General features: G+C 71.6%; 50 protein-coding genes and 1 tRNA gene (1 of these 51 cut by a window edge). 30 read left to right on the top strand and 21 right to left on the bottom strand.

Annotated features, from left to right (window positions below; translation table 11 throughout):
- A protein-coding gene (locus ACZ60J_RS13680) for a 2Fe-2S iron-sulfur cluster-binding protein (protein WP_469681644.1) crosses the window boundary here: on the top strand, positions 1–374 show its final stretch. Its footprint begins 724 nt before the window's first position; only the last 374 of its 1098 coding nucleotides appear in the window; its start codon lies beyond the left edge, outside the window; its stop codon occupies positions 372–374.
- Positions 375–476: 102 nt separating this feature from the next.
- Here the strand turns inward: ACZ60J_RS13680 and ACZ60J_RS13675 are convergent, their stop codons facing one another.
- A complete protein-coding gene (locus ACZ60J_RS13675; protein WP_469681642.1) occupies positions 477–1358 on the bottom strand; it encodes an IclR family transcriptional regulator in 882 nt (293 codons plus the stop codon).
- A 243-nt stretch (positions 1359–1601) separates the two neighbouring features.
- Here ACZ60J_RS13675 and hsaA point away from each other — a divergent pair, with 243 nt between their 5' ends.
- The 5 genes from hsaA to ACZ60J_RS13650 are packed head-to-tail and all read left to right on the top strand — an operon-like array spanning position 1602 to position 6829.
- Positions 1602–2771 (top strand): 3-hydroxy-9,10-secoandrosta-1,3,5(10)-triene-9,17-dione monooxygenase oxygenase subunit, encoded by a 1170-nt coding sequence (hsaA, locus tag ACZ60J_RS13670; RefSeq protein WP_469681640.1) that lies wholly within the window; start codon positions 1602–1604, stop codon positions 2769–2771.
- Positions 2768–3646 (top strand): 4,5:9,10-diseco-3-hydroxy-5,9,17-trioxoandrosta-1(10),2-diene-4-oate hydrolase, encoded by an 879-nt coding sequence (gene hsaD, locus ACZ60J_RS13665; protein ID WP_469681638.1) that lies wholly within the window; start codon positions 2768–2770, stop codon positions 3644–3646. Before hsaA ends, hsaD begins: the two co-directional genes overlap by 4 nt.
- A gap of 20 nt (positions 3647–3666) precedes the next feature.
- A complete protein-coding gene (locus ACZ60J_RS13660) occupies positions 3667–4572 on the top strand; it encodes a VOC family protein (protein ID WP_469681636.1) in 906 nt (301 codons plus the stop codon).
- Entirely contained in the window at positions 4560–5141 is a 582-nt protein-coding gene (locus ACZ60J_RS13655; protein WP_469681634.1) for a flavin reductase family protein, read from the top strand. The genes ACZ60J_RS13660 and ACZ60J_RS13655 overlap by 13 nt, the downstream gene beginning before the upstream one ends.
- Complete coding sequence (locus ACZ60J_RS13650; protein WP_469681633.1) at positions 5138–6829, top strand: FAD-dependent oxidoreductase; 1692 nt, start codon at positions 5138–5140, stop codon at positions 6827–6829. Before ACZ60J_RS13655 ends, ACZ60J_RS13650 begins: the two co-directional genes overlap by 4 nt.
- Before the next feature lie 7 nt (positions 6830–6836).
- Here the strand turns inward: ACZ60J_RS13650 and ACZ60J_RS13645 are convergent, their stop codons facing one another.
- Complete coding sequence (locus ACZ60J_RS13645) at positions 6837–7496, bottom strand: HAD family acid phosphatase (protein WP_469681631.1); 660 nt, start codon at positions 7494–7496, stop codon at positions 6837–6839.
- 137 nt (positions 7497–7633) lie between these two features.
- On the bottom strand, positions 7634–8527 hold the full coding sequence (locus ACZ60J_RS13640) for a hypothetical protein (RefSeq protein WP_469681629.1): 894 nt from the start codon (positions 8525–8527) through the stop codon (positions 7634–7636).
- 107 nt (positions 8528–8634) lie between these two features.
- Between ACZ60J_RS13640 and ACZ60J_RS13635 the strand changes: the two genes are divergently transcribed.
- The 9 genes from ACZ60J_RS13635 (at position 8635) to ACZ60J_RS13595 (ending at position 19034) form a co-directional block, all read left to right on the top strand.
- Positions 8635–9453 carry a serine protease gene (locus ACZ60J_RS13635; RefSeq protein ID WP_469681627.1) on the top strand — a complete coding sequence of 273 codons (819 nt, stop codon included), beginning with the start codon at positions 8635–8637 and terminating at the stop codon, positions 9451–9453.
- Between the two features lie 271 nt (positions 9454–9724).
- Positions 9725–10384, top strand: coding sequence for a response regulator (locus ACZ60J_RS13630; RefSeq protein ID WP_469681625.1), 660 nt, complete (start codon positions 9725–9727; stop codon positions 10382–10384).
- Positions 10385–10955: 571 nt separating this feature from the next.
- Entirely contained in the window at positions 10956–12149 is a 1194-nt protein-coding gene (locus ACZ60J_RS13625; protein WP_469681623.1) for a sensor histidine kinase, read from the top strand.
- Positions 12150–12217: 68 nt separating this feature from the next.
- Positions 12218–12802 (top strand): DUF2975 domain-containing protein, encoded by a 585-nt coding sequence (locus tag ACZ60J_RS13620; protein WP_469681621.1) that lies wholly within the window; start codon positions 12218–12220, stop codon positions 12800–12802.
- Positions 12802–13038 carry a helix-turn-helix domain-containing protein gene (locus ACZ60J_RS13615; protein WP_469681619.1) on the top strand — a complete coding sequence of 79 codons (237 nt, stop codon included), beginning with the start codon at positions 12802–12804 and terminating at the stop codon, positions 13036–13038. Before ACZ60J_RS13620 ends, ACZ60J_RS13615 begins: the two co-directional genes overlap by 1 nt.
- A 76-nt stretch (positions 13039–13114) precedes the next feature.
- Positions 13115–13453: a chorismate mutase gene (locus ACZ60J_RS13610; protein WP_469681617.1), complete on the top strand. Its 339-nt coding sequence runs from the start codon at positions 13115–13117 to the stop codon at positions 13451–13453.
- A 34-nt stretch (positions 13454–13487) separates the two neighbouring features.
- Entirely contained in the window at positions 13488–16028 is a 2541-nt protein-coding gene (gene pepN / locus ACZ60J_RS13605) for an aminopeptidase N (protein ID WP_469681615.1), read from the top strand.
- Between the two features lie 199 nt (positions 16029–16227).
- A complete protein-coding gene (locus ACZ60J_RS13600) occupies positions 16228–17628 on the top strand; it encodes a pyridoxal phosphate-dependent decarboxylase family protein (RefSeq protein ID WP_469681613.1) in 1401 nt (466 codons plus the stop codon).
- The gene (locus ACZ60J_RS13595; protein WP_469681612.1) at positions 17625–19034 is read left to right on the top strand and encodes a lysine N(6)-hydroxylase/L-ornithine N(5)-oxygenase family protein; all 1410 of its coding nucleotides are present in this window, start codon (positions 17625–17627) and stop codon (positions 19032–19034) included. Before ACZ60J_RS13600 ends, ACZ60J_RS13595 begins: the two co-directional genes overlap by 4 nt.
- 57 nt (positions 19035–19091) lie before the next feature.
- On the opposite strand, the gene ACZ60J_RS13590 is transcribed toward ACZ60J_RS13595, so the two are convergent.
- Positions 19092–20903, bottom strand: coding sequence for a bifunctional metallophosphatase/5'-nucleotidase (locus ACZ60J_RS13590; protein ID WP_469681610.1), 1812 nt, complete (start codon positions 20901–20903; stop codon positions 19092–19094).
- 138 nt (positions 20904–21041) lie between these two features.
- On the opposite strand from ACZ60J_RS13590, the gene ACZ60J_RS13585 reads away from it, so the two are divergent.
- Positions 21042–21743 carry an SIMPL domain-containing protein gene (locus tag ACZ60J_RS13585; RefSeq protein ID WP_327252190.1) on the top strand — a complete coding sequence of 234 codons (702 nt, stop codon included), beginning with the start codon at positions 21042–21044 and terminating at the stop codon, positions 21741–21743.
- 159 nt (positions 21744–21902) lie between these two features.
- On the top strand, positions 21903–23330 hold the full coding sequence (gene pyk / locus ACZ60J_RS13580) for a pyruvate kinase (protein ID WP_469681608.1): 1428 nt from the start codon (positions 21903–21905) through the stop codon (positions 23328–23330).
- A gap of 25 nt (positions 23331–23355) precedes the next feature.
- Here pyk and ACZ60J_RS13575 read toward each other — a convergent pair whose 3' ends face one another.
- Complete coding sequence (locus ACZ60J_RS13575) at positions 23356–23928, bottom strand: RBBP9/YdeN family alpha/beta hydrolase (protein ID WP_469681606.1); 573 nt, start codon at positions 23926–23928, stop codon at positions 23356–23358.
- A gap of 87 nt (positions 23929–24015) precedes the next feature.
- Between ACZ60J_RS13575 and ACZ60J_RS13570 the strand changes: the two genes are divergently transcribed.
- Together ACZ60J_RS13570 and ACZ60J_RS13565 are read left to right on the top strand one after the other, a co-directional pair.
- Positions 24016–24645 (top strand): TetR/AcrR family transcriptional regulator, encoded by a 630-nt coding sequence (locus ACZ60J_RS13570; protein WP_469681605.1) that lies wholly within the window; start codon positions 24016–24018, stop codon positions 24643–24645.
- Positions 24646–24679: 34 nt separating this feature from the next.
- On the top strand, positions 24680–25138 hold the full coding sequence (locus ACZ60J_RS13565; RefSeq protein ID WP_469681603.1) for a MarR family transcriptional regulator: 459 nt from the start codon (positions 24680–24682) through the stop codon (positions 25136–25138).
- Here the strand turns inward: ACZ60J_RS13565 and ACZ60J_RS13560 are convergent.
- Both ACZ60J_RS13560 and ACZ60J_RS13555 read right to left on the bottom strand, forming a co-directional pair.
- A complete protein-coding gene (locus ACZ60J_RS13560; RefSeq protein ID WP_469681602.1) occupies positions 25135–25884 on the bottom strand; it encodes a helix-turn-helix domain-containing protein in 750 nt (249 codons plus the stop codon). The genes ACZ60J_RS13565 and ACZ60J_RS13560 overlap by 4 nt on opposite strands.
- Positions 25885–25994: 110 nt before the next feature.
- Positions 25995–26069: transfer RNA gene (locus ACZ60J_RS13555), tRNA-Leu, on the bottom strand.
- 75 nt (positions 26070–26144) lie between these two features.
- Between ACZ60J_RS13555 and ACZ60J_RS13550 the strand changes: the two genes are divergently transcribed.
- Entirely contained in the window at positions 26145–26828 is a 684-nt protein-coding gene (locus tag ACZ60J_RS13550) for an ANTAR domain-containing response regulator (protein WP_327307288.1), read from the top strand.
- Positions 26829–26910: 82 nt separating this feature from the next.
- Here ACZ60J_RS13550 and ACZ60J_RS13545 read toward each other — a convergent pair whose 3' ends face one another.
- The 9 genes from ACZ60J_RS13545 to ACZ60J_RS13505 form a co-directional block, all read right to left on the bottom strand.
- The gene (locus ACZ60J_RS13545; protein WP_469681601.1) at positions 26911–27627 is read right to left on the bottom strand and encodes an ABC transporter ATP-binding protein; all 717 of its coding nucleotides are present in this window, start codon (positions 27625–27627) and stop codon (positions 26911–26913) included.
- Positions 27624–28544 carry an ABC transporter ATP-binding protein gene (locus ACZ60J_RS13540; RefSeq protein ID WP_469681599.1) on the bottom strand — a complete coding sequence of 307 codons (921 nt, stop codon included), beginning with the start codon at positions 28542–28544 and terminating at the stop codon, positions 27624–27626. Before ACZ60J_RS13540 ends, ACZ60J_RS13545 begins: the two co-directional genes overlap by 4 nt.
- A gap of 3 nt (positions 28545–28547) precedes the next feature.
- Positions 28548–30377 (bottom strand): branched-chain amino acid ABC transporter permease, encoded by a 1830-nt coding sequence (locus ACZ60J_RS13535; protein WP_469681598.1) that lies wholly within the window; start codon positions 30375–30377, stop codon positions 28548–28550.
- On the bottom strand, positions 30377–31306 hold the full coding sequence (locus ACZ60J_RS13530) for a branched-chain amino acid ABC transporter permease (RefSeq protein ID WP_469681596.1): 930 nt from the start codon (positions 31304–31306) through the stop codon (positions 30377–30379). Before ACZ60J_RS13530 ends, ACZ60J_RS13535 begins: the two co-directional genes overlap by 1 nt.
- 150 nt (positions 31307–31456) lie before the next feature.
- A complete protein-coding gene (locus ACZ60J_RS13525; protein WP_469681594.1) occupies positions 31457–32689 on the bottom strand; it encodes a branched-chain amino acid ABC transporter substrate-binding protein in 1233 nt (410 codons plus the stop codon).
- 301 nt (positions 32690–32990) lie between these two features.
- Entirely contained in the window at positions 32991–33518 is a 528-nt protein-coding gene (locus tag ACZ60J_RS13520; protein WP_469681592.1) for a Tat pathway signal sequence domain protein, read from the bottom strand.
- 137 nt (positions 33519–33655) lie between these two features.
- On the bottom strand, positions 33656–34057 hold the full coding sequence (locus tag ACZ60J_RS13515; protein ID WP_469681590.1) for a hypothetical protein: 402 nt from the start codon (positions 34055–34057) through the stop codon (positions 33656–33658).
- A gap of 38 nt (positions 34058–34095) precedes the next feature.
- Positions 34096–34575, bottom strand: a complete 480-nt coding sequence (locus tag ACZ60J_RS13510; RefSeq protein WP_469681588.1) for a PaaI family thioesterase — start codon at positions 34573–34575, stop codon at positions 34096–34098.
- 54 nt (positions 34576–34629) lie between these two features.
- Entirely contained in the window at positions 34630–36915 is a 2286-nt protein-coding gene (locus ACZ60J_RS13505) for an FdhF/YdeP family oxidoreductase (RefSeq protein WP_469681587.1), read from the bottom strand.
- A 356-nt stretch (positions 36916–37271) separates the two neighbouring features.
- Between ACZ60J_RS13505 and polA the strand changes: the two genes are divergently transcribed.
- The gene (polA, locus tag ACZ60J_RS13500; RefSeq protein ID WP_469681585.1) at positions 37272–39995 is read left to right on the top strand and encodes a DNA polymerase I; all 2724 of its coding nucleotides are present in this window, start codon (positions 37272–37274) and stop codon (positions 39993–39995) included.
- 39 nt (positions 39996–40034) lie between these two features.
- Here the strand turns inward: polA and ACZ60J_RS13495 are convergent, their stop codons facing one another.
- Entirely contained in the window at positions 40035–40904 is an 870-nt protein-coding gene (locus ACZ60J_RS13495) for a DUF4184 family protein (protein ID WP_469681584.1), read from the bottom strand.
- 215 nt (positions 40905–41119) lie between these two features.
- On the opposite strand from ACZ60J_RS13495, the gene ACZ60J_RS13490 reads away from it, so the two are divergent.
- The 3 genes from ACZ60J_RS13490 (at position 41120) to pgfA (ending at position 43775) form a co-directional block, all read left to right on the top strand.
- Complete coding sequence (locus tag ACZ60J_RS13490; RefSeq protein ID WP_469681582.1) at positions 41120–42451, top strand: lytic transglycosylase domain-containing protein; 1332 nt, start codon at positions 41120–41122, stop codon at positions 42449–42451.
- Between the two features lie 191 nt (positions 42452–42642).
- Entirely contained in the window at positions 42643–42783 is a 141-nt protein-coding gene (locus tag ACZ60J_RS13485; protein WP_250744997.1) for an SPW_0924 family protein, read from the top strand.
- Positions 42784–42797: 14 nt separating this feature from the next.
- The gene (gene pgfA / locus ACZ60J_RS13480) at positions 42798–43775 is read left to right on the top strand and encodes a cell envelope lipid trafficking protein PgfA (protein WP_469681580.1); all 978 of its coding nucleotides are present in this window, start codon (positions 42798–42800) and stop codon (positions 43773–43775) included.
- On the opposite strand, the gene ACZ60J_RS13475 is transcribed toward pgfA, so the two are convergent.
- Together ACZ60J_RS13475 and ACZ60J_RS13470 are read right to left on the bottom strand one after the other, a co-directional pair.
- A complete protein-coding gene (locus ACZ60J_RS13475; RefSeq protein WP_469681578.1) occupies positions 43765–46422 on the bottom strand; it encodes an ATP-dependent RNA helicase in 2658 nt (885 codons plus the stop codon). The genes pgfA and ACZ60J_RS13475 overlap by 11 nt on opposite strands.
- 4 nt (positions 46423–46426) lie before the next feature.
- Entirely contained in the window at positions 46427–47275 is an 849-nt protein-coding gene (locus tag ACZ60J_RS13470; RefSeq protein WP_469681577.1) for a class I SAM-dependent methyltransferase, read from the bottom strand.
- Positions 47276–47633: 358 nt separating this feature from the next.
- On the opposite strand from ACZ60J_RS13470, the gene rpsA reads away from it, so the two are divergent.
- The 4 genes from rpsA to ACZ60J_RS13450 all read left to right on the top strand — a co-directional run bounded on the left by rpsA (position 47634) and on the right by ACZ60J_RS13450 (position 51425).
- The gene (gene rpsA / locus ACZ60J_RS13465) at positions 47634–49151 is read left to right on the top strand and encodes a 30S ribosomal protein S1 (protein ID WP_254383748.1); all 1518 of its coding nucleotides are present in this window, start codon (positions 47634–47636) and stop codon (positions 49149–49151) included.
- 175 nt (positions 49152–49326) lie between these two features.
- On the top strand, positions 49327–50265 hold the full coding sequence (locus tag ACZ60J_RS13460; RefSeq protein WP_250752979.1) for a PAC2 family protein: 939 nt from the start codon (positions 49327–49329) through the stop codon (positions 50263–50265).
- Positions 50266–50314: 49 nt separating this feature from the next.
- Entirely contained in the window at positions 50315–50923 is a 609-nt protein-coding gene (gene coaE / locus ACZ60J_RS13455; RefSeq protein ID WP_469681575.1) for a dephospho-CoA kinase, read from the top strand.
- Between the two features lie 106 nt (positions 50924–51029).
- Positions 51030–51425: a tetratricopeptide repeat protein gene (locus ACZ60J_RS13450; protein ID WP_469681573.1), complete on the top strand. Its 396-nt coding sequence runs from the start codon at positions 51030–51032 to the stop codon at positions 51423–51425.
- A 10-nt stretch (positions 51426–51435) separates the two neighbouring features.
- On the opposite strand, the gene ACZ60J_RS13445 is transcribed toward ACZ60J_RS13450, so the two are convergent.
- Together ACZ60J_RS13445 and ACZ60J_RS13440 are read right to left on the bottom strand one after the other, a co-directional pair.
- A complete protein-coding gene (locus ACZ60J_RS13445) occupies positions 51436–51699 on the bottom strand; it encodes a DUF6343 family protein (RefSeq protein ID WP_469681571.1) in 264 nt (87 codons plus the stop codon).
- 70 nt (positions 51700–51769) lie between these two features.
- Entirely contained in the window at positions 51770–52399 is a 630-nt protein-coding gene (locus ACZ60J_RS13440) for a hypothetical protein (RefSeq protein WP_469681569.1), read from the bottom strand.
- Between the two features lie 154 nt (positions 52400–52553).
- Between ACZ60J_RS13440 and ACZ60J_RS13435 the strand changes: the two genes are divergently transcribed.
- Positions 52554–53855 carry a helix-turn-helix domain-containing protein gene (locus ACZ60J_RS13435; RefSeq protein ID WP_469681567.1) on the top strand — a complete coding sequence of 434 codons (1302 nt, stop codon included), beginning with the start codon at positions 52554–52556 and terminating at the stop codon, positions 53853–53855.
- Between the two features lie 174 nt (positions 53856–54029).
- Positions 54030–56521 (top strand): DEAD/DEAH box helicase (locus ACZ60J_RS13430; RefSeq protein WP_469681565.1); only part of this gene is annotated, 2492 nt, incomplete at its 3' end.

Genomic DNA, 56521 nt, shown 5'->3' with positions numbered 1-56521 from the left:
TCCACCGCGAGCGCTACTTCTCCCTGAGCGGCGACGTCTTCGCCGGTCCGGCCACCGCGGCCCGCCCGGCTCCCGCCGCCGGCCCGGCCGCGGCGGGCGGCGCCACCGCGGAGGTGGAGTTCGAGGGGAGCGTGCACACGGTGGACTGGCCCGCCGGGACCCCGCTGCTCGACGCCCTGGTCACCGCGGGCCTGCCCGCCCCGTACTCCTGCCGGGAAGGGGCGTGCAGCGCCTGCTGCTGCCGGGTGCTGGAGGGCGAGGTCAAGATGGTCCGCAACGAGGTTCTGACCCCCGAGGACCTGGCCGACGGCTACGTCCTGGCCTGCCAGGCCCTGCCGCTCGGCGACCGCATCCGCATCAGCTACGACGGCTGAACGGGCAGGGCGGCCGAACGCCGCGAACGATGACGGGCCCGGCCCCCTGGCGAGGGGTCGGGCCCGTCATCGTTCACTCGTGCGTGGAGGTACCACTACCCACTACATCCACTCGCTGAACCGCAGCCACCCCATCATGTTGTCCATCGCCTGCGCCGAGACCGCCGGCTCCAGGTCCCGCGCCGGCGCCGCCGCCGCCCGCCCCGGCCGGCCCGGACCGTACAGCTCCCGCCACACCGACCGCGCGCAGGCCAGTACCGCCGGCGCCAGGCGGGCCGTCTCCCGGTCGCCCCGGCAGGAGGACACCGACACGGCCGCCACGGCCCGCCCGGCGCCCCGCAGCGGGGCGGCCACGCAGGAAATGCCCCGGAAGCTCTCCTCCCGGTCGTACGCCACCCCGCGCTCGCGGACCGCCGCCAGCTCCGAACGCAGCGCCAACGGCCGGATCAGGGTGCGCGCGGTGCGCGGGCGCAGCCTCTGCGCGAGCACGTGCTCCACCGCGGCGGGATCACTGAACGCGAGGATCGCCTTCCCGGCAGCCGTGCAGTACGCCGGCATCCTCCCGCCGACCCGCGAGGGCACCGTGGTGGCCTCCGAGCCGCCGATCCGCTCCAGGCACACCACCTCGGCCCCGTCGAGCACCGACAGGTGCACGACCCGGCCCGTCTGCTCGTGCAGCGCGTGCAGCAGCGGCAGCGCGGCCCGGCGCAGCCGGTTGTGGTGGGAGGCGAGCGCGCCCAGCTCCAGCATCCGCATGCCCATGCGGTAGTCCCGGCCCTCGCGGTCCAGCCAGCGCAACTGCACCAGCTGGTCGAGGATCCGGTGGGCGGAAGAACGTGGGATTCCGGAGCGGCGCACGACCTCGGTGAGCGACAGCCGCGGCTGCGGACCTTCGAAGGCACCCAGCACTTTCGCGGCCTTCTCCAGCAGCGAAAGCGGTGCGAGCTCGGTCTCCGCGACCTGCTCGATGAACTGGTCAAGCACGAGAAAACCCCCTGCGTGAGGCGTTGGGGCGACCCTGCCACGCGCCCCCGGGCGGAGGGAAGCACCCGGAGGGGCCTATTTCAATCAGTAATACTTCAAGTAGTCGTTTCGAGGAGTTCCGGCGCACCCGGACGAGCTTCCCGCTCAGCGGGAACAGCTCGTTCCGCGCCCGCGGAACCCGGCGTACGTTCCACGCCATCGATCCCGAACACCCGAAGATCCTTGATCCGAGAAGGGGACACCATGAGTGACGAAGAGGTCCTCGCAGCGGTCCGCGCCCTCGCCCCCGCACTCCGCGAGCGCAGCGCGGAGGCCGAAAACCTGCGCAAGGTCCCCGAGGAGAGCATCAAGGAACTCGCCGCCACCGGCTTCTTCCGGCTGCTCCAGCCCAAGGCCCACGGCGGGCACGCCGCCGACCCCGCCCTCTTCTACGCCGCCGTCAAGGAGATAGCCAAGGCCTGCGGCTCCACCGGCTGGGTCGCCTCCGTCGTCGGCGTCCACCCCTGGCACGTCGCCCTCTACGACCCCCGCGCCCAGGAAGAGGTCTGGGGCCAGGACCGCGACACGCGGATCTGCTCCTCCTACGCCCCCACCGGCAAGGTCACCCCCGTCGACGGCGGCTTCACCCTCAGCGGCCGCTGGCACTTCTCCTCCGGCTGCGACCACACCGACTGGGCCCTGCTCGGCGGACTGGTCACCGACGCCGAAGGCCGCCCCGTCGACATGCGGACCTTCCTGATCCCGCGCTCCCAGTACCGCATCGACGAGGTCTGGGACACCGTCGGCCTGCGCGGCTCCGGCTCCAACGACATCGTCGTCGAGGGGGTGTTCGTCCCCGAACACCGCGCCCTCAGCTTCGGCCCCGTCACCGCCCTCCAGGTCCCCGGCCACGCCCTCAACCCCGAACCGCTCTACCGGCTCCCCTACGCCTCCGTCTTCACCACCACCATCTCCACCCCCATCGTCGGCATCGCCGAAGGCGCCTACGAGGACTACGTCGCCGCGACCCGCGAACGCTTCCGCATCTCCTACGGCCAGCAGGTCGCCGAGGACCCCTTCGCCCAGGTCCGCATCGCCCGCGCCGCCAGCGACATCGACGCCTCCTGGCTCCAGCTCCAGCGCAACGTCTCGGAGCTCTACGCCCTCGCCGAACGCGGCGAGGAACTCCCCACACCGCTGCGCACCCGGGCCCGCCGCGACCAGGTCCTCGCCACCGAGCGCTGCGTCGCCGCCGTCGACCTCCTCATGGAGAACGCGGGCGGCAGCGCCATGCGCACCGGCCCCAACCCCGTCCAACGCGCCTGGCGCGACGTCCACACCGGCCGCGGCCACGCCGCCAACGACCCGGAGCGGGCCCTCGTCCTCTTCGGCCAGGGCGCACTCGGCCTCGACATCCAGGACACCATGCTGTGAGCGCGCAGGGATTCACGTACGAGAACACCTCCCGCACCGCCAAGGCCGGCGGGATGACCCTGCACTACCACGAGGCCGGCCCGTCCGACGGGCCCGACGGAACCGGTGCCCCCGTCGTGATCATGCTGCACGGCGGCGGGCCCGGCGCCTCCGGCTGGTCCAACTTCGGCGGCAACCTGCCCCACTTCGCGCAGCACTTCCGCACCCTGCTCGTCGACCAGCCCTGCTACGGCCGCTCCGACAAGCCGGAACCCGACCGCGACTACTTCGGCTTCAGCGCGAACGCCGTCATCGCCCTCATGGATGAACTCGGCATCGAGCAGGCGCACTTCATCGGCAACTCCCTCGGCGGAGGCACCGCCACCCGGCTCGTCCTGGACCACCCCGGCCGCGTCGGCAAGCTCCTGCTCATGGGCCCCGGCGGAATCTCCCTCAACCTCTTCTCCGCCGACCCCACCGAAGGCATCAAGCGGCTCTTCGAGTTCAGCCTCGCCCCCGAGCCCACCCGCGCACAGATGCGGACCTTCCTCACCACCCTCGCCCACGACCCGGCGATCGTCACCGACGCCCTCGTCGAAGAGCGCTACGCCCAGGCCACCGACCCCGAAGCCAGGCTCGGAAACGCCCGCATGGGCGCCTCCTTCGCCAAGTGGCCCGAGGCCGCCATGCTCTGGCGCGAAGCGCACCGCATCAGCCGCCCCGTCCTGCTGACCTGGGGCCGCGAGGACCGCGTCAACCCGGTCGACGGCGCCTTCCTCGCCCTGAAGACCATCCCCGACGCCCGGCTGCACGTCTTCCCGCACTGCGGGCACTGGGCGCAGACCGAGGCCGCCGACGAGTTCAACCGCCTCGCCACCGACTTCTTCCTGCACTGATCCCACCGAGGAGTTCCCCCATGGACATCCGCGCACTCGGCTACCTCCGCATCGAGACCGCCGACCTCGCCGCCTGGCGCACCTACGTCCTCGACATCCTCGGCATGGCCGAAGCCGCAGGCACCACGGACACCCGCCTGGGCGTCCGCATCGACGACCGCACGCACCGCTTCCAGTTCGTCGCCGGCGCCCAGGACCGCCTGCTCGCCGCCGGCTTCGAAGTCGCGAACGCCCGCGCCCTCGAAGACGCCGCCGCCGAACTGGAGAGCGCCGGCCACCCCGTCAAGCAGGGCGACGCCGAAACCCTCGCCGACCGCCGCGTCCAGGGCCTCATCCACTGCGAGGACCCCAGCGGCAACCCCCTGGAGATCTACTGGGGCCAGGCCCAGGACCACACCCCGCTCGCGGCCCGGTACGGCAACCGGTTCGTCACCGGCGGCCGCGAAGGGAGCCTGGGCCTCGGCCACGTCGTCCTGCCCGCTGCCGACACCGAGGCCACCCTCGACTTCTACGAGAACCTCCTCGGCTTCCAGCTGCGCGACTCGATGCGGCTGCCCCCGGTCGCCGTGCCCACCGGCAGGCCGGGCCGGGACTTCCACTGGATGCACTTCCTCAGCCCCAACCGCCGCCACCACAGCCTCGGCCTCTACCCCGGCGCACTGCCGCCCGGCATCGTGCACTTCATGGTCGAGCTGGAGAGCCTCGACGACGTCGGCTACTGCCTCGACCGGATGAACGCGGCGGGCATCCCCATCGCCTCCACCCTCGGCCGGCACTCCAACGACCACATGGTCTCCTTCTACGCCCAGGCCCCCGGCGGCTTCCAGGTCGAGTACGGCTGGGACGGCCTGCTCGTCGACCCCGCCACCTGGACCGCGAAGGAGATCACCGCGGACAGCTTCTGGGGCCACCAGTGGAACGGCTGACCGGCCCCGCCGCCGACGCGACGAACCCGGCGGCCGCGGTGGATCCGGCAGCCGGGGTGGATCCGGCAGCCGCGATCGCCCCGGCGGCCCCGGTGGACCCCGCCCTCTTCCGCGAGGTCCTCGGCGCCTTCGCCTCCGGCGTCACCGTCGTCGCGGCCGTCGCGGACGACGGCCGCCCGGCCGGGCTGGCCTGCCAGTCCTTCGCCTCCCTCTCCCTCGACCCGCCCCTGGTCCTGCTCTGCGTGGGCAAGGGCTCCTCCAGCTGGCCCAAGGTCCGGGCCGCCGGCCGCTTCGGCGTCAGCATCCTCGCCGAGGAGCAGCGCCCCGTGTGCGAGGCCCTCGGCCGCCGCGGCGAGGACAAGTTCGCCGACGTCGACTGGGAACTCTCCCCCCACGGAGCAGTCCGCGTCAGCGGCGCCCTCGCCACCGTCGACTGCGCCCTCGAAGAGGTCCACGAAGCCGGCGACCACTACCTCGTCACCGCCCGGGTCCTCGAACTGAGCGCCCGCGACGGCGGATCACCCCTCCTCTACTACCGCAGCGACTACGCCACGGGAGCCTTCGGATGACCGCCGAGCACACCACCGACCACGCCGCCGAGCACCTCACCGCATACGCCTACGACGTGGTGGTCGTCGGCTCCGGCGCCGCCGGATTCGCCGCCGCCGTCACCGCCCGACTGCGCGGCCTCAGCGTCCTCGTCGTGGAGAAGACCGACTCCTACGGGGGTTCCACCGCCCTGTCAGGCGGCGCGATCTGGGTCCCCGGCAACCTCCACCTCGACCGCGCCGGCCTCGCCGACACCCGCGAGAAGGCCCGCGCCTACCTCGACGCCACCGTCGGCGACCGCGTCCCGGCCGCGCGCAAGGACGCGTACCTCAGCCACGGGCCGCGCATGGTCCAGGAGTTCCACGACCGCACCGAGATCCGCTTCATGTACACCCCCGGCTACTCGGACTACTTCCCCGAGGCCCAGGGCGGCATGGCGCAGGGCCGCTCCATCGAACCGTGCATCGTCGACTTCAAACGGCTCGGCCCCCTCGGCGCCTCCATGCGCCGGGCCGGACTGCCCACGTACGGGCTGACCATGACCTCGTACGACTTCCGCTTCCTGAACATGGTCAGCCGCACCTGGGCGGGCAGGAAGACCTCCCTCAAGGTCGGCCTGCGCGCGGTCGGGGCACTGGCCACCGGCCGCAGACTGCTCTCCCTCGGCGAGGCGCTCATCGCCCGCATGCGGCTCTCCCTGGAGGCGCTCGGCGGCGAACTGTGGCTGTCGGCGCCGCTGACCGGCCTGGTCACGGACCCGGCCGGCCGGGTGACGGGCGTACGGGTCCGGCGCGCCGGGCGCGAAGTGACCGTAGCCGCGCGGGGCGGGGTGGTGCTGGCCTCGGGCGGCTTCTCGCACGACCAGGCGCTGCGCGAGAAGCACCTGCCCGCACCCACGTCCACTGCCTGGACGCACGCCGCGGAGGGCCAGACCGGCGACGCCCTGAAGCTCGGTGAGGAACTGGGGGCCGCCACCGACCTGCTGGACAAGGTCTGGGGCGCGCCGTCGGTGTGCCCGCCGGGGGAGAAGCCCTTCTTCCTCGTCGCCGACCGGGGCATCCCCGGCATGGTCATCGTCAACGAGGCGGGGGAGCGCTACGCCAACGAGGCCCTGCCGTACCACGCGTTCGTGGACCGGATGTACGCCGCCGACCGGCCCGAGGCGTCGACCGTGCCCTCCTGGCTGATCCTGGACGCCCGCTCCAAGGCCCGGTACATCTTCGCCGGCCTCTTCCCCGGGCAGCCCTTCCCCAAGAAGTGGCTGGAGAGCGGCTTCCTGAAGAAGGCCGGCACCGTGGAGGAGCTCGCCCGGCAGATCTCCGCCCCCGGCCTGCCCGCCGCGATCGCCCGCTTCAACTCCTTCGCGGAGGCGGGCACCGACAAGGACTACGGGCGCGGCGAGAGCGTCTACGACCGCTACTACGGCGACCCGACGCTGCCCAACCCGAACCTGGCGCCGATCGACAAGGGCCCCTTCTACGCCGTGCCCGTGCACCCGGGGGACATCGGCACCAAGGGCGGCCTCGTCACCGACACCGACGGCCGGGTGCTGCGCGAGGACTCCACCCCGATCCCGGGCCTCTACGCCTCCGGCAACTGCTCGGCGGCGGTGATGGGGGAGACCTACCCCGGGCCGGGCGCGACGATCGGCCCCGCCATGGCCTTCGGCTGGGCCGCCGTCAACGCGATCGCCGCCGGGCTGGACTAGGCCGTTCTTAGGAGAGCTTGCCGCCGTAGTCCGGCAGCTTGACGGTGCGCTCGGCGTGGCCGCCGACGAGGTCGCTCTGGTTGTTGCCGATGTTGGCGATGATCGTGTAGCCGCGCGCCTCGATCTCCGCCCGCTTGGCCGTCTTGTAGGCGCTGACCTCGCCGAACAGTGCGGGCAGATCGCGCACGTAGAGGCCCGAGACGGGGTAGCCGACCGCCTTGAGGTTGCGCTCGGTGAGGGAGTACACGATCCCCGGGCGGGCGGTGACGAAGAAGATCGCGACCCCGCGGTCGTTCGCGTACCGGGTCAGCTCGCGGACCTGGGCGATCGCGGGGGTCGGGAACGTCCAGAACCAGTGGAAGTCCGTCTCCAGCGAGGAGTTGTCGATGTCGAGGACGATCGCCGGCTTCTCACCGGCCGGCGAGGCGGCGATGCGCTGCTCGATCCCGGGACGGGCCGCGTCGATGACGGCGGAGACGTCGCGCTGCCAGGTGGCGTAGTCGATGCCCAGGATCGCCGCGTTGCCGCCGGGCGCGGAGGCGGTGACGGCGGCCACGGGCGCGACGCCCGTCCGGGCGGGGGCCGCCTGGGCGGTGGCGGCCGGAACCAGGGCCAGTACGGCTGCGGCTACGGCCACTGCGGCGGCAGTGGTACGGGTGCTGCGCATGGGGGACGCTCCTCGATCACATGTTGGCATGTACGTGACCAGGCTGGAGATCGTCCGCCCTCCTGTCTACTGGCTGGTAAGTAACTTTTCGTGGACGGGTGGTGACCTCCGTCCCGCGTCCGTCGCGGTGCACCGGCCTAGGTGTCGCACTCCAGCACCGTGTGGCACAGCCCGCAGCGGGCCCGGACCGGCCCGCGGCGGGTCGGCAGTCGCAGGCGCTGCCCGCACACCGGGCACGGGAAGCTCACCCGCAGCCCGCCCGCGTGCACTTCGAAGCCGTACGCCGCTCCGGGCGCGGCGGCCCCGGCCCGGCGGGCCGCCGCGTACCGCAGCCGCTCCGCCCGGCCCGCGGCCGCCAGCGGGGCCCGGCGCAGGTCGCGGTCGGCCCGGGCGCGGCCGCGCACGTACGCCTCGTAGGCCTGCGGGCTGGTGAACCATGCGGAGAGGTCCTCGCCGCCGAGGAACCGGCCGCGCCTGGCGAGGACGTAGCCGAACTCCTCGGGGGTGAGGTAGCCGAGCTTCTGGTGGGTGAGCTCGTCCTCCCGGTAGGCGTCGAGCAGCAGCCAGCCGGCGCCGAGGTAGGCGGCGGCGGTGTCGGTGAGGATCTCGTCGGCGGCGGTGGTGGGGAAGTGCAGGTCCAGGCGGTGTAGTAGTACGTGCGTGACCTCGTGGGCCAGGGCGGCCGCCAGATCGCGGCGGTGGACGCGGAAGCGGTCGTTGACCTCGACGAAGTACTCGGGCCCGGCGGCCAGCTCCACGGTCGCCGCCTCCTCCATCGGACGGAAGCCCACGATCAGGCGAGCGTCGGGCAGGCGCAGGGCGCGGACCATCGCGGAAGCCACCCGGTGGGCGCCCGGGTACAGGTCCTCGGAGGCGGGGAAGGCCGCGTCGGCGGGGGCGAAGGGGGTGTCGTAGGCGCGGATCCCGTCGGCGGACAGCCGCCGGAACAGTGCGGTGACGGCCGCGCGGACCGTCTCCAGATGAGGAAATCCGTGCTCGATCGGGCTGCTCCGCCGCCCGTTGTGCGTCATGAGGCGCCTCCGGCCGGAAGTTGTCCGAAAACGCGTTCTTGATGGCCCCCGGACGCAGGGTGTGTCATGTCCCCGTCACCCAGGCGGCCCATCCCAGCCGCCCCGGGATGACGCGCACGGCCCAACCCCCCACGAAAGGCAGTGTGTCGACTGTGTCCAGCCTCGTCACCACCCTCAAGCGCGTCCTCGCCGTCGGAGCCGTCGCCCTCGCGGCCGTCAGCCTCCAGCCCGGCACCGCGACCGCCGGCACGGCGCCCGTGGTCGGCGGCACCCGCGCCGCCCAGGGAGAGTTCCCCTTCATGGTCCGGCTCTCCATGGGCTGCGGCGGCGCCCTCTACACCCAGCAGATCGTGCTCACCGCCGCCCACTGCGTCGGCAGCTCCGGCAACAACACCTCCATCACCGCCACCGCCGGGGTCGTCGACCTCAACAGCTCCAGCGCCATCAAGGTCAAGTCCACCAAGGTGCTCCGGGCCCCCGGCTACAACGGCACGGGCAAGGACTGGGCCCTGATCAAGCTGGCCAAACCCATCAACCTGCCCACCCTCAAGATCGCCGAGACCAAGGCCTACGACAACGGCACCTTCACCGTCGCCGGCTGGGGCGCCGCCCGGGAAGGCGGCGGTCAGCAGCGCTACCTGCTGAAGGCCAACGTCCCCTTCGTCTCCGACGCCTCCTGCCAGGCCTCCTACGGCAGCTCGCTCGTCCCCGCCGAGGAGATCTGCGCCGGGTTCGACCAGGGCGGCGTCGACACCTGCCAGGGCGACTCCGGCGGTCCCATGTTCCGCCGGGACAACGCGAACGCCTGGATCCAGGTCGGCATAGTCAGCTGGGGCGAAGGCTGCGCGCGCCCCGACTACCCCGGCGTCTACACGGAGGTCTCCACCTTCGCGGCGGCCATCAAGAGCGCGGCCGCCACGCTCTGACCGACCCGGGGCCCTCGTGCCGCCCTCGTCCTCCCGGCCCCTGCGACAGTGGCCGTAAGGACGAGGCGCAATGCCCCGCATGTCCGTAAGGTCGACGGAAGTCCCGTGAGGCCGGAACGACGCCGTTCCGGCCTTGCGGCATGCTCCCGGCGGTCTGCTGTGCGGTTGCGGGCCGAGGCGCCCGCAGGTCCCATGGAGAGATCCCACCCGGTGGGAATGCCGGGGAAACAGGGACGGCACAGGCAACGGGCGACAGTGGGGCAGGCGACGCATGGCGATCAGAGTGATCATCGCGGACGACCAGGAGATGGTCAGGACCGGCTTCCGGATGATCCTCGAAAGCCAGCCGGACATCGAAGTCGTCGCCGACGTCGAAGACGGCGAAGCGGCCCTCGCGGCCGTCGCCGCACACCGCCCCGACGTCCTCCTCCTCGACATCCGCATGCCCAAGCTCGACGGGCTCGAAGTCACCCGCCGGCTCTCCGGCCGCGAAACCCCCCGCATCGTCATCGTCACCACCTTCGACCTCGACGAATACGTCCACGCGGCGCTCCAGGGCGGAGCGTCCGGCTTCCTCCTCAAAGACGCGAGCCCGGCCATGCTGGTTGAAGCGGTACGGGCGGCAGCCGTCGGAGACTCCCTCGTCTCACCCGCCATCACCGTACGGTTGCTGCGCGAAATGGCCCACCGCACCCCGGCCGCCGCCGCGGCCGCGCGCCGCCCCGCGGAACCCCTCACGGACCGGGAGCGCGAGGTCGTACGCTGCCTCGCGCGCGGGCTGACCAACGCCGAGATCGCCGGGGAGCTCTTCGTCTCCCTCTCCACGGTCAAGACCCACCTGGCCAACGTCCAGGCCAAACTGGACGCCCGCAACCGCGTGGAAATCGCCGCCTGGGCCTGGGAAAGCGGCCTGGCAGGCACCCCGGCGTGACCCACCCGCGCCACCACCCCGCCACCACCGGGCGCATCCCCCCGCCGGGGGCCGGCTGCACCCGCCCGGCCTGCTTCTCGGATGCCGCCGGGCACATCTGCTTGCCCGGGGCCGACCGCACCGGCCCCGCCGCCGGGCGCATCCCCCCGCCGGGGGTCGGCTGCACCGGCCCGGCCTGCTTCTCGGATGCCGCCGGGCACATCCGCTTGCCCGGGGCCGACCGCACCGGCCCCGCCGCCGTGCGCATCCCCCCGCCGGAGGTCGGCTGCACCCGCCCCGCCTCTTTCTTCGGCGCCGCCGCGCACATTCAGCCCCGCCGGCGTTTGAGGCGCGGGGTCCGGGGCGGCGCCCCGGGAAGCCGGCGCACGCCGTCCCCGACGACACCAGCCCCCACGGGTCCGGGCAGCGCCCGGGCGAACCGCGGTCTCCGCATGCGCCGAAGCCCCCACGCCCCCGGCGCAGCCGCGCGGCCCCCCGGCGGAGCCACCCGCACGCAGCACGGGACCCCCGGCGGAGCCACCCGTACGCAGTCCCGTACCCCCGGCGGAGCCGACGAGGCACGGGGCTCGCGATGAGCCCCCTGGCTCCCTGGGCCCGCCGGCACCCCTACGCCGCGCGATGGACCCGGATCATCCTCTCCGCGACCCTCCTCTCCCTCGTCACCTTCGAGGGCGTCGTCCTCGCCCGCCAGCCCAGCACCCCGCACGCCGCCGTCTGGGTGTCCGGCATCCTCGTCTGCCTCAGCGCCGCGCCCTGGCCGCGCATCCCCCTGCTCACCCGCGCCTGGTTCGCCGCCGCCGTCACCTGGGCCGTCACCCTCTCCCTCCTCTTCAGCAACCTCCCCCTCGTCGTCTGGGGCGGCGGCGAAGCCCTCGCCCTGCTCGTCCTCCTCACCCAGGTCCTGCTCCGCGCCCCCGCCCGCACCGCCGCCGTCCTGGGCCCCCTCCTCGCCCTCGGCTCCATCGCCGCGCCCCTCCGAGACGCGGACCCGGGCCGCTTCACCCTGCTCTTCTCCGGGCTCGCCGTCGTCGTGACCGCGTACTCCCTGCTCCTGCGCCTGCAGTCCGTCCAGCGCGTCCGCGAGCTGCGCGCCGTACGCAGCGCCGAGCGTCTGGAACTGGCCCGCGAGCTCCACGACCTCGTCGCCCACCACGTGACGGGGATCGTCGTCGAGGCGCGCGCCGCCCGCTACACCAAGGTCTCCGCGGAACGCGCCTCCGAGATCTTCGGCCGCATCGAGACGGCCGGGGACGAGGCGCTCGGCTCCATGCGCCACCTGGTCAAGATCCTCCGCGAGGGCGCCGAGGAGGCCGACCCGGAGAAGGGCAAGAGCGCCGCCAAGGGCGGCCCCGCCGGCACGGCCCCCGTCGCCGGCCTCCGGGAGATCCGCGGGCTGACGCAGCGGTTCGCCGCGACCGGCCCGCCCGTCGTCCTCTACGTGGAGGAGGGCCTGGAGGCCCGGATCCCCGCCGACGTCGCCGCCACCGCCCACCGCATCGTCCTCGAAGCCCTCACCAACATCGGCAAGCACGCCGCCACCGCCACCGCCGTCCGGATCGGCCTGCGCACCGTCCCGGCCGGCCTGGAAGTCCGGATCGCCGACGACGGCGGCCGCCCGGCGAAACTCTCCGAGGACGCCCGCGGCGGCGGCTACGGCCTCGTCGGCATGGCCGAACGCGCCGAGGCCCTCGGCGGCTCCCTCACCGCCGGCCCCGCCCCCGAAGGCGGCTGGCTCGTCACGGCGCTGCTGCCCCTCCGACCCTGACCCACTTGTCGATTATCGATATGGTCCGCTAGTCTCCGGCGTATCGAAAATCGATAAGGGGGGTCGCGGTGAACACGCGCTTCACGAAAATCCTGTCCACACTGACCTTCGGCCTGGCCATCCTCTGGGGCCTCACCTTCATCGGCACCGCCGTCTCCCACCTGGCCGACGACGGCGCCGTCTGCGTGGAGACGGGCTTCTGGGCCAACGCCGCCATCGACGGCGGGCTCCCGGTCGGCCCGGGCGTGGACGCCTCCAGCAGCGCCGCACGGCTCTGCCAGAAGGACCCCTCGACGACGCAGCGCGCCGCCGACCTCGGGAGCCGACTGCCCTGGATGCTGTTCGCCTCCGTCGCCCTGCTGCTCTTCTCCCGCCTGCTGGACGCCGTGGTCTCCGAAGGGCCGTTCACCGACAAGACGGCCCGACGGCTCACCGTCCTCGGCTGGTCCGTCACCCTGGGCACACCACTCGCCGGCCTCGTCGTAGGCTGGTCGCAGTCCTGGCTGGTCGACAGCATGGTGCCGATGGGGGGCTCCGGACCGTCGGTCTCCGGGCCGCAGGTGCTGATCCTCGCCGGACTCGCAGCCGTCATCATGGGGAAGATCATGCGCGAGGGCGTGCGTATGCGAGAGGACCTCGAAGGGACCATCTGATGCCCGAAGAGGAACTCCACGCGATCCGGATCCACCTCGACCGGATCCTCGCCGAGCGCGGCATGACGCTCACCGAACTGGCCGCACAGGTCGGCATCACCGTCGTCAACCTGTCCGTGCTCAAGAACGGACGGGCCAAAGCCATCCGCTTCTCCACCCTGTCCCGGATCTGCGAAGTCCTCCGATGCCAGCCCGGAGACCTCATCACCCACGACCCCACCGAGCCGCCGCACTAGACGGCGTCCGCCGGCCCCGTCTCAGTGGCCGACCGGCCGAGGAACCGTAGCCGCGCGCCACGTATTCTCGGTGACCATGAACACCAGGGACATCGACGACAACGTCACCGCCGAGCTGGCCCGGCTCAGGGACAGCATCGACAACATCGACGCCGCCGTGGTGCACATGCTCGCCGAGCGGTTCAAGTGCACCCAGCAGGTCGGTCACCTCAAGGCCCGCCACCAGCTCCCCCCGGCCGACCCGGGCCGCGAGTCCAGCCAGATCGCCCGACTGCGCCAGCTCGCCGAGAACGCCAAGCTCGACCCCGCCTTCGCCGAGAAGCTCCTCAACTTCATCATCGCCGAGGTCATCCGCCACCACGAGACGATCGCCGCGAACGAGGGCGACAGCGAGAGCGAAGCCGAAGGCAAGTAAGAGGAACTGGGGCCCGGCGCCGCCATCCGGCAGCATGGGCCCCATGTCCGCACTGACGCGCAACGAAGCGCAGCTCCGAGCCCGACTCCTCGACGTCCAGCACTACGAGGTCGACCTCGACCTCACCACCGGCGACGAGACCTTCGAGTCCCGCACCGTCATCCGGTTCACCGCACGCATCGCCGGAGACACCTTCGTCGAGCTGAAACCGGACGAACTGCGCTCCGCCGCCCTCGACGGACACCCCCTGGACCCGGCCGCCCTCACCGACGGCCGCCTCCCCCTCACCGGCCTCACCGAAGGCCCCCACGAACTCCGCATCGCCACCCGCATGCGCTACTCCCGCACCGGCGAAGGCCTGCACCGCTTCACCGACCCCGCCGACGGCGAGACGTACGTCTACACCCAGATGTTCCTCGACGACGTCCAGCGCGTCTTCCCGGCCTTCGACCAGCCCGACCTCAAGGCCGTGTTCGAGTTCACCGTCACCGCCCCCACGCACTGGACCGTCCTCGCCAACGGCATCACCACCCGCATCGGCGAACGCCTCGGCGACAGCGGCGGCGGATCCGGCGACGGCTCCGCCTCCGAAGCCGGCATCTGGGCCTCAGCCCCCACCCCCGTCATCTCCACCTACCTCGCCGCCGTCGCCGCCGGCCCCTGGCACAGCATCCGCACCGAACACGCCGGACTCCCCTTCGGCATCCACTGCCGCCGCTCCCTCGCCCCCCACCTCGACGCCGACGCACAGGAGATCCTCGACCTCACCACCGCCTGCTACGACCGCTACCACGACAAGTTCACCGAGCCCTACCCCTTCGACTCCTACGACCAGGCCTTCGTACCCGAGTTCAACGCCGGCGCCATGGAGAACCCAGGCCTCGTCACCTTCCGCGACGACTACGTCTTCCGCTCCGCCGTCACCGACACCGAACGCCAGCGACGCGCCGTCACCATCGCGCACGAAATGGCCCACATGTGGTTCGGCGACCTCGTCACCCTCAGCTGGTGGGACGACATCTGGCTGAACGAGTCCTTCGCCGAGTTCATGGGCTACCAGACCCTCATCGAAGCCACCCGCTTCACCGAGACCTGGACCGGCTTCGGCATGGAACGCAAACCCTGGGGCTACGACGCCGACCAGCGCCCCTCCACCCACGCCGTCGCCCCGGACGCCGCCGCCGTCCCCGACAGCGCCTGCGCCCTCCTCAACTTCGACGGCATCTCCTACGCCAAGGGCGCCTCCGCCCTGCGCCAACTCGTCGCCTGGCTCGGCGAAAAGGACTTCCTGGCCGGCATCAACACCCACTTCGCCCGCCACAAGTTCGCCAACGCCTCCCTCGCCGACTTCGTCGACTCCCTCGCCGCCCACACCGACCGGGACGTCCACACCTGGGCCGAAACCTGGCTGCGCACCACCGGCGTCGACACCCTCACCCCCCGCCTCCAGGAAAGCCACGGCGGCTGGACCCTCACCGTCGACCGCACCGGCAGCCGCCCCCACCACATCGCCGCCGGCCTCTACGACCGCGCCCACGACGGAGCCCTCGAACCCCGCGAGGTCCTCTCCCTCGACGTCCCCACCGACGAGGTCCTCTCCGTGAGCGGCCCCCGCCCCGCCCTCCTCGTCCTCAACGACGGAGACCTCACCTACGCCAAGGTCCGCCTCGACGAGACCTCCCTCGAAACCGCCCTGCGCGGCATCTCCCGCATCCCCGACCCGCTCACCCGCGCCGTCGTCTGGAACTCCCTGCGCGACATGGTCCGAGACGGCGAACTCGGCGCCGCCGACTACCTGGCCACCACCGAAGCCCACCTCCCCGAAGAAACCGACCTCTCGATCGTCCAAGGCGTCCTCGGCTTCACCCGCACCCAGATCGCCGACCGCTACCTCACCCCCGACCACCGCGCCGACGCCCTCACCACCCTCACCACCATCGCCCGCGCCCTGCTGCGCCGCACCGAGGACGGCACCGACCCCGGCCTGCGACTCCTCGCCGTCCGCACCCTCGCCGACAGCGCCACCCAGCCCGACACCATCGCCGGCTGGCTCGCCGAAGGCACCGTCCCCGGCGGCCCCGAACTCGACCCCGAACTGCGCTGGCGCATCCTCGCCCGCCTCTGCGTCCTCGGCGCGGCCGGCGAAACCGAGATCGGCGAAGCCCTCACCGCCGACCCCAGCGCCACCGGCCGCGAAGGCGCCGCCCGCTGCCGCGCCGCCCTCCCCACAGCCGAAGCCAAGGCCACCGCCTGGGAACGCCTCTTCCACGACGACTCCCTCTCCAACTACCTCTTCACCGCCACCGCCCAAGGCTTCTGGCAGCCCGAACAGGCCGACCTGGTACGGGAATACGTACAGCGCGCCTACCCCGCAGCCGTCACCCTCGCCGCCCGCCGCGGCCCCGCCATCGCCGAAGCCGCGGGCCGCTGGGCCCTCCCCGGCCACGAGATCACCGAAGCCAACCTCGAGGCCGGCCACGCCGCCCTGACCACCCCCGACATCACCCCGCTCCTCCACCGCAAACTCGCAGACCACCTCGACGACCTCACCCGAGCCCTACGAGCCCGCCGCTGACCCGCCGCCCCGCCCGGCCCCCCACCCCACCAGGGGCGGGGGGCCGCGCCGCGCGCCCGGAACCACCACCGACGGCTTGAAATCAACCACGCATAAACCCGGGCGGTTACCCCATTCGGGTCGGATCGTTGTACCCCCGGGTGCCCCACCCCAGCCGAGCGGCACACCGCCGCCGATCCGTACCCGTGAGGACAACCGCATGACAGCGCCCCCCGGCACAGGCAGACGCGGCACCGCCCCGCTCGCCGGCGGACCCCACGGCCCCGACGCCCTGCAACCACTCCTCGCCACCGTCCTCGACGCCCTGCGCACCGGAGCCCGCGCCCGCGGCGGACCACTCCCCGCCGGCGGACCCGACGCCGTCACCGCCCGCGTCACCACCGCACTCGGCGACCTGCTCCCCGACCACGGACACGGCGACGACGAAGCACTACGGACCCTCGTCCACACCCTCACCGCCGGCGCCGCCGACCCCGCCGACCCCCTCTGCGCAGCCCACCTGCACTGCCCGCCCCTCGCCGTCGCGGCCGCCGCCGACCTCGCCGCCAGCGCCCTCAACGCCTCCCTCGACTCCTGGGACCAGGCCCCCGCCGCCTCCGCCCTCGAAACCCTCCTCACCCGCACCCTCGCCGCGGAGTTCCACGACACCCCCCACCCCGACGCCGTCCTCACCACCGGCGGCACCGAAGCCAACCACCTCGCCCTCCTCCTCGCCCGCGAACGCCACGGCCCCCACCTCACCGTCCTGCACGGCGCCAACGCCCACCACTCCATCCCGCGCGCCGCCTGGCTCCTCGGCCTGCCACCCGCCCGCAGCCTCCCCACCCCCACCGGCACCCTCACCCCCGCCACCCTCGCCGAAGCCCTCGCCACCACCACCGGACCCGTCCTCGTCACCGCCACCGCCGGCACCACCGACGCCGGCCTCATCGACCCCCTCGACGCCCTCGCCGACCTCTGCGACCACCACGGCGCCGACCTCCACATCGACGCCGCCTACGGCGGCCTCCTCCACCTCAGCCCCCGCCACCGCCCCAAACTCACCGGCCTGCACCGCGCCCGGTCAATCACCCTCGACCTACACAAACTCGGCTGGCAACCCATCGCCGCCGGACTCCTCACCGTCCCCGACACCACCCTCCTCGCCCCCCTCACCCACCAGGCCGACTACCTCAACGCCCCCGACGACACCCGAGCCGGCCTGCCCGACCTCCTCGGCCGCTCCCTGCGCACCACCCGCCGCGCAGACGCCCTCAAGATCGCCGCCACCCTGCGCTCCCTCGGCCGAGACGGCCTCACCCACCTCATCGACCGCACCTGCGCACGCGCCGACCAGCTCGCCCGACTCCTCGAAGCCCACCCCGCCTTCGAACTCCACGCGGCGCCCACCATCAGCACCGTCCTGTTCCGGCCCACCCACGCCGACGACACCGCACTCGCCACCCTCCGCCGCACCCTCCTCCAGAGCGGCACCGCCGTACTGGGCCGGGCCACCGCCGACGGCCGCCTCTGGCTCAAGGCCACCCTGCTCAACCCCCACACCACGGCGGGGGACCTGGACGCCCTCGTGAACCTCCTGGAAGGCAGCACCCACCGATGACCGCCCAGCTCGATGCACCCCACGACCTCGTCGGAATCGGCATCGGCCCCTTCAACCTCTCCCTCGCCGCACTCGCCCACGGCCTGCCCCAGCAAGGCGCCGCAGAACTCGCCACCGCCTTCTACGACCAACGCCGCGACTTCCGCTGGCACCCCGGACTCCTCATCGACGGAGCCACCCTCCAAGTCCCCTTCCTCGCCGACCTCGTCACCCTCGCCGACCCCACCAGCCCCTGGTCGTTCCTCAGCTACCTCAAGCACAAGGAACGCCTCTTCCCCTTCTACTTCGCCGAGAACTTCCACATCCAGCGCGCCGAATACGACGCCTACTGCCGCTGGGTCGCCGGCCGCATCCCCGGACTCCACTTCGGCCACCAGGTCGACGCCGTCCGCTGGAACCCCGAACGCGACCTCTTCGAAGTCGACTTCACCCAACTCGACACCGACGGAGAAGCCGAAGCCCTCGGCCGCACCTACACCCGCAACCTCGCCCTCGGCATCGGCACCGCCCCCTACGTCCCCGAACCGCTGCGCCCCCTCGCCGAAGCCCCCACCGTCCCGGTGATCCACTCCTCCGAGTACCTCGACAACCGGCAGCGCATCCTCGGCGCCGACCACGTCACCGTCATCGGATCAGGCCAGTCCGGAGCCGAGGTCTTCCTCGACCTGCTCCGCTCCCGCCCCGCCGGCCGCGAACGCCTCACCTGGCTCGCCCGCACCCCCTCCTTCGCCCCCATGGAGTACTCCAAGCTCGGCCTGGAACACTTCACCCCCGACTACACCCGCTACTTCCACTCCCTCCCCGAACCGGTCCGCGACCGCCTCGTCCCCGCCCAGTGGCAACTCCACAAGGGCATCGACGCCGCCACCATCGCCGCCATCCACGAGGAGCTCTACCGCCGCACCCTCGACGGAGGCTGGCCCGACGCCGTCCTCACCCCCGGAGTCAGCGTCCGCACCGCGGGCCGCGTCGCCACCACCAAGGTCGAACTCCACCTCGAACACGGGGAGCAGGGCAGCCGCTCACGCCTCACCACCGACGCCGTCGTCCTCGCCACCGGCTACCGCGAACGCCCCCTCAGCCGCCTCCTCGCCGGACTCGACCCCTACCTGCGCAAGGACTCCTCCGGCCGCCCCCGCATCGACGACCGCTACCGGATGATCACCGACCCGGCCGTCACCGGCAGCATCTTCGTCCAGAACGGCGAACGCCACACCCACGGCGTCGGAGCCCCCGACCTCGGCCTCGCCGCCTGGCGCAGCGCCGCCATCCTGAACACCCTCACGGGCAAGGAGCCCTACCCCCAGCCCACCCGCACCGCCTTCACCACCTTCGGCCTCGAACAGCGGGAGCACACCCGGCCCCGACCCGCCGGCGAACTGCTCCCACTGGTCGAGTACCCGTAAGGAGAAACGTTCAGAAGACCGCCGTCCCAGGCACCGCCGCCTTGGAAGGCCGCCGCCTTAGAAGACCGGTGCCCCGGCTCGGGTCAGCCGCCAGTCCACGGACGCGAACTGCGCCGGGTCCACCGTCCCCTTCGCCTTCACCCACTGGATGATCGTGTTGCGTATCTCATCCGAGTTCGCCCACAACTGCTTGCACTGCGGAACGTGCGGGAAATTGCCCCCGCCCGAAGCCCGGTAGTTGTTCACCGCCAGCACGAACTGCGCCGCCGGATCCACCGGCTTCCCCTGGAACGACAGCCCCGAAATCCGCGAACCCACCGGCTCGGAGACGTCGATGTCGTACACCAGCCCGTACACGGCGTCGTAGTTGTAGTCCGGCGTACCCTCCGCGTTCGTCAGCTTCGCCGGATCCACCACCTCACCGGGAGCCGTCCGCACGTAGTACCTCGCCGAATACTCCAGATAGTCCTTGATCTGCGCACCCGTCAGCAGCCGCGCCTCCAGCGTGTTCTCGAACGGATACAGACCCGCCGCATCCCTGATCGTCACCTGCCCGGCCGGAATCGCCGCCGTCCGCGAGAAACAGGAAGCCTGCGACAGCACCGGCAGCGCACCCCACTCCGTACCCGCCAGCGCACCCTTCACCGTCTCCGCCTGCACGTGGTTGATCAGATCGATGATCGCCACGTCCTTGACCGGCCCGTCCGCCGAAGACATCGCCTGCGTCGACGTACCGATCACCTGGTTCACGTACGCCACGACCTTGCGGTGCTCGTCCGACAGCAGTCCCACGATCTTCGGATCCTCCACCGCCTCATTCGAATTCAGCACCCGCGCCGACACCTTCGACACCGACCAGGAGCCCTTCGCCCACGTCAGCTCGAAGTCGAACAGCGTCAGCCGCTGCCCCCACTTCAACGGCTCGGACAACACCACGTCCTTGCCCGTCGCCTTGTTCTTCACCCGGTACTCCGGGATCTCCGTATGCGCGTGCCCCACCAGGATCGCGTCGATCCCCGGCACCTGCTCCGCCACCAGACCCGCCGCGTTCTCGATGTACGGCAACTGGTCCCCGTAGCTCGACGTACCGCTCGAACCCGAATGCGCCGACACGATCACCACGTCCGCACCCAGCGACCGCAGCCGCGGCACGTACTTCGCGGCCTGCTCCTCAAGACCCGGGAACGTCATCTTCCCCTGCACGTTCGCCTTGTCCCAGATCGCGATCCCCGGATTCGTCAGACCCAGCACCGCCACCTTCACATCACGCCCGTGCGGAGTGCGCAGCCGGTGCATGCTGTACGGCGGGAACGCCGGCCGCAGCGTCTTCGCATCCAGCGCGTTCGCCCCCAGCAACGGGAAGTCGCACTGCTCCTCGAACTTCCGCAGCACCGGAATGCCGTAATTGAACTCGTGGTTCCCCAGCGCCGCCGCGTCATACCCGATCGCGTTCATCGCCTGCGCCATCGGATGCACCGGACCGCGCCGCGCGGTGATCGGATCCACCTTCGCGTAGTAGTACGAAAGCTGCGTCCCCTGAATGGTGTCCCCGGCATCGATGAGCAGCGTGTTGCACCGGCCCTTCTCCGCCCGCACCTGGTTCACCAGCGTGGAGATCTTCGCCAGACCGACGTCGTTGTGCGCCTTGTCGTCGAACTCCTTGTCCGTGAAGTAGTCCCAGTTGAAGACGTTCCCGTGCAGGTCGGTCGTCCCCATCACCGTGAACGCGTACGTCTTCGCCCGCGCGGCCGAAGCCCCGCCGGCCACCGACTCGGCCGCGCCGGCCGGGGTGCTCGTGGCCCCCGCCAACGCCACAGCCGCACCCGTAGCAGCAGAAGTGCCCAGAAATGTCCTACGGTCGAACGCCATGCCATCTCCCCTTGTGAGGTGCGTGCATACACAAACAACGCGCGTAGATTCTGACCCAGCAGTAACAAGCCGCAACACCCCCACCAGGTTTCGATCCGATGACCACCCCCGTACGAGCAGCAGTGCGAGAGTGAATCCATGACCCAGGACGCATCGCACCAGCCCTACGGAACCCCCGAAGTCCCCCGCGTCGCAGTCCGCGGCGAAGCCACCCTCGAAGTCGACCCCGAGATCGCCCGCATCGGCATCACCGTCAGCGCCCGCGGCACCGACCGGCGCACCGCCCTCGAAGACCTCACCCGCCGCAACAACGCCGTCCTCGACCTCGTCAAAAGCTACGGCGACCCCGTCGAGAAACTCGAAACCGGCGCCTTCTCCATCACCCCCGAACTCACCCGCCACGGCCGCGGCGAACGCATCCGCGCCTACCACGGACGCGTCCACCTCACCGCCGAACTCAACGACTTCACCACCCTGGGTGAACTCACCACCCGCCTCGCCGACCTCGAACTCACCCAGGTCGACGGACCCTGGTGGGCCCTGCGCCCCACCTCACCCGCCCACGGAGAAGCCCGCCGCCAAGCCGTACTCGAAGCCGTCCAGCGCGCCCGCGAATACGCCGCCGCCCTCGGAGCCGACCTCGCCGCCCTCGTCGAACTCGCCGACCTCGGAGCCGAAAACGCCCCCGCCCCCTTCCAGGCAGCCGGCGCCGGCATGCGCACCATGGCCTTCAGTGCCGCCGAAGACGCAGGCGCCCCCGCCCTCGACCTCGAACCCCAGCGCCAGACCGTCTACGCGCAGGTGAACGCACGCTTCACCATGACCCCTCCCCAGCTCTGACCCCGACACCTCAGAACCTCGAAAACCGGCGCCCCGGGGGTGCTCATCAGAGCACCCCCATGCACATTCAACAATTGTCAACAAGCTTTTGCTCAAAGGTTGTTGAGCGGACACCCGGAACCAATTTCCTACTCCCTGGTAGGGGCATACGCTCGCCTCATGCGCCGAGCGAAAATCGTATGTACCCTGGGCCCCGCCACCGACTCATACGACCAGATCAAAGCCCTGGTCGAAGCCGGAATGGACATCGCCCGCTTCAACCTCAGCCACGGCACCTACGCCGAACACGAGGACCGCTACCAGCGCGTCCGCAAGGCTGCCGACGAAACCGGCCGCAGCGTCGGCATCCTCGCGGACCTTCAAGGCCCGAAGATCCGCCTGGGCCGCTTCGCCGAAGGCCCCGTACTCCTTGAACGCGGCGACGAATTCACCATCACCGTCGAAGACCACGAAGGCGACCGCCACACCTGCGGCACCACCTACAAGGGCCTCGCCGCCGACGTCACCACCGGCGAACGCATCCTCGTAGACGACGGCCGCGTCACCCTCGAAGTCACCGCCGTCGACGGCCCCCGCGTCCACACCCGCGTCATCGAAGGCGGCATGGTCTCCGACAACAAGGGACTCAACCTCCCCGGCGTCGCAGTCTCCGTACCCGCCCTCTCCGAAAAAGACATCGAAGACCTCCGCTGGGCCCTGCGCATCGGCGCCGACATCATCGCCCTCTCCTTCGTCCGCAGCGGCAGCGACATCGAAGACGTCCACCGCATCATGGACGAAGAAGGCCGACGCCTCCCCGTCATCGCCAAGGTCGAAAAGCCCCAGGCGGTCGAGAACATCGACGACATCGTCGCCGCCTTCGACGGCATCATGGTCGCCCGCGGAGACCTCGGCGTCGAAATGCCCCTGGAACAGGTCCCCATCGTCCAGAAGCGAGCCATCAAGCTCGCCAAGCGCAACGCCAAGCCCGTCATCGTCGCCACCCAAATGCTCGACTCGATGATCGACAACTCCCGGCCCACCCGCGCCGAAGCCTCCGACGTCGCCAACGCCGTCATCGACGGTACCGACGCCGTCATGCTCTCGGGTGAAACCAGCGTCGGCAAATACGCCATCGAGACCGTCCGCACGATGTCCCGCATCGTCGAAGCCGCCGAGGAAGACATCCTCGCCAAGGGCCTCCCCCCGCTCACCGACCGCAACAAGCCCCGCACCCAAGGCGGCGCAGTCGCCCGCGCCGCCGCCGAAATGGGTGACTTCCTCGGCGCCAAGTTCCTCGTCGCCTTCACCCAGAGCGGAGACACCGTCCGCCGGCTCTCCCGCTACCGCTCGCCCATCCCCCTCCTCGCCTTCACCCCCGACCCCGCCACCCGCTCCCAGCTCAACCTCACCTGGGGCGTCGAAACCTTCCTCGGCCCCCACGTCGACTCCACCGACGCCATGGTCGACCAGGTCGAAGAAGAGCTCCTGCGCATCGGCCGCTGCGTCCCCGGCGACGTCGTCGTCATCACCGCCGGCTCACCCCCCGGCGTCAGCGGATCCACCAACCTCGTCCGCATCCACCACATCGGCGACGCAGTCCGCTGACACCGCCCGCAGGCAACTGCAGCGACTACAGCACCTCACGTATGAGACGCACCGCGTCGGGCAACACCAAACGGCTCTCACCCGTACTCGGGAAGTGCCCGCCCGACGCGGTCACCCGCGCCTCCGCACCCAGCTCCCGCACGAACCGCAACACGTGCTCACCCGTCGCCTCCCCGGTCACCGGGTCATCCGCCGCGTGCAGCACACGAAACTCCCGCGCAGCCTTCCGGATCCGCTGCCAGTCGAACTCCGGCGAGAAGAACGGCGCCAACGCGTCATACCCCACCTCGCCGGACATCGACGCCACGAACACCACCCCCGCGAACGCCCCCTCGGCCTCCGTGTCGTGCTCCTGCAGCAGCCGCAGCACATTCACCCCACCCAGGCTGTGACCCACCAGCACGGTCTCGCCTGCAGGCGCACCCTCCGTCGCCGCCTCCAGCTCCTTCAGCCACACACCGGCCTCCGGAGCGAACGGCTCGGGAAAGTTCGGAATCCGCACCTCGTGCCCCTCGGCCGCGAACTCCTCACCCGTCGCCGCATACCAGTGGTCCCCGGCGTCCATCCCGTACCCGTGCGCGATCACGATCCTGCTCATGGCCATGCCCCCCTGTATCCCTCGGTCGGCCCTTCAATCAAAACGCTACGCCGCGTTTTGATAAAAAGCTAGGGCTATCGTGGAGACGTGTCAATCACTCCTTCGAGTAACCCTGCGAGCAACCCGCCCCGCACCGGCGGCCGCCTCCGCAACGAAGACGCCCACCACTCCGTCCTCGAAGCCACCGCCGCACTCCTCGTCGAGAACGGCTACGGCGCCCTCACCATCGAAGGCGTCGCCAAGCGCGCCAACGTCGCCAAGAGCACCGTCTACCGCTGGTGGAAGTCCAAACCCGCCCTCGTCATGGACGCCTACGCCCACGAAACCGCCGCCCGCGTCCCCGAACCCGACACCGGCACCCTCACCGGCGACCTCACCGCCTTCGTCACCGACCTCTACCGCATCGGCGACGACCCCGTCCGCGCCAAAGCCCTCACCGGCCTCATGGCCGAAGCCCAGCTCGACCCCGCCTTCGCCGAACCCTTCCGTGCCTGGGTCGCCACCCGCCGCGAGATCGTCGCCACCCTGCTGACGAGGGCGGTCACCCGCGAGGAACTCCCCGCCGCCACGGACCTCGACCACGCCACCGACCTGGTCTTCGGCCCCTTCTGGTACCGCCTCCTCGTGGCCCACGCCCCCCTCGACCCCGCCGAGGCGGAAGCCCACGTGGCGACGATCCTGCACGGCCTGACGGGACACCGCACCAAGTCCCCTTGACCTCAAGCCGAGTTGAGGTCATAGGCTCATGGGCATGACGATCAAGGAATACTCCCAGGACCAGCTCGCGGCCCAGCCCATCGGCTACTGGGCCCGCGAGGCCGGCAAGCTCGCCATAGGCGGCATCCGGGCCGCACTCGCCGAGGAGAACCTCACCCAGCCCCACTGGTGGACCCTCAACCACGTCTCCGCCTCCCCGGCCCACTGGAAGCGCGCGGCCCTCACCGAGAAGCTCACCCCGTACGACGACCAGGACACCGACTTCGACGCGGTCTACGACGACCTCGCGGCGAGGGGCTGGCTCACGGAGACGGACGGGCTCCTGACCCTCACGGAACAGGGCGAAGCCGGCCGGCTCCGGGCGCGCGACCGCAACGCGGCGGTGCACGCACGGATGCGGGAGGGTGTGGACGAGGCGGCATACGCGGCGACCATCGACGGCCTGCGCCGCATCGTCGCCAACCTGGGCGGCAGCGGGGACCTGCCGGTCTAGTACTTCGGCCCGATGTGGGCGTCCATGAGCGCGACGGATGCCTTGCGGGCGATGGACACGTTGAAGGGGTCGCTGCCCCGGGCCAGGACCGTCCACTGGACGCCGACCTTGGCGAGGGTGTCCGTACAGAGCTTCCGGATGTCGTCGGACTTGTTCGTGAAGAAGTACCGGGGGTACTCGTAGCGCTTGCCGTTCCTCACGGTCCAGTTGGTGACCCGACACCCGTCGGAGTGGATCAGCCCCCGGACGAACTCCCACGGGTGGGCGTCCACGACGGCCTGCTGCCAGTCCTCGAGGGCGATGCGGCGCTCGTGCTTCATGCCGGGGCCGTGCTGCGGGAAGAGGCTGGTGAGGTGCTTCGAGTACACCTTGACGTCGTGGCAGCCGACCTTCCTCGCCCGGCACACCTGGTTGAACGGGAGCACGCGGCGTATCGCCTCCTCCGCAGCGTTCATGAGGCCCGGCCACTTGTTGTCACAGGTGATCCTCAGGCTCGGTACGCGCTGGCTCGCGGACTGGGCTATGTGGCCATCGCCGAGATAGAGACCGAGTAGATAGGAGTAGGCAGCCGTGTCGGCGGGGGGTGGGAGGAAGTCGGTCTGATGTTGCCGGGGCAGGGGTTCCACCCGGACCCGCCAGGAGCGGATCGAGGATCGGGAGACGCCGGTTTCCTTGCTGATGGAGCTCATGCTGCGCCCGTCGGCGAGCAGGCTCAGCGCGTGCATGCGCGTGGCCATGTCGTACATGCGGTCGACGCTGCGGCATGTGATGGATCGACGCGGCGGGATTTTGGGCGGCTTCGCCAGAAAGAGCGAAGGTCACGCAACATGTGCGTGACCATGGAATCGAAGTTATGTGCCCCAGGTGGGATTCGAACCCACACTGTCCGCTGTTTGAGAGCGGCCTCTCTAACCAGTTGGAGTACTGGGGCCTAAGAAACGAAGGCTCAGAGGAGCCCTGCGCGACACCACCTTACAGGAGGTAGGTAGGCTCAGGGGAGCTTGATATGCCCCGCAAAGAGGAGCCCTTCGTGACCGCCGAGCACGAGTCGACGCCCACGCCCGACGCCGACCAGTCGCACGTTCCGCCGCTGACGACGCGCGTCGTCATCGCCGAGGACGAGGCGCTCATCCGTCTCGACCTCAAGGAGATGCTGGAGGAAGAGGGGTATGCCGTCGTCGGTGAGGCCGGTGACGGGCAGACCGCCGTCGAGCTGGCTCGGGAGCACCGTCCCGACCTGGTGATTCTGGACGTGAAGATGCCCGTGCTCGACGGGATCTCCGCCGCCGAGAAGATCGCGGAGGAGTCCATCGCCCCCGTGCTGATGCTGACCGCGTTCTCGCAGCGCGACCTTGTCGAGCGGGCCCGGGACGCCGGTGCCATGGCGTACCTCGTGAAGCCCTTCAGCAAGAGCGACGTCGTCCCCGCCATCGAGATGGCCGTGTCCCGCTTCGCCGAGCTCCGTGCGCTGGAGAAGGAGGTCGCCGACCTTTCCCTCCGCCTGGAGACCCGCAAGCTCGTGGACCGCGCCAAGAGCATCCTGCAGACGCAGTACGGGCTCTCCGAGCCGGCCGCCTTCCGGTGGATCCAGAAGACCTCCATGGACCGCCGGATGTCCATGCAGCAGGTCGCCGAGGCCGTCATCGAGGACGCCGAGGAGAAGAAGGCCGCCGCGGGCAAGGGCGAGTAGCAGCCCCGTAGCGCAGAACGAGTGAGGCCCGCCTCCGGATCCAGGATCCGGAGGCGGGCCTCACTCGTGGGAGGGGAGGGGCTCAGTCCTCGCCGAGGTACGCCTTGCGGACGTCCTCGTTGACCAGGAGATCGCGGCCCGGGCCCGACAGGACGACCTTGCCGATCTCCATCACGTGGCCCTGGTCGGCCAGGGAGAGCGCCGCCTGGGCGTTCTGCTCGACCAGCAGGATGGTGGTGCCCTGTGCCTTGAGCTCGGCGATGGTCGCCATGATCTTCTGCATCATGATCGGCGAGAGGCCCATGGAGGGCTCGTCGAGCATCAGCAGCTTCGGGCGGGACATGAGCGCGCGGCCCATGGCGAGCATCTGCTGCTCGCCGCCCGAGAGGGTGCCGGCGGCCTGCTTGCGGCGCTCTCCCAGGATCGGGAAGAGGTCGTAGGCGCGCTGGACGTCCTTCTGGATGCCGTCCTTGTCCTTGCGGAGGAAGGCGCCCAGGAGGAGGTTGTCCTCGATGGTCATGCGCGGGAAGATGTGCCGCCCCTCGGGGGAGTGGGCGAGCCCGAGCGCGACGATGTCGTGCGCGGGGATCTTCTTGAGGGACTTGCCCTGGAACTTGATCTGGCCGCCGCGCGGCTTGATCAGGCCGGAGAGGGTGCGCAGGGTCGTCGTCTTGCCGGCGCCGTTGGTGCCGATGAGGGTGACGATCTGGCCGGGGTCGACGCTGAAGGAGATGCCCTTGACGGCTTCGATCTTGCCGTAGGCGACGCGGAGGTCCTCGACCTCCAGGAGTGCGGTCACCGGTCTTCTCCGTCCGTGCTGGTCGCGCTGGTCGTACGGTCCGTCGCCTCGCCGTGTGCGGCTTCGCTGTGTGCTTCGGCTGCTTCGACTTCGGCGAGTTCTTCGGCGCCGGGGGCGCCTTCGAAGGGTTCGCCGAGGTAGGCGGCGATGACGCGCTCGTCGCCCTGGACCTCGGCGGCGGTGCCTTCGATGAGCTTTTCGCCCTGGACGAGGCAGGCGACGCGGTCGCAGAGGTTGAAGATGAAGCGCATGTCGTGCTCGATGACGAGGACGGCGATGCCCTGGTCCCGGATGGCGAAGATGAGCTCTTCGGTGGTCCGGGTCTCCTGCGGGTTCATGCCGGCGGTGGGCTCGTCGAGGAGGATGAGTCCGGGGTCGCTGGCGAGCGCGCGGGCGATTTCGAGCTTGCGCTGCTCTCCGTAGGGGAGGTTGCGGGCGAGGTGTTCGGCCTTGTGGGCGAGGCCGATGAACTCGAGGAGTTCCAGGGCTCGCTCGCGGCTCGCTGCTTCTTCCCGCTTGAAGTTGGGGAGGCGCAGGAGGGAGGACCAGAGGCCGACCTTGGTGCGGGTGTGGCGGCCGACGAGGACGTTTTCCAGGACCGTCATGTTGTTGAAGAGACGGATGTTCTGGAAGGTGCGGGCGATGCCGGCCGCGGTGACCTTGAACGACTTGGGGGGCAGGACCGTGCCCTTGTACCGGACTTCGCCCTCGGTGGGGATGTAGAGGCCGGTGAGGCAGTTGAAGAAGGTGGTCTTGCCGGCGCCGTTGGGGCCGATGAGGCCGACGATCTCGCCGCTGCGCACGGTGAGGTCGACGTTCTTGACGGCGGTGAGGCCGCCGAAGCGCATCGTGACGCCGCGTGCGTCGAGGACGGTCTCCGCCGTGGTGGCGGGGGTTTCGGTGGTGGTGGTCGTCATGGGTCAGACCCCTGCCTTGCCGAGGCCCGTGGGCGCTTCCATGTCTTTGTGGAGTTCGAGCTGGTTGCGCTTGTTGGGGATGAGTCCTTCAGGGCGCAGTCGCATCAGGACGATGAGGGCGACGCCGAAGGCGAGGAGCTGGTACTCGCCCAGGAACTGGAGCTTGTTGGGGAGCAGGAAGAGGAGGGATCCGCCGACGAGGGGGCCGGAGATGGTTCCCATGCCGCCGAGGACGACCGCGGCGAGGAGGAAGGCGGAGTTCGGGGGTACGGCGTTGGCGAAGACGTACTGGTCCGGGGTGACGGTGTAGTTCACGTGGGCCTGTACGGCGCCTGCGAGTCCGGCGAGGGTGGCGCCGAGGGCGAAGGCGATGAGCTTGACGCGGAAGCCGTTGATGCCCATGGCTTCGGCGGCGGTTTCGTCTTCGCGGATGGCGACCCAGGCGCGGCCGATGCGGGATTCGGAGCTTCGTCGGAAGACCATGACCACGATGAGGGTGATCAGGAGCATCAGGAAGAAGTAGTTGGCGAAGCGTCCGATGGTGAAGCCGGCGATGGTGTGGGGGGCGCCGAAGTCGAATCCGAAGAGGTCGACGTTGGGGATGTTGGCGATGCCGTTGGGGCCGTTGGTGACGTCGGGGCCGGAGACGCCGTCGAGGTTGTTCATGGAGATGCGGAAGATCTCACCGAAGCCGAGCGTCACGATGGCGAGGTAGTCGCCGCGCAGTCGCAGGGTGGGTGCGCCGATGAGGACGCCGAAGATCATGGAGGCGGCGGCGCCGATGAGGATGGCGGCCCAGAAGGGGAGCTGTACTCCGAAGGGGGAGTTGGGGCTGCCGGAGACCAGGGCCGCGGTGTAGGCGCCGACGCCGAGGAAGGCGACGTAGCCGAGGTCGAGGAGGCCGGTGAGGCCGACGACGATGTTCAGGCCGAGGGCGACGGTGGCGAAGATGAGGATGTTGACGCCGAGGGTGGCGTACTGGTCGTCGCTCTGGGTGAAGGGGAAGGCGGCCGCTGCGGCGAAGGCGCCGACGAGGGCGACGTTGCGGTGGCGGGCGGTGAGGGTGGTGATGCGTGCCATCAGGCCGGCCTTGTTGAGGGCGGCGGCGCCGAAGGCGGCGGTGATCAGGAAGCCGATGAAGAGTTCCTGGTACGGGGTGGTGATGCCGTACGTGAAGACGCCGAGGCCGACGGCGAGGACGGCGGCGATGATCAGGATCTCGGTCCAGGCGGGGAGCGCGCGGGCGGGCCGGGTCGGGCCGGAGGTGAAGGCGGCCTTGGTGGTGGTGACCTTGTTGTGCGCGTTGTGCTTGAACTGTTCCCAGCTGCTGTCGTCGGGGTCGGGGCCTTCGAGGAGGGGTCGTTCGAAGGGGAGCGCGAGGGCGCCGACGAGGGCGAGGAGGGAGAAGAGGAGGGCGATGCCGGCGCCGGGTTCGAGGTCGACGATCACGCCGTTGAGGCTGATGATCGCGAAGACCGTGTACGCGGTGGTGACGAACGCGGCGAGGGCCGAGAGCTTGATGGCGGCGTCGGCGCCTGCGGGGGTGAGCCAGCTCAGGCCCTTGATCCCGTAGGAGGAGAGGCCGAAGAGGGTGGTGAGGAGGCCGCCGACGAGGACGAGCCACTGGAGTCCGCCGGGGTATCCGTAGACGGTGAGGTCGCCGGGGAAGGCGGAGGTCCAGGTCCAGGAGAGGAAGCAGGAGACGATGGTGAGGGCGCCGCCTGCGGTGGCGAGGGCGCGGCCGGTCTTCTCCGGGAGGGGGATGAAGCCCTTGGGTGCCGTGGTGGCTGCGTTCATGGTCGTGGTGTCCGTGGTGGTGGTCGTCATGGTCATCACGCCCTGTCCGCGACGCGCTCGCCCAGCAGGCCTTGGGGCCTGAAGAGGAGGACGAGGATGAGGAGGACGAACGCCCAGGTGTTGCCCCAGGTCTGTCCGCCGAGCTGTTCGAAGCCGGGGATGTCGGCGACGTAGGCGGTGGTGAGGGTTTCGGCGAGGCCGAGGACGAGTCCGCCGATCATGGCGCCGTAGATGTTGCCGATGCCGCCGAGGACTGCGGCCGTGAAGGCCTTGAGTCCGAGGAGGAAGCCCATCTTGAAGTTGACTTCGCCGTACTTGAGGCCGTAGGCGACGGCTCCGATGGCGGCGAAGGCGGCGCCGAGGGCGAAGGCGACCGTGATGATGCGGTCGGTGTTGATGCCCATGAGCTTGGCGGTGTCGGGGTCCTGCGAGGTGGCCTGCATGCCGCGGCCGGTGCGGGTCTTCTTGACGAAGAAGCCGAGGATGGCCATGGAGATGGGGGCGGCGAGCAGGAGGAAGATGTCACCGGTCTGGATGGTGATGCTGCCGATGTGGAAGGGGCCGCCGGGGATCTCGGGGAAGACGACCTTGGACTTCGCGCCGGGGTACCAGGCCCATACCGCCTGCTGGAGGGCGAGGGAGAGGCCGATGGCGGTGATGAGCGGGGCGAGGCGGGGTGCGGTGCGCAGGGGGCGGTAGGCGAATCGTTCGGCGCCGACGGCTATGAGGGTGGCGACGATGATCGCGCCTATGAGCATGAGGGGGAGGGCGACCCACATCGTGGTGCCCCCGGGGAGCATGGTCCAGACGGTGAGGGCCCCGAATCCGCCGGTCATGAAGATCTCGCCATGGGCGAAGTTGATGAGCTGGACGATGCCGTAGACCATCGTGTAGCCAATGGCGACGAGCCCGTACATGGATCCCAGTAGCAGGCCGTTGACCAGCTGTTGCGGCAGTTCGTGCACCGCAGGTCCTCCGAGTCTTTCGACGGATGTGACACCGCGCGGGGCGCTTTTTGTGCGCGCCCCGCGCGGCGGGTGTGGCTGTTGTGGGGTGGTGCTCCGGGGGCCGGCCGTTCGAGCGGACTACCGGCTACCGGTGGGTGCTGGTGGTGGTCAGCCGCCGAGGGTGCCGGACTCGACGGACTTCCACTCGGTGCCCTCGACCTTGTAGACGGTGAGCTGCTTGTTGGTGGCGTCGCCGAACTCGTCGAAGGAGACCTTGCCGGTCACGCCGTCGAAGGAGACGCCCTGGACTGCGGCGAGGACCTTGGCGCGGGCGTCGGCGGGGAGCTTGCCGTTGTTGGCGTCGACGGTGGCCTTGACGGCCTCGATGATCGCCCAGGCGGAGTCGTAGGAGTAGCCGCCGTACGCGGCGAAGGGCTCCTTGTATCCGGCCTTGGTGTAGTTGGCGACGAAGTCCTTGGCGGAGGCCAGGCTCTCGACCGGGGCGCCGACCGAGGTGGCGAGGTCGCCCGCGGCGCCGGCGCCGGCGAGCTCGACGTACTTCTTGTCGTAGATGCCGTCACCGCCGACGAGCGGGATGGTGGCGCCGGAGGCCTTGATCTGCTTGCTGAGCGGGCCGGCCGCGGGGTACTCGCCGCCGTAGTAGACGACGTCGGCGCCGGAGTTCTTGACCTGGGTGACGATGGCGCCGAAGTCGGTGCTCTCGGGGTCGATGTGGCCTTCGCCGACGACCTGGCCGCCGAGCTTGGTGAACTCGCCCTTGAAGGTGCCGGCGAGGCCCGCGCCGTAGGTCTTCTTGTCGTCGATCAGGAAGACCTTCTTCTTGCCCGCCTTGTTGAAGAGGTACTGCGCCGCGAACGGGCCCTGGATGGCGTCCGTGGTGGCGGTGCGGAAGTAGCTCTTGTAGGTGCGGACCTTCTCGCCGGTGGCCCACTTGGGTCCCTGGGAGAGGGAGGGGCTGGTGTTGGCGGGGGAGATCTGGACGAGCTTGGCGTCGTCGAAGACCTTCTGCATGGACTCCGAGACGGAGGAGTTCAGGGGGCCGACGACGCCGAGGACGTCCTTGTCGGCGGTGAGCTTGGTGGCGTTCTGCTGGCCGGAGGAGGCCTGTGCCTGGTCGTCCAGGGCCTGGATCTTGAAGGTGACGCCCTTGACGTACTTCTTCTCGTTGGCCTGCTTGGCGGCGAGGTCGGCGGAGTTCTTGATGCCGAGGCCGAGGGCCGAGAGGTCGCCGGTGAGGGGAGCGTCGACGCCGATGACGACCGTGGTGTCGCCGCCGGTGTCGGCGGATCCGCCCTTGTCGTCACGCGAGCCACAGGCGGTGAGAGTAAGGGCACCCGCGGCGAGAGCGGCGGTGACGGCAATGAGAGAACGCTGACGCACGATCAGTCCTTTCCTGGCACTGCGTCCCCCGTGGGACGCACCGTGTCGAACGCGGGGAACCGAACTGAAGTGAATCCGGCTGGTCGCGGTGACTGGCCGTGACTCTAAGCGGGTCTTAGGACGTTATGGAGGGCTGAGGCCAATGATGTGACTCTCTTGTTATGCCACGGCGTAATACATAGCGGATCTCTGCGGGTGGAAAGGGGGAAATCCGGCCGGTTCGTCTTGTCCGCATAGTGAGATGCGGCAGGACCGTTGGTTGGTTTGGCTGCTGTCGCGCCAGGACTCTGGGCCCTTTTACTCATGACGGCGGCGGGGTGCTCGCGTCTCGATCTTCGGGACAGGCCCTGGTCAGAGCGGTGGAGAGATCGCGCGCATATCGGTCACCGGGGATGTAGCTGTGATCCTCTTTCTCAAACCCATTACTGAGGGTTACTTCCAGGAAAGGGAGCCCGGAATTCCGTGCCACATGCACGCAGTCTGTGACGCGAATCCGTACCGCGAGGTCACGGGCCTCCCCGGGGGCGAGCGTGGCCGGAAGTGGTGGCTCGACCTCGACCGTCAGTGCCCGCGAGGACTGTTCCAGCCGCTCCAGGGTGATGGCCGGACCGGCCGAGGCGTGCACACGCACGGTGAACGCGAAGGCTGCGCCGGAAGGGCTCGGCCCGGAGTCCTGTCCCGGGTCCTGCCCGAGCGGGGCGACGTAGGTGAGGGAGAACGCCTGCGAGGGTGCGGGCGGTCGGTACGGGGCGGGGCGCGGCCGGGCCGCGTACAGCGCGGCCCCGGCGATGACGACGGCGGAGACGCAGGTCAGCGCCCCGAGGGTCATGACGGCCCGCCGGTGGCCCTCGTAGGCCTCGCGGAGCCGTCGGACGGCCGGGGGCGTGTGCGGCGTTCGGAGGGCGGGGTGCGGGCCCTCGTGGGCCTCCGTGCCCTCTCCGGGCTCGATGGGGCCGATGCCGCCGCTCACTGCCAGGGACCGTCCGTCGGGGCGCCCGACCGGTAGCGGTCCGCGCAGCGGCGCTCCGCCTCCCGGGCGGTGAGCTCGCGCGCGGCCGCCGGGCCCTTGGCGTCCCGCTCGGCGCGGGCGTCGGCGAGGACGGCGCGCAGGATGTCGTTCTGGCCGCCGGACAGGCCCATGGACTGGTAGTCGAGGTGGACGGCGTCGCTGCCGTCGCCCGCGTCGAGGATGACGCCCGCCCAGTGGGTGATCAGGCGGGTGCAGACGTCCTGGGGCGCCGGTGGGGAGGGGGCGTTGGAGGGGGTGGTCCCGGGATCGCCGCCGGTGCAGCCGAGCGGTGCGGTGGCCAGCAGCGCCGTCGTCGCGGCTGCGGCCAGGGCGCGTCGCGGCGCCGGTCCGGATCCCATGCGGGAACGCTAGACCGGCGCCGCTGCGAGGGCAACGGCTAGTTGTTGCCGTCCTGTTGCGGGTTCGCGTCGCGCAGCAGGCAGGTCAGGCGGGCGGTGCAGACGCGGCGGTCGTGTTCGTCCGTGATGACCACCTCGTAGGTGGCGGTGGAGCGGCCCCGGTGCACGGGGGTCGCGACGCCGGTGACCAGGCCGGAGCGGGCGCCGCGGTGGTGGGTGCAGTTCAGGTCGACGCCGACGGCGACCTTGGTGATGCCGCCGTGCATCATCGCGCCGACCGAGCCGAGGGTCTCGGCGAGTACGGCGGAGGCCCCGCCGTGGAGGAGGCCGTAGGGCTGGGTGTTGCCCTCGACGGGCATGGTGGCGACGACGCGCTCGGCGGAGGCTTCGAGGATGCGGATGTCCATCCGCTTGCCGAGGTCGCCCGCCGAGAACAGCGCGGGCAGGTCGATGCCCAGGGCCGTGTACTCGTCGAGGACCTCCTGCGGGAACTTCACCGCGTGCTGCTGCTCGCCCATGGGCCGACTCCGTTCGTCAACGCTCGTTAACCATATGGTTCTCGGGTCGTTCTATCAGGCCGGCTCGAAGCGCACGACGACGGACTTGCTCGCCGGGGTATTGCTGGTGTCCGCAGTGGAGTCGAGGGGCACGAGCACGTTGGTCTCGGGGTAGTAGGCGGCGGCGCAGCCGCGGGCGGTCGGGTAGTGCACGACGCGGAAGCCGGGGGCGCGCCGTTCCACGCCGTCGTGCCACTCGCCGACGAGGTCGGTGTACGAGCCGTCGGCGAGCCCGAGTTCGGCGGCGTCCTCGGGGTTGACCATGACCACGCGGCGGCCGCCGGTGATCCCGCGGTAGCGGTCGTCGAGGCCGTAGATGGTGGTGTTGTACTGGTCGTGGCTGCGCAGGGTCTGCAGGAGCAGGCGTCCCGCCGGGAGGTGCGGGTACTCCACGGGTGCGGCGGTGAAGTTGGCCTTGCCGGTCTTGGTGGGGAAGCGGCGCTCGTCGCGCGGGGCGTGCGGGAGTTGGAAGCCGCCGGGTCGGGCCGCGCGCGCGTTGAAGTCCTCGAAGCCGGGGACGACGCGGGAGATCCGGTCGCGGATGGCGGCGTAGTCCTTCTCGAACTCCTCCCAGGGGGTGGCGGAGGCGGTTCCGAGGACGGCGCGGGCCATGCGGGCCACGATGGCGGGCTCGGAGAGCAGGTGGGGGGAGGCGGGGGCGAGGTTGCCGCGGGAGGCGTGGACCATGCCCATGGAGTCCTCGACGGTCACGAACTGCTTGCCTCCCGCCTGGACGTCCTTGTCGGTGCGGCCGAGGGTGGGCAGGATCAGGGCGCGCCGGCCGGTGACCGCGTGGGAGCGGTTGAGCTTGGTGGAGACGTGCACGGTCAGGGAGGCGCGGCGGACGGCGGCCTCGGTGACCTCGGTGTCGGGGGTGGCGCCGACGAAGTTGCCGCCCATGGCGAAGAGCACCTTGGCCTTGCCGTCGCGCAGGGCCTGGATGGAGCGGACCACGTCGAAGCCGTGCTCGCGGGGCGAGGTGATGCCGAATTCCTTGTCGAGGGCGTCCAGGAAGGCGGGTGCGGGGCGTTCGAAGATGCCCATGGTGCGGTCGCCCTGGACGTTGGAGTGGCCGCGGACGGGGCAGACGCCGGCGCCGGGGCGGCCGATGTTGCCGCGCAGGAGCAGCAGGTTGACGACCTCGCGGATGGTGGCGACGGAGTGCTTGTGCTGGGTCAGGCCCATGGCCCAGCAGACGATGGTGCGCTCCGAGGCCAGGATCATGGCCAGGGCGCGTTCGATGTCGGGGCGGGTCAGGCCGGTGGCGGTGAGCGTCTCGTCCCAGTCGGTGTCCCGGGCGGCGGCCGCGAACTCCTCGTAGCCGTGGGTGTGTTCGCGGATGAACTGCTCGTCGGTTGCGCCGCCCGCCTCGATGACCAGTTTGTTCAGGAGGCGGAAGAGGGCCTGGTCTCCGCCGATGCGGATCTGGAGGAACAGGTCGTTGAGGGCGGTGCCCTTGAGCATGCCGAGGGGGGTCTGCGGGTTCTTGAACCGCTCCATGCCGGCCTCGGGCAGCGGGTTCACCGAGATGATCTTCGCGCCGGCGGACTTGGCCTTCTCCAGGGCGGAGAGCATGCGCGGGTGGTTGGTGCCCGGGTTCTGTCCGGCGACGATGATCAGGTCGGCCTGGTGGAGGTCTTCGAGGGAGACGCTGCCCTTGCCGATGCCGATGGTCTCGTTCAGTGCGGAGCCCGAGGACTCGTGGCACATGTTCGAGCAGTCGGGGAGGTTGTTGGTGCCGAACTCGCGGGCGAACAGCTGGAAGAGGAAGGCCGCTTCGTTGCTGGTGCGGCCCGAGGTGTAGAAGAGGGCCTCGTCGGGGGAGTCCAGGGCGCGCAGCTCCTCCGCGATCACCGCGAAGGCCCGCTCCCAGCTGACGGCCTCGTACCGGTCGGCGCCGTCCGCCAGGGCCCCTCTTTCCAGAAGCATGGGCTGGGTGATGCGGCCCTGCTGGCCCAGCCAGTAGCCGGAGCGGCCGGCGAGGTCGGACAGGGGGTGCTCGGCGAAGAACGCGGGGGTGACCCGGCGCAGGGTGGCTTCCTCGGCGACGGCCTTGGCGCCGTTCTCGCAGAACTCGGCGGTGTGCCGCTTGTCGCCCTCGGGCCAGGCGCAGCCGGGGCAGTCGAAGCCGTTCTTCTGGTTGACCTTGAGGAGGGTGCGGGCGGTACGGGCCAGGCCCATCTGCTCCTGCGCGATCCGCAGGGTGTGCCCGATCGCGGGCAGGCCGGCGGCCGCGTGCTGAGGGGGCGCTACCTGCGGTGCGTCCTGTACGGGATCACCTGTGGGCGGCTTGGTGGCCATGTCGCTCCCCTTCGAGCGTGCGTGCGAATGCAGCACATAGTGCCGCACTTACGATCCTTCCACGCTCCGGGGGTGACCGGGAGGGCGGTACGGGGCGTCCGGAGTCCGGACGTGTGCGCCGGGGGCGGGCGGTGTGACGGATGCGCCGTGGGAGCAGGGAGAGGAGCTGGGCGGGGGAGTCCCGCGGAGGCCCCGGGGGGCCTGTGGGTCCTGTGGGGACGCCCACGGAGGAGCGGGCGAGAGCGCCGCGGCGAGGCGGTGCCCGGGGGTGTGCGGGGCCGGGCCCGGGCGGGCGTCCACTGACCGGGTGACGGCCGGCGCCGGAATTGTCAGTCCGGCGGCCTAGGATCGGGGGCGTGGCAGATTCAGCATCGAAGAAGACCGACCAGCCGACCGCAGCGGACCGCCCCCGCCTGATGCTCATGGACGGGCACTCCCTGGCGTACCGGGCGTTCTTCGCGCTGCCCGCGGAGAACTTCACCACCGCGACCGGGCAGCCGACCAACGCCATCTACGGGTTCGCGTCGATGCTGGCGAACACGCTGCGCGACGAGGCGCCCACGCACTTCGCCGTGGCGTTCGACGTGTCCCGCAAGACGTGGCGCTCGACGGAGTTCCCCGAGTACAAGGCGAACCGATCCAAGACCCCCGACGAGTTCAAGGGGCAGGTGGAGCTGATCGGCGAGCTTCTCGACGCGATGAAGGTGCCGCGGTTCGCGGTCGACGGCTTCGAGGCCGACGACGTGATCGCCACGCTCGCCACGCAGGCCGAGGCCCTCGGCTTCGACGTGCTGATCGTCACCGGCGACCGGGACTCCTTCCAGCTCGTCTCCGAGCACACCACGGTGCTCTACCCGACCAAGGGCGTCTCCGAGCTCACCCGCTTCACCCCCGAGAAGGTCGAGGAGAAGTACGGGCTCACCCCCCAGCAGTACCCGGACTTCGCGGCCCTGCGCGGCGACCCGTCCGACAACCTCCCCGGCATCCCGGGCGTCGGCGAGAAGACCGCCGCCAAGTGGATCACCCAGTTCGGTTCCTTCGCGGAGCTCGTCGAACGCGCCGAGGAGGTCAAGGGCAAGGCCGGGCAGAACTTCCGCGACCACCTGGACGCCGTGAAGCTCAACCGGGTCCTGACCGAGATGGTCAAGGACGTCGCCCTGCCCAAGACCCCCGCCGACCTGGCCCGCGCCCCCTACGACCGGACCGCCGTCACCGGAGTCCTGGACGTCCTGGAGATCCGCAACGCCTCCCTGCGCGAGCGGCTGCTCGCCGTGGACCCGGGCGCGGCCGAGGAAGAGGCCCCCGCCCCCACGGCGGCCGCCGTATCCCTCGACGGCTCCGTGCTCGGCGCCGGCGAGCTCAAGCCGTGGCTGGAGGCCCACGCGGGCGCCCCGCTCGGCATCTCCACCGTCGACACCTGGGCGCTCGGCGCCGGCAACGTCTCCGAGATCGCCCTGGCCTCGGCCGGCGGCGCCGCCGCCTGGTTCGAGCCGTCCGCGCTGGACGAGGCCGACGAGCGGGCCTTCGCCGCCTGGGCCGCCGACCCCGCCGCGCCGAAGGCCGTGCACAACGCCAAGGCCCTGATGCGGGTCTTCCCGGAGCACGGCTGGACCCTGGCCGGCGTCGCCATGGACACCGCGCTCGCCGCCTACCTGGTCAAGCCGGGCCGCCGCTCCTTCGCACTGGACGTGCTGTCCCAGGAGTACCTGCACCGGGAGCTGGCGCCCGCCGCCGCCGACGGTCAGCTCGCCTTCGGCGCCGACGACACCGCCGAGGCCGAAGCCCTCATGGCGCAGGCACGCGCCGTCCTGGACCTCGGCGACGCCTTCGCGGTCAAGCTGCCCGAGGTGGGCGCCGCCGAGCTGCTCCACGACATGGAGCTGCCCACCTCCGAGCTGCTCGCCCGCCTGGAGCGGGCCGGCATCGCCGTCGACCGGAGCCACCTCGAAGCGATGGAGCAGCAGTTCGCCGCGGCCGTGCAGCAGGCGGTGAAGGAGGCGCACGCGGCGGTGGGCCACGAGTTCAACCTCGGCTCGCCCAAGCAGCTCCAGGAGGTCTTCTTCGGCGAGCTCGATCTGCCGAAGACGAAGAAGACCAAGACCGGCTACACCACGGACGCCGACGCGCTCGCCTGGCTGGCCACCCAGACCGACCACGAACTGCCCGTGCTCATGCTCCGCCACCGGGAGCAGGCCAAGCTGCGCGTCACCGTCGAGGGCCTGGTCAAGATGATCGCCGCCGACGGCCGGGTGCACACCAGCTTCAGCCAGACCGTCGCCGCGACCGGCCGGCTGTCCTCCACCGACCCCAACCTGCAGAACGTGCCGGTGCGCACCGACGAGGGCCGGGCCATCCGCCGCGGCTTCGTCGTCGGCGAGGGCTACGAATCCCTCATGACCGCCGACTACAGCCAGATCGAGCTGCGCGTCATGGCCCACCTCTCCGAGGACGAGGGCCTGCTCGAAGCCTTCCGGTCGGGCGAGGACCTGCACACCACCGTCGCCTCCCAGGTGTTCGGCGTCGAGCGCTCCGAGGTCGACGCCGAGATGCGGCGCAAGATCAAGGCCATGTCCTACGGCCTGGCCTACGGTCTCTCCGCCTTCGGCCTCGCCCAGCAGCTGAACATCGAGCCCGGCGAGGCCCGCGGCCTGATGGAGACCTTCTTCGAGCGCTTCGGCGGGGTCCGGGACTACCTCGGCCGCGTCGTCGAGGAGGCCCGCGCCACCGGATACACGGCCACCGTCTTCGGCCGCCGCCGCTACCTCCCGGACCTGGGCAGCGACAACCGCCAGCGCCGCGAGGCCGCCGAGCGGATGGCGCTGAACGCCCCGATCCAGGGCACCGCCGCCGACATCGTCAAGGTCGCGATGCTGCGCGTGGACAAGGCGATCACCGAGGCAGGGCTGACGTCGCGGATGCTGCTCCAGGTCCACGACGAAATCGTGCTGGAGATCGCGCCCGGAGAGCGCAAGCAGGTGGAGGAGCTGGTGCGCCGCGAGATGGCCGCCGCCGTCGACCTGCGGGCCCCGCTGGACGTGTCCGTGGGCGTCGGCCCCGACTGGGAGTCCGCCGCGCACTGACCGGCCGTTCCTGTGGCCCCCGGCAGCGCCCGTCCCCGCCTACGCGGTGGGGACGGGCGCTTTCGCGTCCGCGTCGGCGGCCGGGTCCGCGTACGGGTCGTTACGGACCCGCCGGTGGCGCAGGCGCACGAGGACCCCGTACAGCAGCAGCCCCACGACGAGTCCGCCGCCCGCGCCGAAGCAGATGGTCGGGATGATGTCGAGCGGGGTGCGGATCCGGTCGAAGAAGGTGAAGAAGCGCAGCACGCGCAGGGTGACCCCGACCGCCACGCAGACGAGGAGCAGCGCGAGCGCGCCCGCCACCTCGGCCCGGCCGAGCACCGGGACGGACGCGGGGGCCGGTACGTCCGGCAGCCGGCGCAGCCCGGTCACCGTGAACCAGACCAGGAAGCAGGCCGCGAGCGCCGAAGTCCCGTACTGCAGGTACGAGTAGAGGGGCAGCCCGAGGGCAAGCGGCTCGCCCAGCTCCGGCAGGGTGCGCGTCCCGAAGCGGTCGACGTGCGTGAACGCGTCCCACACCACGTGCGTGAGGGAGCCGGCGACCGCCGAAAGGTAGAACCAGAGGGCCAGCGCGGGCCATCGGCGCCCGCGCCACTCCTCTCCCCGGACGAAGGAGTGCACCCTGCCCTGCCGGCCGCGGGGCAGGAGGGCGATCAGCGGCTCGCGCAGCAGCAGCCAGCACGCCGCGAGGACGGCGGTCAGCACCGCGTCGACGGTCAGGACCCCGGGCAGGGAGTGCGTGAAGGTGCCGTACGGCCTCAGGCCCGAGACGACCGTGTCGGCGAAGTAGAAGCTGTCCGGAGCGAACGACCCGAGGACCAGCGCCGATCCGACGAGGGGGCCGCGCGCCCGACCGGACCGGCGGACGGCCGGAAGCACGGCGGCCGCGTGGCTGAGGGTGAACGGCATGGGGCCTTGCCTCCGGGGCTCGACTCGGTGACTGGTGGGGACCGGTGCGCTGGGCGCGGTCGGTTCGACCGGTGGGATCGGTGTGATCGGTGTGTCCAGTATGGGCGGCCTGCGGAACACATGAGGAAATCGTGAATTCCCGCTCGCGATGCGTGCCCTGTCCAGCGAGTTGACGTAGGGTCACGCGGACGTCGAGGGGGAGGGGGGTCCGGCTCATGACGACTCGGATTCGGATACCGGTTCGGATACCGGCACGTGCGTCCGCGGGGATACCGACGCGGTTCGGCCGGGTGGTGCGCAAGGGCGGGGCCGCCGTGCTCGTCTCCGCCCTCGTGGCCGCCGTGCTGACCGCCTCGCAGGGGCCGGTCGCGGCCGGCATCGACGCGGCACCGGTCGCGGAGCCCGCGCCCGAACCCGTACCCGACGGCTCCGCGGGGGACGGCTCCTACTTCACCGCCCTGCCGCCCCTGGTGAGCCCCGAGCCGCCGGCCGTACTGCTGCCCGAGGACGGGACGGCCCCGACGCCGCCGCCCGCGGTACCGGCCGCCGCGGATCCGGGACCGCGCACCGAGCCCGCGGCCACGGGCGGGGCCGAGGGCGCGCAGGGCATACCGGCGAGCGTGCTCGCCGCGTACCGGGGCGCCGAGCAGGCCGTCGGCAGGAACGACCCCGGATGCGGACTGCGCTGGCAGCTCCTCGCGGCGATCGGCAAGGTCGAGTCCGGGCAGGCGCGCGGCGGACAGGTGGACGCCGCCGGTACGACGCTGCGGCCGATCCTGGGCCCCGTGCTCGACGGCAACGGCTTCGCGAACATCTCGGACACCGACGGCGGGGCCTACGACGGGGACTCCCGCTACGACCGTGCGGTCGGGCCGATGCAGTTCATCCCGTCCACGTGGGCCTCGTGGGGCCAGGACGCCAACGGCGACGGCCGGCGCGACCCCAACAACGTGCACGACGCCGCGCTCGCGGCGGGCCGCTACCTGTGCGCCGGAACGCGCGACCTGCGGGTGGACGGGGACCTGGACCGGGCCGTGCTGTCGTACAACCAGTCCTCCGCGTACCTGCGGACGGTGCGGTCGTGGTTCACGTACTACCTGAAGGGCGCGCACGAGGTCCCGGACGGCCGCGGCGGCGGGAGCGGCAACGGCGGCACCCCGGGGGTCACGCCGCCGAAGCCCGGCCCGAGCCCGACGCCGAAGCCCACACCCGCACCCACGCCGCCGCCGAAGCCGACGCCCACTCCGACGCCGACGCCGACGCCGACGCCGAGCCCTAAGCCGACGCCCACGCCCACGCCGAGCCCCATACCGACGCCCACGCCCACACCGACGCCGACACCCACACCGACGCCGACCCCCACGCCCACGCCGACGCCGACGCCCACACCGACGCCGACCCCCACGCCCCCCCCGAAGCCGACGCCCACCCCGAAGCCCACGGCTTCGGTCTCCCCGTCGCCGAAGCCCAAGCCGTCCGCCAAGCCCAAGCCCTCGCCGTCGCCGTCCGCGTCGGCCGCCGGTCCGGCGCCCACGGCGACCCCCTGACGCACACGCCGCCGCCCGCCCCCGCCACGAGCGGGGGCGGGCTTCGGCGTGCCCGCGCGTACGGGCCGGGGCTCCGGCGGGGGCCGCCGCGAGGTCACCGCGCGAGCAGTGGCGCAAACGGTTCTCATCTGTCACCCGCATTGCTACGGTGCCACCTCCCTGACACCCCATCAGATTCCGGAGGCCCCGGCATGCGCGCATTCGTCGCCGCCGCCAGCGGTCTCGTCCTCGCGGCGCTCCTCGTCTTCGCCATCACGGCGACGGGGGCGCCGGAAGGCAAGACCTCACCGAAGCCCCTGCTCACCACCGCGCCCGCCGCGCCCGGAAAGTAGAGGAGGGCCCGGCCATGCGACGCAGAGCAAGCCTCGTCCTGCTAGCCGTAGCCGTGTTCTGTGCAGCCCTCGCACCGCTGCTGCGCTGGTACGCGTACCCCAGGCTCGCCAAGATCCCGCCGAGCCAGTACCAGGAGATGGTGCTGGAGGCGAAGGACGCGACCCTCGTCGACTACGCCACCATGCAGCCGAAGAAGGTCGACAAGGTCACCATCGTCCAGACCCTCAAGGGCAACGTCGAGGCGTCGAAGGAGATCGAGGCCAGCGCGGGCAAGGACGTCGTGGTCTGGGACACCTTGACCCACATCATGGGCCCGGACGGGAAGATGGTCTCCCAGATCCCCGAGCGCTACATCTTCGACGCCCACAGCCAGGACCCGGTGCACGCCACCGGCGAGGCCGTGGACGGGGATCCGGTCAAGCGCGAGGGCATCGAGTTCAAGTGGCCGTTCTTCACCGAGCCGCGCGACTACCTCTACTTCGACGCGCAGACCCGCACCTCGTCGCCCATCCACTACGTCGGGCCGCGCAAGTTCAAGGGCATGGACGTCTACTACTACGAGCAGACCGTGCCCTGGACGAAGGTCGGCCTGCCGAAGAAGATGCCGTTCGAGGGCATCGACCCGGCAACGTTCGAGCAGACCACCGGAACCAGCCTCTGGTACACCACCAAGGCGATGTTCTGGGTCGACCCGGTGACCGGGGCACCCGTCAACGCCGAGCAGGAGATCCAGCAGGAGATGCGCGGCGGGAGCCTCGCGGGCAACGCGCCCGACGGGAGGCTCACCGTCTTCGCCGGGCACGTGAAGATCCGCGAGGACTACAGCGACTACACCGTCGACCTGGTCAAGTCGAACCGGATCATGGTCCTCGGGCTGCACACGTACGCCCCGATCGGGCTGGCGGCCGGCGGACTCGCGCTCTTCGGGCTCGCGCTCTGGCTGGAGGCGCGCGGCCGGCGCCCCCGCCAGGAGGAACCGTTCAGCGCCTGAGCCGGGCGTTGGTGTGCCGGGTGGGCTCGGCGGTCGCCGGGTCCTCCGGCCACGGGTGCTTGGGGTAGCGGCCGCGGAGCTCGGCACGGACGGCCCGGTAGCCGCCCTGCCAGAAGGACGCCAGATCGGCGGTGACCGCGGCGGGCCGGCCGGCGGGCGACAGGAGGTGGACGAGCACGGGGACCCCCGCGACCCGGGGGGTCTCGGCCAGCCCGAACAGCTCCTGGAGCTTGACCGCGAGGACCGGCTGCCCGTGCTCGGCGGCGTAGTCGACGCGGATCCGGGAGCCGCTCGGCACCTCGATCCGCTCCGGGGCCAGCTCGTCGAGCCGGGCGGCCTCGCCCGTCGCCCAGGGCAGCAGCCGGTTCAGCGCCTGCCCGGCCTCGATCCGCGCGAGGTCGCCGCGGCGGCGGGCCCGCGACAGCTCGGGCTCCAGCCAGTCGTCGGCACGCTCCAGCAGCTCCCCGTCGTCCGCCACGTCCGGCCAGGGCGGGCCGAGCGTGCGGTGCAGGAATCCGAGCCGGGCCCGGAGGGCCTGCGCGTCCGGGGTCCAGCGCAGCAGGCCGAGCCCCTCGGTCCGGAGCCCGTCGAGCAGTGCGGCCCGGACGAGGGCGCGGTCGGGGTCGCGCAGGGGCCGTGCGGCCAGCTCGATCGCGCCGAGCCGTTCCACGGAGCGGGCCACGAGGTCGCCGTCCTCCCAGCGCACCTCTTCGCCCGCGCGGAACAGGTGGTCGGCGGCGGCTCGGGCCGTCTCCTCGTCGAGGAGGGCCGCGAGGCGGACGCGGGCGGACGCGGAGTGCGGGGGCCTGTCGGCCACGGCGACGGCCAGCCAGGGCGCGCTGCGCAGCCCCGACCCCTCGCCGAGCTCGGCGGCGGTTCCGTTGGCCATGAGGAAGCCCCCCGCCCCCTTGGCCCTGGCCACCCGCTCCGGGAACGCCAGCGCCGCCACGAGCCCGGCGGCGGCATCGTCGGGAAGGGCCCTTTCCCCCACCCCGCCCCTTCCCGAAACCGGGGCTCCGCCCCGGACCCCGTACGTGCGCTGCGCGCCCGTGCCCTCGAACGCCGGGCGGGCTGAATCGCGCCGCGCAGCGGCAGAATCGAGCCCCGCAGGGTCCGGGTCAGCGCCGGCGCGCTCCAAGCGCTTGGCCTCCGCGCGCCAGCGGGCTGCGTAGGCGTCGCCGCCCGCGCGGGCGCGGCGCCAGGCCGCGGCCAGGTCGTCTCCGTACTCCCGCGGGGGCTCCTCGCTGAGCAGGGCCACCAGCTCCGCCGCCCGCCGGGCGCCCACCACGGCGGAGCCGTCGAGCAGGGCCCGGGCCAGCCGCGGGTGCAGCCCGAGGCGGGCCATCCGCAGCCCGCGGGGGGTCGGAGGCCCCGCCGGGGACACGGCTCCCACCGCGAGCAGCACCTCGCGCGCCGCGGCCATCGCTCCGGCCGGCGGTGGATCGAGCAGGGCCAGGCCGGTCGCGTCCGGGTCGCCCCAGCAGGCGGCCTGGAGGGCGAACTGCGCGAGGTCCGCGATCCGGATCTCGGAGGCCGGGTACGCGGGCAGCCGCCCGTCCTCCGCTTCGGCCCAGCAGCGGTACACGGTGCCCGGGGCCTCGCGCCCGGCCCGGCCCGCGCGCTGGCGGCCGGCCGCGCGGGACGCCCGTACGGTGGCCAGCGCGCCGAGGCCCCGGGCGTGGTCGACCCGGGGTTCGCGGGCCAGCCCCGAGTCCACGACGATCCGTACGCCGGGCACGGTCAGGCTGGATTCCGCGACCGCCGTGGACAGGATGACCCGGCGGTGCGGCGCGGGGGACAGCGCCGCGTCCTGGACGGAGGCCGGAGCGCGGCCGTGTATCTGGAGCACCTCCGCGTCGACGGCGCCGAGCAGACCTGCGACCCGGGCGATCTCACCGACGCCGGGCAGGAAGCACAGCAGGTCGCCGGAACGTTCCGCCAGCGCCCGCCGCACCACCGAGGCCACGTGCGTCAGCTGCGCCGGGTCCACCCGCATCCCGTGCGGCGGCCGCACCGGGCGGGCCGGCGGGGCCCACACGGTCTCCACCGGGTGGGAGACCCCGGCGGCCTCCACGACGGGGGCGTCCCCGCCGCTGCCGCGTCCCAGGAGCCGGGCCCAGCCGGCCGCGTCCGTGGTCGCCGAGGCCGCGAGGAGCCGCAGCTCGGGGCGCAGGGTCTCCCGTACGTCCAGGAGGAAGGCGGCGACGGTGTCGGCGTCCAGGTGCCGCTCGTGGCACTCGTCGAGGATGACCAGGTCGGTTCCGGACAGCTCCTGGTCCCGCTGGAGCCGCTGGAGCAGCACCCCGGTGGTGACCACCTCGACCACGGTGGACGGCCCGGCCACCCGCTCGCCGCGCACGGTGAAGCCCACCGAGGCGCCGACCTGCTCGCCGAGCAGCCAGGCCATCCGGCGGGCGGCGGCGCGGGCCGCGATCCGGCGGGGTTCGGCGACCACGACCCGGCGGCGCGGTCCGCTCCCCACGAGCCCCGCCAGCACCAGCGGCACCAGCGTGGTCTTGCCGGTGCCGGGCGGGGCGCAGAGCACGGCGGCGCCGTGGCCGTCGAGCGCCGAGACGAGCGCGGGCAGGGCTTCCCGTACGGGAAGGGAGTCGAGGTCGGCCGTACGCACCGCGCGCTGTCCCGTCACCGGATCAGTCCCGCTCGCACACGAAGATCGCCGTACCGGGGATGAGGTTGCCGCGCAGGGGGGACCAGCCGCCCCACTCCTGGCTGTTCCACGCGGGCCATTCCGGTTCGACCAGGTCGACGAGGCGGAAGCCGCCCGCGACCACGTCCCGGACCCGGTCGCCGAGGGTGCGGTGGTGCTCCACGTACACGGCGCGGCCCTGCTCGTCCTGCTCGACGTACGGGGTGCGGTCGAAGTAGGAGGCGGCGACGGACAGCCCCTCGGGGCCCGGCTCGTCGGGGAAGGCCCAGCGGATGGGATGGGTGACGGAGAAGACCCAGCGGCCGCCGGGGCGCAGGACGCGGTGCACCTCGCGCATGACGTTCACGGGGTCGGCGACGAAGGGGACGGCGCCGTAGGCGGAGCAGGCGAGGTCGAAGGAGCCGTCGCGGAAGGGGAGCTTTCCGGCGTCGGCCTCGACCAGGGGAACCTCGTTGCCGATCCGCAGGGCGTGCTGGAGCTGGCGGTGGGAGAGGTCCAGGGCGACGGGGCGGGCGCCCTGGGCGGCCAGCCAGCGCGAGCACTGGGCGGCGCCGGCGCCGATCTCCAGGACGTCCTTGTCCTTGAGGGAGGCGACGGGGCCGAGCAGTGCGGCCTCCGCCTCGTCCAGGCCCTCGGGTCCCCAGACGAAGCGGTCGTCGCCGAGGAAGGCTCCGTGCTCGCTCTGGTACTCGTCGGCGTTGCGGTCCCACCAGCCCCGGCTCGCCCGGCTGCTCTCCGCTTCCCCCGCGTCACGCCGCGTGGCCTCGGAGTCGTCCTCGGCGGCCGATCCGGCTTCGTACGCCTCTTCGGGGGCGCAGTCCTCTTGGTTCATGGGGCCCGTCGTCGTAGTCTGCGAATGTCTGCGGAAAGCGGGCTGGAAGGGCCATCGGCGCCTGCCCGCCCGCCAATTGTGCCGGTTGTGCGGTGATCCGCCCGGGGTGTGCGCCTTCGCGCATTGACCCTGTCCGGCTGCCCCCGTATGCTACAAGTTGCGCTGCGAGCCTGTGCTCCTCAGACCTAGCAGGCTGCGCTTGTATCTGTTGATGTCCCCTCGGTTTTCGAGGCCCCCACCCCGCGTTTCGCGGAACTGGGGCTTCCTTGGCTGTCCGGCTTCTTCGGCAGATGCCGATAAGGGCTCCCGGCGTAGCAGTACCTACGACTTTCTGTCCGTAACCGGAGCCCTTACCCACATGACGAGCAGCACCGAGACCACCGCCACCACCCCGCAGGTTGCGGTCAACGACATCGGTGACGAGGCCGCGTTCCTCGCCGCGATCGACGAGACGATCAAGTACTTCAACGACGGCGACATCGTCGACGGCGTCATCGTGAAGGTCGACCGTGACGAGGTCCTCCTCGACATCGGTTACAAGACCGAGGGCGTCATCCCGAGCCGCGAGCTCTCGATCAAGCACGATGTCGACCCGAACGAGGTCGTCAAGGTCGGCGACGAGATCGAGGCCCTGGTTCTCCAGAAGGAGGACAAGGAAGGCCGTCTGATCCTGTCCAAGAAGCGTGCGCAGTACGAGCGCGCCTGGGGCACGATCGAGAAGATCAAGGAAGAAGACGGCATCGTCACCGGTACCGTCATCGAGGTCGTCAAGGGTGGTCTCATCCTCGACATCGGCCTCCGTGGCTTCCTTCCGGCCTCCCTCGTCGAGATGCGTCGCGTCCGCGACCTCCAGCCCTACGTGGGCAAGGAGCTCGAGGCCAAGATCATCGAGCTGGACAAGAACCGCAACAACGTGGTCCTGTCCCGCCGCGCCTGGCTCGAGCAGACCCAGTCCGAGGTTCGCCAGACGTTCCTCACCACCCTGCAGAAGGGTCAGGTCCGCTCCGGCGTCGTTTCCTCGATCGTCAACTTCGGTGCCTTCGTGGACCTGGGCGGCGTCGACGGTCTCGTCCACGTCTCCGAGCTGTCCTGGAAGCACATCGACCACCCGTCCGAGGTTGTCGAGGTCGGCCAGGAAGTCACCGTCGAGGTCCTCGACGTCGACATGGACCGCGAGCGCGTCTCCCTGTCGCTGAAGGCGACGCAGGAAGACCCGTGGCAGCAGTTCGCCCGGACGCACCAGATCGGTCAGGTCGTCCCGGGTAAGGTCACCAAGCTGGTTCCGTTCGGTGCGTTCGTCCGCGTGGACGAGGGCATCGAGGGTCTGGTCCACATCTCCGAGCTGGCCGAGCGCCACGTGGAGATCCCGGAGCAGGTCGTCCAGGTCAACGACGAGATCTTCGTCAAGGTCATCGACATCGACCTCGAGCGTCGCCGGATCTCGCTGTCGCTGAAGCAGGCCAACGAGTCCTTCGGTGCCGACCCGGCGTCGGTCGAGTTCGACCCGACCCTGTACGGCATGGCCGCGTCGTACGACGACCAGGGCAACTACATCTACCCCGAGGGCTTCGACCCCGAGACCAACGACTGGCTCGAGGGCTTCGACAAGCAGCGCGAAGCCTGGGAGGGCCAGTACGCCGAGGCGCAGCAGCGCTTCGAGCAGCACCAGGCTCAGGTCATCAAGAGCCGCGAGGCCGACGAGGCCGCCGCTGCCGAGGGTGCGGCCGCTCCGGCCGCCGGTGGCAGCAGCAGCGCCGGTGCGGGCATCTCGGGTGGTTCGTACTCCTCCGAGGGTGCTGACGAGACCTCTGGCGCCCTGGCGTCCGACGAGGCCCTCGCCGCGCTCCGCGAGAAGCTGGCCGGCGGCCAGAGCTGATCGCAGCAGCACGGCGCGAGCCGAGCTGATCTTCACCGGTAAGGCCCGTCCCCTTCGGGGGGGCGGGCCTTACCGCTTTGTGCGGGCGTGCCGCGGATCGCGCGCTCAACTGGGGAATGGTCACGGGACCTTGGACGTTCTTCCCAGAGAACGCGGCGGAGGAGGAGTGGTGGCGGTGCTTGATCCACAGGGTTTGTACGAATGGGACGCCAAGGGCCTGGCGGTGGCCGACCTGGCGCTCGCCCAGGACTCGGCCGGGCTGGTCATGCTCTACCACTTCGAGGGGTACATAGACGCGGGCGAGACCGGCGAGCAGATCGTCGAGCGGCTGCTCGACACGCTGCCGCACCAGGTCGTGGCCCGCTTCGACGCGGACCGCCTGGTGGACTACCGGGCACGGCGTCCGCTGCTGACCTTCCAGCGCGACCACTGGACCGAGTTCGAGGAGCCCCTGCTCGAGGTGCGCCTCGTCCAGGACGCCACGGGCGCGCCCTTCCTGCTGCTCTCCGGCCCCGAGCCGGACGTGGAGTGGGAGCGCTTCGCCGTGGCCGTCCGGCAGATCGTCGAGCGCCTGGGCGTGCGGCTCTCCGTCAACTTCCACGGCATCCCCATGGGTGTCCCGCACACCCGTCCCGTCGGCATCACCCCGCACGGCAACCGGACCGACCTCATGCCGGGACACCGCAGCCCCTTCGACGAGGCCCAGGTCCCCGGCAGCGCCGAGTCGCTCGTCGAGTTCCGCCTCGGCCAGGCCGGGCACGACGTCCTGGGCGTCGCGGCCCACGTACCGCACTACGTGGCGCGCTCCCCGTATCCCGACGCCGCGCTGACCGCCCTGGAGGCGATCACCGCCGCGACGGGGCTGGTCCTGCCGTCGGTCGCGCACGCGCTGCGCACCGAGGCGCACCGCACCCAGACGGAGATCGACCGGCAGATCCGGGAGGGCGACGAGGAGCTGGTCAGCCTGGTGCAGGGGCTGGAGCACCAGTACGACGCGGCGGCCGGAGCCGAGACCCGGGGCAACATGATCGCGGAGCCGGCGGAGATTCCGTCGGCGGACGAGATCGGCCTCGAGTTCGAGCGGTTCCTGGCGGAGCGCGAGGGCGAGGGCTGAGGCCGGGGGCCTGTACGGAGCCCAGGGCGCGGGGGCTAGTCTGCCGGGCATGTTGAAAGTTGGCCTGACAGGCGGAATCGGCGCCGGCAAGAGCGAGGTCTCGCGACTGCTGGCGGGGTACGGGGCGGTCGTCGTGGACGCCGACCGGATCGCGCGGGAGGTCGTCGAGCCGGGCACGCCCGGGCTCGCGGCGGTGGTGGCCGCCTTCGGGGAGTCCGTACTGACTCCGGAGGGCGCCCTGGACCGGCCCAAGCTGGGGTCGATCGTGTTCGCCGACCCCGAGAAGCTGCGGATCCTCAACGGGATCGTGCACCCGCTGGTCGGGGCCCGGTCCGCCGAGCTGGAGGCCGCCGCGGGGGCCGACGCGATCGTGGTGCACGACGTACCGCTGCTCGCGGAGAACGGGCTCGCGCCGCTGTACGACCTGGTCGTCGTGGTGGACGCGGCGCCCGCCACCCAGCTGAGCCGGCTCACGGCACTGCGGGGCATGGAGGAGTCGGAAGCCCGCGCCCGGATGGCCGCACAGGCCACGCGGGAACAGCGGCTGGCCGTGGCCACGCTCGTGATCGACAACGACGGGCCGCTGGAGGCGCTGGAGCCGCAGGTGCGCAAGGTGTGGGAGGAGCTCACGGCGCGGGCGGCGGGCGGCGGGGCCTGACACAGGGTGCGGCGTGCGTCGCGTGACGTGTGGCGTGGAGCGTGTTCACGGAATAGCGGGCGGGGCGGGGGGCGTTGAACGCGCCTGTAGAGGGAAGGAACAGACCGTGTCCGACACCACGCCGCAGCTCCCGCCGCCGTCGCGGTCCTCGTCGCCCGAGACGCACGTCATCGACTACCGGGCCGCGGAGCAGCTCCTCGCCGCACGCGACCCGCGGGGTGCGGTGAAGTTGCTCGACTCGGTCATAGCCGCCCACCCGGAGAACACGGCAGCCCGGCTGCTGCGCGCCCGGGCCTTCTTCGCCGCCGCCCAATTGCGGCCGGCGGAGCTGGAGTTCGAGATCGTGCTGGAGCGGGAGCCGGACAACGCGTTCGCCCACTTCGCGCTGGCCCGCACCCACGAGCGCGCCGGCCGGCCTGACCAGGCCCGCAAGCACTTCCGCCTCGCGGCCGCCCTGGACCCCCAGCCGGACTACCTGGCGGCGGCCCGCTTCGACACGTAGCCGGGCTGGCCTAGTGGTCGGGGGGCTCGTACGGAGGGATGTCGCGCCCCGGCTGGTAGTGCGGGCCCTGGTGGATGTGGTGGAGCACCACGACCAGATCCACGGCCGCGAGCACGGCGACGGCGGCGCAGGCCGCGGCCCACCCGGGCCGGGCGGCGAGCGAGAACGCCGCCGCCCCGGCACCGGACCAGAGCATCCCCCACAGGCTCAGCCAGAAGCGCAGCCGCAGCGCGCTGCGGGCGGTCACCGGCTCGTTTCCGGTGCGCACGGCCATCACCGCCTCGACGTGTCGCCCACCCGGGCTTCCCCCGTCCCTTCCATCGTCCCACCGGGGGCCCGATGCGTCAGGGGTTGAGCTTGTTCACCGCCTTGACGGTCGTCTTCTTGAAGGCGGGGACGGGCGCCTCGTTCAGGTACCCCATCTGCCCCCACTTCACGAGCGTCACGGTGGTGCCGTCGCGGCCGATGCCGTACAGGTGGACGCCGGGCTCGGACTCCGGCATGGAGGTGTGCACCCCGTAGACATGGGCGCCCTCCTCGACGCTGAGCTTCCCGTAGTCCTGCCAGGAGGCCGTACCGCCCGGGGTCTTGCGCAGCCAGTCGGCGGCGCAGGCCGCGACCTTGCGCTCCAGGGCCGCCGCGAGCTTGACGGCCGCGGCGTTGGAGGAGGTGCGTACGGACACCTGTACCGCGCCCGTGTCGAACTCGGTGGAGAAGTCGCGGTACCAGCTTCCGGCGGCGGGGAGGACGCCCTCCGCGCAGAACGGCGCGAACTCGGGCAGCCCCTTGGTGACCTTCCCGGCGTACCAGGCGGAGCTCGGGTGCGGGGGCAGGTCGGCGCCGGCCAGGAACCCCGGCGCGGTGACGGCGGCCGACGAGGTGGTGGAGGCGGCGAGGACGAGGGCGGTGGCCGCGGCCGCGGTGGCCGCGAGGGCGGCGGCGGTCCGGGCGGTGCGGGCGGTGCGTCGGAACATGGTCGGTTCTCCCCGTGTGATCCGTGTGGTCGGTGACAGTGTGGTGCTGCCTCGGTCAAGGCTGTACCCCGGCCGGGCCCGGACCTACGGTTCGGGACGAACTCGGGACAATGGAACGGCCGTACGCGCCCTCAGCTGCGGGAACATCGTTGGCATGGAACGGAATTCCGGGACGGGGAGATCGGCCGAGGCGCAGGCGTTCGCGCGGTCGATGAGGGAACTGAAGGAGCGGAGCGGGCGGAGCTTCGGGGCCCTCGCCCGCGACCTCCACACGAGTACGTCGACGCTGCACCGGTACTGCAGCGGTGAGGCACTGCCCGCGGAGTTCGTGGTGGTCGACCGCTTCGCCCGGGCCTGCGGGGCGCGGCCGGCGGAGGCGGTGGAACTGCACCGGGCCTGGCTGCTGGCGGATGCCCGGCGGCGGGCGGTGGCGGTGGAAGTGGACGTGGCGCCGCCTGAGGACGAGGGGGACGGGGACCGGGAGTCGGAGGCTGCGGAGCCCGCCGTCCCGGAGGTGCCCGCGCCGACGCCGCCGCGCCGGACCGGGCGCCGTCTGCTGCTGGCCGGGGTGGCGGCGGCCGCCGTCGTGGCCCTCGCGGTGGGCGTCGGGTGGCTGCCGCAGCCGGGCCGGGCCGAGCCGACGGTGGCGGCTCCCGGCAAGGCCACGGCCACGGCGACGGGCGGAGCCACGGGGGCGGGACCGGTGGCCGGGACGACGGAGTCGCAGGCCGCGCCGGAGACGCCGACCGGCCCCGCAGCGACGCCGGCGGAGAGCGGCGCGCCGGCCGGAGCGACGGGGACGCCGACGGCTCCCGCAGCCACGGGCGGCCCCTCACCGGCAGCCCCGCCCCTGCGCGCGGCCGTGCGGTCGCACGTGTGGGAGGCGGGCTGCGACCACGCCTACCTCGCCGAGCCGGGGCCCTCGGCGGTGCCCCCGCCGCCCGTGGAGGCGGACGCGCCCGCCTGGGCGGCGGGGCGCAAGGCCGTCCACGCGGGGACGCAGATCGTGGAGGTCACCCTGCTGGGCACGGGCCCGGACCCGGTGGTCCTGGAGGACCTGGAGGTACGGGTGGCCGGGCGGCGGGCCCCGCTGCGGTGGAACGTCTACGAGATGTCGCAGGGCTGCGGCGGAGGACTCACCCCGGCCGGGTTCACGGTCAACCTGGACGCGCCGCGCCCGCAGGCGCGGCCGGTGGCCGGCAACGACCAGGGGGAGAAGATCGAGGCCCCCGCCTTCCCGCTGAAGGTCTCCGCCACCGAGCCGGCCGTCCTGCGGGTGGTGGCGAGCAGCACCGGATGCGACTGCGACTGGTACCTGGACCTCCGCTGGAGCGCCCCCACCGGGTCCGGCACCCTCCGCCTCGACGAGTCCGGCCGTCCCTGGCGCATCTCCGCCGCCACCCCGGACCGCCCGGTCTACGGCTACGCCCACGAACGCGGCCGCTGGAGCCGCTGAACCCCCGGAGCGGCCGGGGCACGGGGCGCCGCCGGTACCCGACGCTTCCGGAAACACGCAGCTCAGCGGCATTGTCAGTGGCCCCGCCTAGACTCGACGGCAGACGGGATGCGTCTGCCATGAAGGTGTCCGGGGAGCTCCCGGAGACCGTGGAGACCGGGAGAGGGGGACGCGATGGCCATGCCCGGGACGCGGCACGAGCCGGCGCAGCCGTCCGTGTCCGCCCTGCCGCGGCACGCCGCCGTGTTCCTGCCCGCCGCCGTGCCCCGCGAGAGCCGCATCGCGTTCTGGGCCCCCGACGGGGACGCCCTGCCCGCCGAAGGCGTCCCGGCCACGCTTCAGGTGGTCCGTCCCCATGGCGAGGGCGTCCGTACCCGCACGGTGCCCGCCGTCACGCTGACGGTCACCGCAGCCCTGCCCGTGCTCGTCCGCGCGGCCCGCGCCGGCGCGCTCGGTGGGGTCGCCACGCATCCCGCGACCCGCGCCTGGGGGACCGCCGCCGTCCAGGCGCTGTCCCTCGTCGCGCGGGGCCGTCTGCTGCCCGGGCTGACCCCCGACGGGGTCGACGCCTGGCGGGCCGGGCCCCTGGACGCCGAGGACGTCGCGCATCTGCGCGCGGTCGCCGCAGCCCTGCCCCACGAGGGGTACGCCACCCCGCTCGCCGGACGCCGCCCGCTCCACCTGCCCGAGCCGGAGGCGCTGGTCAGGGCGTTCCTCGACGCCGTCGCCGACAGCCTGCCCCGGACCCCCGCGGCGCCCTTCGCCGCGGGCCGGCCGTTCGCGGCCCGCGAGCCGCAGCAGGTCCCGGGGATACGGGACTGGGCCGCGCAGGTCGCCTCGGGCGCGGACACCGGAGTGGGGATCTCGCTCCGCCTCGACCTGTCCTCCTTCCGCCTCTTCGACGAGGCCGAGAGCGGCACCGAGCCGGGGCAGGACGTGCGCCGCGCCGGGGCCGCCGTCGTCCAGGTCCACAGCCTCGCCGACCCGACCCTGGTCACGGACGCCGCGATGCTGTGGGCGGGCGCCGCCGCGGCCGGGTTCGGACCCCGCGCCCGGATCGACGCCGTGCTCGCGCTGCGCCGGGCGGCCCGGGTCTGGCCGCCGCTGCTGCGGCTGCTGGACCAGCAGGTCCCCGATGTCCTGGCCCTCTCGGACCCCGAGCTCGAAGACCTGCTGGGCCGGGCCGCGACCCGGCTCGCGGAGGCCGGCGTCCTGGTCCACTGGCCGCGCGAGCTGGCTCGTACGCTGTCCGCGACCGCCGTCGTACGGTCCACCGCGCCCGGGTCCGCCACCGACGGCACCGCGTTCTTCGACGCCGAGCACCTCTTCGCCTTCTCCTGGGAGCTGGCGCTCGGCGGCGACCGGCTCACCCCGGGGGAGATGGACGCGCTCGCGCAGGCCCACCGGCCCGTGGTGCGGCTGCGCGACCAGTGGGTGCGGGTCGATCCGGAGCTGGTGCGCAAGGCGCGCAAGCGGGAGCTGGGCCTGCTGGACCCGGTGGACGCGCTGGCGGCCGCACTGACGGGGACGGCCGAGGTCGAGGTCGACGGGGAGCCGGTGGCCGCGGTCCCCGTGGGGGCGCTGGCCGCCCTGCGGGACCGGCTGACCGCGGAGCCGGCCCCGCTGCCCCAGCCGGCCGGGCTCAAGGCCACCCTGCGCGACTACCAGGCCCGCGGCCTGGCCTGGCTCGACCTGATGACCTCGCTCGGACTCGGCGGCTGCCTCGCCGACGACATGGGCCTGGGCAAGACGGTCACCCTGATCGCGCTCCACCTGCACCGCGACCGTCCCGAGCCCACGCTGGTGGTCTGCCCGGCCTCACTGCTGGGCAACTGGCAGCGGGAGATCGAGAAGTTCGCCCCGGGCACGCCGGTGCGCCGCTTCCACGGCGCCGGCCGCAGCCTCGACGGACTGGCCGGGCAACCCGCCGGCGGATTCGTCCTCACCACCTACGGCACCATGCGCGCGGGAGCGGCCCGACTGGCCGAACAGCCCTGGGGCATGGTCGTCGCGGACGAGGCCCAGCACGTCAAGAACCCGCACTCGGCGACCGCGAAGGCGCTGCGCACGATCCCAGCGCCCGCCCGGGTGGCACTGACCGGCACCCCGGTGGAGAACAACCTCTCCGAGTTGTGGGCGCTCCTCGACTGGACCACGCCCGGACTGCTCGGACCGCTCACCGCGTTCCGGGCCCGGCACGCCCGTCCCGTGGAGCACCAGACGGAGGAGGACGGGGGCAACGAGGCGGCGGTCGCCCGACTGGCCGCGCTGGTCCGGCCGTTCCTGCTGCGGCGCAAGAAGTCCGATCCCGGGATCGCCCCCGAGCTGCCGCCGAAGACGGAGACCGACCACCCCGTGTCCCTCACCCGCGAGCAGGCCTCCCTCTACCAGGCGGCGGTCGACGAGGCGATGGCCGTGATCGGCGCGAGCGAGGGCATCGAGCGGCGCGGCATGATCATGAAGCTGCTGGCCTCGCTCAAGCAGATCTGCAACCACCCCGCGCAGTATTTGAAAGAGCACAGCTTGAAAGAGGCGGAGCCGCGGATCGCGCACCGTTCCGGGAAGCTGGCCCTCCTCGACGAGCTGCTCGACACGATCCTGGCCGAGGGCGGCTCGGTGCTGGTCTTCACCCAGTACGTGACCATGGCCCGCATCATCGAACGCCA

Source organism: Streptomyces sp. NPDC104226 (assembly GCF_055584085.1).
Note: the sequence above shows the minus strand (reverse complement) of the source record. Positions and strands in the feature narration are given on the sequence as shown.

Excerpts from the sequence above, each read along its gene's own strand:
- ACZ60J_RS13660 (WP_469681636.1), top strand. The coding sequence starts at position 3,667 with ATGGACATCCGCGCACTCGGCTACCTCCGCATCGAGACCGCCGACCTC.
- ACZ60J_RS13630 (WP_469681625.1), top strand. The coding sequence starts at position 9,725 with ATGGCGATCAGAGTGATCATCGCGGACGACCAGGAGATGGTCAGGACC.
- ACZ60J_RS13470 (WP_469681577.1), bottom strand. The coding sequence starts at position 47,275 with ATGAACCAAGAGGACTGCGCCCCCGAAGAGGCGTACGAAGCCGGATCG.
- ACZ60J_RS13560 (WP_469681602.1), bottom strand. The coding sequence starts at position 25,884 with ATGTACGACATGGCCACGCGCATGCACGCGCTGAGCCTGCTCGCCGAC.
- ACZ60J_RS13590 (WP_469681610.1), bottom strand. The coding sequence starts at position 20,903 with ATGGCGTTCGACCGTAGGACATTTCTGGGCACTTCTGCTGCTACGGGT.
- ACZ60J_RS13650 (WP_469681633.1), top strand. The coding sequence starts at position 5,138 with ATGACCGCCGAGCACACCACCGACCACGCCGCCGAGCACCTCACCGCA.
- ACZ60J_RS13585 (WP_327252190.1), top strand. The coding sequence starts at position 21,042 with ATGACCCAGGACGCATCGCACCAGCCCTACGGAACCCCCGAAGTCCCC.
- pepN (WP_469681615.1), top strand. The coding sequence starts at position 13,488 with ATGGGCCCCATGTCCGCACTGACGCGCAACGAAGCGCAGCTCCGAGCC.
- ACZ60J_RS13615 (WP_469681619.1), top strand. The coding sequence starts at position 12,802 with ATGCCCGAAGAGGAACTCCACGCGATCCGGATCCACCTCGACCGGATC.
- coaE (WP_469681575.1), top strand. The coding sequence starts at position 50,315 with ATGTTGAAAGTTGGCCTGACAGGCGGAATCGGCGCCGGCAAGAGCGAG.
- ACZ60J_RS13540 (WP_469681599.1), bottom strand. The coding sequence starts at position 28,544 with ATGACGACCACCACCACCGAAACCCCCGCCACCACGGCGGAGACCGTC.
- hsaA (WP_469681640.1), top strand. The coding sequence starts at position 1,602 with ATGAGTGACGAAGAGGTCCTCGCAGCGGTCCGCGCCCTCGCCCCCGCA.
- ACZ60J_RS13435 (WP_469681567.1), top strand. The coding sequence starts at position 52,554 with ATGGAACGGAATTCCGGGACGGGGAGATCGGCCGAGGCGCAGGCGTTC.
- ACZ60J_RS13515 (WP_469681590.1), bottom strand. The coding sequence starts at position 34,057 with ATGGGATCCGGACCGGCGCCGCGACGCGCCCTGGCCGCAGCCGCGACG.
- pgfA (WP_469681580.1), top strand. The coding sequence starts at position 42,798 with ATGCGACGCAGAGCAAGCCTCGTCCTGCTAGCCGTAGCCGTGTTCTGT.
- ACZ60J_RS13625 (WP_469681623.1), top strand. The coding sequence starts at position 10,956 with ATGAGCCCCCTGGCTCCCTGGGCCCGCCGGCACCCCTACGCCGCGCGA.
- ACZ60J_RS13600 (WP_469681613.1), top strand. The coding sequence starts at position 16,228 with ATGACAGCGCCCCCCGGCACAGGCAGACGCGGCACCGCCCCGCTCGCC.
- ACZ60J_RS13510 (WP_469681588.1), bottom strand. The coding sequence starts at position 34,575 with ATGGGCGAGCAGCAGCACGCGGTGAAGTTCCCGCAGGAGGTCCTCGAC.
- ACZ60J_RS13520 (WP_469681592.1), bottom strand. The coding sequence starts at position 33,518 with ATGACCCTCGGGGCGCTGACCTGCGTCTCCGCCGTCGTCATCGCCGGG.
- ACZ60J_RS13490 (WP_469681582.1), top strand. The coding sequence starts at position 41,120 with ATGACGACTCGGATTCGGATACCGGTTCGGATACCGGCACGTGCGTCC.
- ACZ60J_RS13440 (WP_469681569.1), bottom strand. The coding sequence starts at position 52,399 with ATGTTCCGACGCACCGCCCGCACCGCCCGGACCGCCGCCGCCCTCGCG.
- ACZ60J_RS13485 (WP_250744997.1), top strand. The coding sequence starts at position 42,643 with ATGCGCGCATTCGTCGCCGCCGCCAGCGGTCTCGTCCTCGCGGCGCTC.
- ACZ60J_RS13575 (WP_469681606.1), bottom strand. The coding sequence starts at position 23,928 with ATGAGCAGGATCGTGATCGCGCACGGGTACGGGATGGACGCCGGGGAC.
- ACZ60J_RS13595 (WP_469681612.1), top strand. The coding sequence starts at position 17,625 with ATGACCGCCCAGCTCGATGCACCCCACGACCTCGTCGGAATCGGCATC.
- ACZ60J_RS13495 (WP_469681584.1), bottom strand. The coding sequence starts at position 40,904 with ATGCCGTTCACCCTCAGCCACGCGGCCGCCGTGCTTCCGGCCGTCCGC.
- ACZ60J_RS13505 (WP_469681587.1), bottom strand. The coding sequence starts at position 36,915 with ATGGCCACCAAGCCGCCCACAGGTGATCCCGTACAGGACGCACCGCAG.
- ACZ60J_RS13550 (WP_327307288.1), top strand. The coding sequence starts at position 26,145 with ATGCCCCGCAAAGAGGAGCCCTTCGTGACCGCCGAGCACGAGTCGACG.
- ACZ60J_RS13635 (WP_469681627.1), top strand. The coding sequence starts at position 8,635 with ATGACGCGCACGGCCCAACCCCCCACGAAAGGCAGTGTGTCGACTGTG.
- pyk (WP_469681608.1), top strand. The coding sequence starts at position 21,903 with ATGCGCCGAGCGAAAATCGTATGTACCCTGGGCCCCGCCACCGACTCA.
- ACZ60J_RS13535 (WP_469681598.1), bottom strand. The coding sequence starts at position 30,377 with ATGACCATGACGACCACCACCACGGACACCACGACCATGAACGCAGCC.
- rpsA (WP_254383748.1), top strand. The coding sequence starts at position 47,634 with ATGACGAGCAGCACCGAGACCACCGCCACCACCCCGCAGGTTGCGGTC.
- ACZ60J_RS13645 (WP_469681631.1), bottom strand. The coding sequence starts at position 7,496 with ATGCGCAGCACCCGTACCACTGCCGCCGCAGTGGCCGTAGCCGCAGCC.
- ACZ60J_RS13445 (WP_469681571.1), bottom strand. The coding sequence starts at position 51,699 with ATGGCCGTGCGCACCGGAAACGAGCCGGTGACCGCCCGCAGCGCGCTG.
- ACZ60J_RS13610 (WP_469681617.1), top strand. The coding sequence starts at position 13,115 with ATGAACACCAGGGACATCGACGACAACGTCACCGCCGAGCTGGCCCGG.
- ACZ60J_RS13640 (WP_469681629.1), bottom strand. The coding sequence starts at position 8,527 with ATGACGCACAACGGGCGGCGGAGCAGCCCGATCGAGCACGGATTTCCT.
- ACZ60J_RS13565 (WP_469681603.1), top strand. The coding sequence starts at position 24,680 with ATGACGATCAAGGAATACTCCCAGGACCAGCTCGCGGCCCAGCCCATC.